The following is a 41,658-nucleotide window of genomic DNA, read 5'->3' on the forward strand; positions in this document are numbered from 1 at the left end:
GCCGAGAAAAGCCTCTAGCGAGCTTTCACACGGCCCGTACCCCAAACCGACACAGGTGGTCAGGTAGAGAATACTAAGGCGATCGAGATAACTATGGTTAAGGAACTCGGCAAAATGCCCCCGTAACTTCGGGAGAAGGGGGGCCTCGTTTGGTGATCACTCTTGCAGTGTGAGCTGGGTGGGGCCGCAGAGACCAGTGAGAAGCGACTGTTTACTAAAAACACAGGTCCGTGCGAAGTCGTAAGACGATGTATACGGACTGACGCCTGCCCGGTGCTGGAAGGTTAAGAGGACCGGTTAGCCACTTGTGGCGAAGCTGAGAATTTAAGCCCCAGTAAACGGCGGTGGTAACTATAACCATCCTAAGGTAGCGAAATTCCTTGTCGGGTAAGTTCCGACCTGCACGAATGGCGTAACGACTTCTCAGCTGTCTCAACCATAGACTCGGCGAAATTGCATTACGAGTAAAGATGCTCGTTACGCGCGGCAGGACGAAAAGACCCCGGGACCTTCACTACAGCTTGGTATTGGTGTTCGGTTCGGTTTGTGTAGGATAGGTGGGAGACTGTGAAGCGCTCACGCCAGTGAGTGTGGAGTCGTTGTTGAAATACCACTCTGATCGTATTGGACCTCTAACCTCGGACCATGATCTGGTTCAGGGACAGTGCCTGGTGGGTAGTTTAACTGGGGCGGTTGCCTCCCAAAATGTAACGGAGGCGCCCAAAGGTTCCCTCAGCCTGGTTGGCAATCAGGTGTCGAGTGCAAGTGCACAAGGGAGCTTGACTGTGAGACTGACAGGTCGAGCAGGGACGAAAGTCGGGACTAGTGATCCGGCACCGGCAAGTGGAAGCGGTGTCGCTCAACGGATAAAAGGTACCCCGGGGATAACAGGCTGATCTTCCCCAAGAGTCCATATCGACGGGATGGTTTGGCACCTCGATGTCGGCTCGTCGCATCCTGGGGCTGGAGTAGGTCCCAAGGGTTGGGCTGTTCGCCCATTAAAGCGGCACGCGAGCTGGGTTTAGAACGTCGTGAGACAGTTCGGTCTCTATCCGCCGCGCGCGTTAGAAACTTGAGGAAGGCTGTCCCTAGTACGAGAGGACCGGGACGGACGAACCTCTGGTGTGCCAGTTGTTCCACCAGGAGCACCGCTGGTTAGCTACGTTCGGAAGGGATAACCGCTGAAAGCATCTAAGCGGGAAGCCTGTTCCAAGATGAGGTTTCTCACCCCCTCGAGGGGGTAAGGCCCCCGGCAGACCACCGGGTTGATAGGCCAGAACTGGAAGCCAGGTAACTGGTGCAGGTGACTGGTACTAATAGGCCGAGGACTTACCACAAAGAAGCTACGCGTCCACTGTGCAGTATCTGAAACAACACACACGTTTCAGAACTGAAGAAGAAGAACCACACCCATCATCGATCCAAACGATGGGGTTGTGTCTTCGCTGATGTTCCGTGTGACAGTTTCATAGAGTTACGGCGGCCATAGCGGAGGGGAAACGCCCGGTCCCATTCCGAACCCGGAAGCTAAGCCCTCCAGCGCCGATGGTACTGCACCCGACAGGGTGTGGGAGAGTAGGACACCGCCGAACATCCGTTACCGAAAGGGGACCCAATATACTGGGTCCCCTTTCGTGGTTTGTGTGAAAGGAATGACTGTGTCGGAGAGTGACGACGGACGTCGGTCCTTCCGCGGAGGCGGTGCCTCGAGTAGTGACCGAGGCGGTGCCTCCGGTGCTAACCGTGGCGGTGCCTCCGGTGGTAATCGTGGCGGCGCCGGCGGTTCCGGTCGTGGTGGCTCGTCCGGCGGTCCCCGTCGCGATTCGCGCGACAACCGTGGCGGCGCAGGGGGCGATCGTCGTGGTGGCGGACCCCGTCGTGGCGGTGAGGGCGGCTTCGCGCCTCGCGGACGTGAAGGTGACCGTCCGCAGCGGCAGCAGGCCCGTCCGGACGAACCGGATCTGCCCGAGAACGTCGAGGCAGGCGAACTCGATCCGGCCGTCCGCCGAGACCTGCTGAGCTTGGACAAGACGAACGCGAACACGGTTGCGCGTCACCTGGTGATGGCCGGCAAGCTGGTCGACGACGATCCGCGCCTCGCACTCGCACATGCCCGGGCCGCGCGTCAGCGTGCGGGTCGCATCGCCATCGTCCGTGAGGCTGCGGGTATCACCGCATACCACGCCGGCGAATGGGCGGAAGCCCTGTCGGAGTTGCGCGCTGCTCGTCGCATGGCAGGCGGTCCCGGACTGCTCGCGGTGATGGCGGATTGCGAACGTGGACTCGGTCGCCCGGAGCGTGCGATCGAACTCGGCCGAAGCGAGGAAGCCGCTGCACTCTCGGGTGACGAAGCTGCCGAGCTGCGCATGGTGGTCGCCGGTGCGCGCATGGATCTCGGACAGTTCGATCAGGCCGTCGTCACGCTGCAGACTCCCGATCTCGATGCCGCGCGGACCGGTCCCGGTGCCGCTCGCCTGTTTTATGCGTACGCGGATGCCCTGGTTGCGGCCGGTCGTATCGAGGATGGACTCAAGTGGTTCCTCAACTCCGCCGCCGCGGATCTCGAGGGTGACACCGATGCGGAGGAGCGTGTGGCCGAGCTGACCGGAGACGATCAGTGACGACGCTGCGCGACAATTACGACGCACTGCTGCTCGACCTCGACGGCACCCTGTACCAGGGGCCGCAGGAAATCCCCGGTGCGCGTGAGGCTTTGGCTGCCGGGACGCAGTCCTGCTACTACGTGACCAACAACGCCAGTCGCAGTCCGGGTGACGTCGCGGAACACCTGACCGAACTCGGTTTCGACGCCGGCGAGTCGACGGTGGTGACGAGTTCGCAGTCCGCGGCCAGGCTGCTCGCGGAGAACGTCGCACTCGACTCGGCGGTGCTCGTTGTGGGCACGGATGCGCTCGCGGACGAGGTGCGCAACGTCGGACTGCGTCCGGTGCGTTCGTTCGAGGACGCACCCGCCGCTGTCGTCCAGGGACATTCGCCGACCACGGACTGGGCGATCCTCGCCGAGGCGACCCTCGCGATCCGTGCGGGTGCCGTCTGGGTGGCGGCGAACCTGGACTCGACCCTCCCCACCGAGCGGGGTCTCGTGCTCGGCAACGGCTCGATGGTCGCGGCCCTGCGCGCGGCGACGTCCCGCGAACCACTCGTGGCGGGTAAGCCGGCCGCGCCGCTGATGGAAGATGCGATGCGCCGCAGCGGTTGTGTGCGGCCCCTCGTCGTCGGCGACAGGCTGGACACCGACATCGAAGGCGCCAACAACGTCGGTCTCGAGTCGCTGCTGGTGCTCACCGGAGTGAGCACTGCGATCGACGTGCTGCGTGCCGTCCCGGAGCAGCGCCCCACGTACCTGGCATCCGAACTGGACGCGCTCAACCGGCCCGCCGACGAGTCGCTCGTCGGGGAGGACAGCCGGTGGTCGGTCGAGTTCGACGGCACCGATCTGGTGATCGAACCAGCCGCGGATTCCGGTGAACCGGTGGATTCGGCCGCGTTGCTGCGGGCCGTGGCCGTCGGTGCATGGAAATTCCCCGACTTCGCGCGGATCACGTCGACGACGCCCGCGGTGAGCGCAGTCGTCTCCGGCTGGGGTGCCTGAACCCCACCGGACCCGCGTTGTTCGTCACGCGATTCGCTGTATGCGTATCGGAACGCGATGGACTAGCGTTGTGCCCGATGAGCACGCCAATACCGCGCCCGGGAGCCCATCTACCTGGGCCTCCTCAGAGTGTCGACCCCGAGAAGATCCACACGGAGGTCGACGGATTGTTGTCGCGGCTCGGAGCCGTCGAACCTGATCCCGACGACGAGCACGGCGTCGGGGTCATCCCACGCAAAGCCCATCTTCTCGAGAAGGCGCACGACGTGCTGGTGGAGGCCCTGGCCACCGTGGACAAGATCTGACGTGGCCCGTCGAGCACGGGTGGATGCCGAACTCGTTCGGCGGGGACTGGCCCGGTCCCGAGAACACGCGCAAGAACTCATCGCCTCCGGCCGAGTGCTGATCTCGGGTGCGGCAGCGACCAAACCGGCCACCGCCATCGAAGCGGGAACGCCGCTGCGGGTGGTCGAGGTCGACAACGAAGTGTCCTGGGCATCCCGCGGCGCGCACAAACTCGTCGGTGCGCTCGAGGCGTTCGGCCCCCGCGGACTCGAAGTCGACGGCAAGCGCTGTCTTGACGCCGGCGCATCGACCGGCGGCTTCACCGACGTGCTGCTGCACCACGGCGCGCGGGAGGTCGTGGCGGTGGACGTCGGGTACGGACAGTTGGTGTGGCGCCTGCAGTCCGACGACCGCGTGCACGTCGTGGACCGCACCAACGTGCGATCCATCGATGCCGAGCAGATCGGCGGCCGGGTCGACCTGGTGGTCGCGGACCTGTCGTTCATCTCCCTGAAACTCGTGCTCCCGGCGTTCGTCGCCTGCGTGGCCGAGGGCGCAGACCTGATACCGATGGTGAAGCCGCAATTCGAGGTCGGCAAGGATCACGTGGGCTCTGGTGGGGTGGTGCGTGACCCGGAGTTGCGCGTCGCCGCGGTCCTGGACGTCGCGAAGACGGCGGCGTCGCTGGGACTGCGTACCGTCGGTGCGGTGGCCAGTCCACTGCCGGGACCGTCGGGGAACGTCGAATACTTCCTGTGGCTCCGCGCGGATGTCACACCCGGGACGGATGATGTACAGGTCGAGTCGGTAGAAGAGTTGATCCGCACCGCGGTGCAGGAGGGACCACAGTGAGCGGGGGAAGCAGCGGCGCCCAGCAACGCGAGCGGGAGATCCTGCTCGTGGCGCACCCGGGTCGCGCCGAGATCACGGAGACCGCGCGGCGCGTCGGCAAGATCTTCGAGCGGGCCGGGATCGGACTGCGGGTGCTCGTCGACGAGGTCGACAGCACCCGCATCGAACCGATGGACGGCATGGCGGCCGACGAATTCCTGGTTCCAGGGCTGGAAGTCACCATCGTGCAGGCCGGTCCCGACGCCGCCCTCGGGTGCGAAATGGTGCTCGTCCTCGGCGGCGACGGCACCTTCCTCCGGGCAGCGGAACTCGCCCAGGCCGCGTCCATTCCGGTCCTGGGCATCAATCTGGGCCGGATCGGGTTCCTCGCGGAAACGGAGGCCGAGCACCTCGACGAGGCATTAGGCCAGGTGGTGCGCCGGGAATACCGCATCGAACACCGCATGACGCTGGACGTGCTGGTCCGGGTGGACGACGAGATCATCGAACGAGGCTGGGCGCTCAACGAGGCGAGCATCGAGAACCGGTCCCGGCTCGGTGTGCTCGAGGTGGTGCTCGAGGTGGACGGGCGGCCGGTGTCGGCGTTCGGCTGCGACGGCGTCCTCATCTCCACACCCACCGGGTCGACGGCATACGCGTTCTCGGCGGGCGGCCCCGTGGTGTGGCCGGAACTCGAGGCGCTGCTGGTGGTCCCGAGCAACGCGCATGCCTTGTTCGCGCGCCCCCTCGTGACGAGCCCGGAATCGTTGATCGCGGTGGAGACGGTGGCAGGCAGCCACGACGGCCTGGTGTTCTGCGACGGTCGCCGGACCCTCGAATTGCCCGCGGGCGCCCGCGTCGAAGTGGTGCGTGGCAAGGAACCCGTTCGTTGGGTACGACTGGATTCGGCGCCGTTCGCGGACCGGATGGTGCGAAAGTTCGAGCTGCCCGTCACAGGGTGGCGAGGAAGGAAGCCCTAGACGTGCTGGCAGAGATCAGGATCGACAACCTCGGTGTGATCTCCGAGGCGTCGGCGCAATTCCACGAAGGTTTGACGGTGCTCACTGGTGAGACCGGCGCGGGCAAGACGATGGTGGTGACGAGCCTGCACCTGCTCAGCGGTGCGCGGGCAGACGCGGGCCGGGTGCGCCTCGGTGCGCCGCGGGCCGTCGTTGAGGGCCGGTTCATGACGGACGAGGGCTCGGAGCACGTCGAACGTGCGGTGTCGCGGCTGCTGGAATCGACGGGTGCCGAGCGGGACGAGGACGGCACCATCATCGCGGTCCGCACCGTCGGCAGCGACGGCCGGTCCCGGGCCCACCTGGGTGGGCGCAGCGTTCCGGCGGGCGTGCTGTCCGAGTTCACCGATCCACTGCTCACCGTGCACGGGCAGAACGATCAGCTGCGGCTGCTCCGCCCGGACCAGCAGTGCGCCGCGCTCGACCGATTCGCCGACAAGGCGGTCGGGCCGCTGATCGCGCGGTACCGCAAGCACCGCGACGAGTGGATGACCGCGCGATCCGAACTGATCGAACGGACCGGTCGTACCCGGGAACTCGCGCAGGAAGCCGACCAACTGACGTTCGCCCTCAACGAGATCGACGGCGCCGCCCCGACCCCGGGCGAGGACGAGTCGATCGTGTCGGAGGTGCGCAGGCTCAGCGAACTCGACTCGCTGCGGTCGGCGGCGGAGGAAGCACACGCCGCTCTAGCCGGTGGCGACGACATGGACGGTGACGGTGTGGCCGCGCCCGCGCTGGACCTGCTGTCCGAGGCGCGGGCCCGAATCGAATCGGCCACCGACCCCGAACTCGACGGGCTCGGACCCCGCCTCGCCGACGCGATCGCGGTGGTCACCGACGTCTCCGCCGATCTCACCACGTATCTCGCCGGGCTGCCGGCGGACCCTGGGGCGCTGGACTCCCTGCTGTCCCGGCAGGCGGAACTGAAGAACCTCATCCGTAAGTACGCCGCCGACGTCGACGGCGTACTGGAATGGGCCGACAACGCCCGTGCGCGGCTCGCGAAGATCGACGTCTCCTCGGATGCGCTGGCCGCCCTGACGAAGCAGGTGGAGGAGTCGGCGGCGTCGACGGCGGAGGCGGCGTCGAAACTGACCGCGGCCCGCGTCAAGGCCGCGACCAAGCTCGCCAAGGCCGTCAGCTCCGAACTCGCCGGTCTGGCAATGGGCCGCGCGGCGCTCGAGGTGACGGTCCGGCCCCGGATCGCCGGACCCCAGGACACGGCCCCGCTCACTGTCGACGGCACCGAACTGCACGCGGGATCGTCCGGCGTCGACGAAGTGGAGTTCCGGCTGTCGGCGCACAGCGGCGCGCAGTCGCTGCCTATCAGCAAGAGCGCGTCCGGAGGTGAACTCTCACGCGTGATGCTCGCCCTCGAGGTGGTGCTCGCCGGGTCCGACTCGGGCGCGACGATGGTGTTCGACGAGGTCGACGCCGGCGTCGGAGGGCGCGCCGCGGTCGAGATCGGCCGGCGACTGGCCCGGCTGGCCCGCACGCACCAGGTCATCGTCGTCACGCACCTGCCGCAGGTTGCGGCGTTCGCGGACACCCACCTGGTGGTCGACAAGGTCGACGACGAGGACGGCGTCGTCAGCAGTGGCGTGCATACACTCACCGACGACGAACGGGTCGTGGAACTGGCCCGGATGCTCGCAGGCCTCGACGACACGGAGACCGGTCGCGCCCACGCGGAGGAGCTGCTGGCGACTGCCAACGCCGAGCGGTCCGCCTGACCCGGCCCGGTGAGCCGTCGGCCGCCGTGGTAATGGTGTGACTGATGTGGTAAACGGTTCGGCGCGCCTCCACAGGTCGGTCCTGCTTCCGGTCCATCATCGAATCCATGAAGATGCCGGCACTGCTGTCACGTAACACCGAAACTTTGCCTGGGGTCAGCGGCATCGCCAGGGTGGATCGCAACACGGCCAAGTTGCTGCGCCGCGTCGGACCCGGCGACATCGTCGTTCTCGACGAGCTCGACCTCGATCGCGGAACCGCGGACGCCCTGGTGAAGGCCGGCGTCCTCGCTGTGATCAACGCGTCGCCCTCGATTTCGGGTCGGTATCCCAACCTCGGCCCGGAGGTGATCGTCGCCAACGGGATCCTCCTGGTGGATTCGGCGGGCGCCGAGGTCTTCAAGAGCATCAAGGACGGCAGCAAGGTCCGGGTGAACGGGGGAGGTGTCTACTCCGGGGAACGGCGCATCGCCAACGGCGACGAACAGACCGAGGCGGAGATCTCAGACCGGATGATCGAGGCGAAGACCGGACTGGTCGACCACCTCGAGGCATTCTCCGGCAACACCATCGAGTTCATCCGCACCGAGAGTCCGCTGCTGATCGACGGGGTCGGAGTCCCCGACGTCGACGTCGACATGAAGGACCGGCACGTCGTCATCGTGTCCGACGGCCCGGACCACGCGTCCGACCTGAAGAACCTCAAGCCGTTCATCAAGGAGTACTCACCGATCCTCATCGGAGTCGGGGCAGGCGCCGACGTCCTGAAGTCGGCGGGCTATCGCCCGGACCTCATCGTCGGCGACCCAGAGGACATCACGAGCGCGACGTTGAAGTCTGGCGCCGAGGTGGTCCTGCCCGCCGACCAGGACGGCCACGCACCCGGTCTGTCGCGTATCCAGGACCTCGGCATCGGAGCGATGACGTTCCCCGCGTCCGGGTCCCCGTCCGACCTGGCCCTGCTGCTGGCCGACCACCACGGCGCGTCGCTGATCGTCACGGTCGGGAGCACCGTCTCCCTCGACGAGTTCTTCGACCGCGGCCGCCGTGACAGCAACCCGTCGGCGTTCATGACCCGCCTGAAGGTCGGGCCGAAACTGGTGGACGCGAAGGCCGTGGCGACCCTGTACCGGAGCCGGGTGTCGGGCGGCGCGATCGCGCTGCTCGTCCTCGCCGCTCTCGTGGCCGTGATCGTGGCGTTGGTCGTGTCCAACGTGGGTGGTGAGGCACTCGACTGGGCCGTCGCGACATGGAACAGCTTCGCGTTGTGGGTCCAGGGGTTCTTCAAGTGATTTCTCTGCGTCAACATGCCATTTCCATAGCGGCGATCTTTCTGGCTCTGGCAATCGGCGTGGTGATGGGCTCCGGCCTGTTGTCGAGCGGTCTCGTGTCGGGACTGCGCGACGACAAGGCCGACCTGCAGACCGACATGGAGAACGCGACCGAACGCAACAACCAACTGACCGAGCAGTTGAACTCGGCGGACGGCTTCGATTCCGCGGTGGGCGGCCGCGTGGTCGCAGGCTCGCTCGCGCAGCGCACGGTGATGGTCGTGACGACCCCCGATGCCGACCCCGCCGACCTCGACGGAGTCAACCGGATGATCGCGCAAGCCGGCGGTTCGGTGACCGGGCGGGTGTCGTTGACCGACTCGTTCGTCGACGCCACGGGCGGCGACCGCTTGCGGACGGTCGTCAACAACGTGATCCCCGCGGGCGTCACGTTGAAGACCGGGGCCGTCGACCAGGGCAGCCTCGCGGGCGACCTGCTGGGCTCGGTTCTCATGCTCGGCAAGGAGACGGGTCAGCCGCAGAGTTCCGCCCAGGAGATGGCGCTCGCCCTCGAGACCCTGCGCGGCGCCGGATTCGTCAGCTACGACGACGGCGCGGTCCAGCCTGCGCAGGTCGCGGTGGTGCTGACCGGTGACAGGGACGTCGAGGACGGCGTCAGCGGCAACCGCGGTGCCGTCGTGGCGCGGTTCGCGGGCGCGCTGGACTCGCGCGGTGCCGGTGCGGTGCTCGCCGGACGTCCGGCCTCCGCCCAGGGCAACGGCGCGGTCGCCGTGGCCCGGGCCGACGCCGCTCTCTCGGCGGCGCTCACGACGATCGACAACATCGACCGGGAAGCGGGCAAGATCACCGTTCCGCTCGCCCTGCAGGAGCAACTGAACGGCGGCGCAGGCCGGTACGGCACGGGACCCGGCACCACCGGAGTCACCGTGGGGGCCACCCCGGCGTAGCGCGCGTCACATCGGGGCGGGCAATCGCGGCGCGTTGTTTCCGGGACGTCCGCCGAGGTGTTACCGTGAAGTCCCGTGGGTCGGCAGGCCCCAGCATTGCTCGAACAGACCAAGCCCTGCACAGTCGTCACGGGAGCCCCTTTGCCACAGTCACGCACTCATTCGCGTACCGCCACCAAGCACATCTTCGTGAGCGGCGGCGTCGCCTCCTCACTCGGCAAGGGCCTCACAGCCTCGAGCCTCGGGCAATTGCTGACCGCGCGGGGAATGCGCGTGACCATGCAGAAGCTGGATCCGTACCTCAACGTCGATCCGGGCACGATGAACCCCTTCCAGCACGGTGAGGTCTTCGTCACCGAGGACGGTGCGGAGACCGACCTCGACGTCGGCCACTACGAGCGCTTCCTCGACCGCGACCTGTCCGGTCAGGCCAATGTGACCACCGGCCAGGTGTATTCGACGGTCATCGCCAAGGAGCGGCGCGGCGAATACCTCGGCGACACCGTCCAGGTCATTCCGCACATCACGGACGAGATCAAGAGCCGCATCCTGGCGATGAGCGGGCCGGATCTGCAGGGGCACCGCCCGGACGTCGTCATCACGGAGATCGGCGGCACCGTCGGCGACATCGAATCGCAGCCGTTCCTCGAGGCCGCCCGTCAGGTGCGCCACGACGTCGGCCGGGACAACGTCTTCTTCCTCCACGTCTCCCTGGTCCCGTACCTGGCGCCGTCGGGTGAGCTCAAGACGAAGCCCACCCAGCACTCGGTTGCCGCACTGCGGAACATCGGTATCCAGCCCGACGCGCTGATCCTGCGCTGCGACCGCGAGGTTCCCCCGGCGCTGAAGAACAAGATCGCGCTCATGTGCGACGTCGACGTCGACGGCTGCATCTCGACCCCCGACGCGCCGTCGATCTACGACATCCCGAAGGTGCTGCACAGCGAGGGCCTCGACGCGTACGTCGTCCGTCAGCTGGGACTGCCGTTCCGCGACGTGGACTGGACCGTGTGGGGAAACCTGCTCGAGCGTGTCCACCAGCCGCGCGAGACCGTGCGGATCGCCCTCGTCGGGAAATACGTCGACCTGCCCGACGCGTACCTCTCCGTCACCGAGGCGCTGCGTGCAGGCGGATTCGCAAATCGCTCCAAGGTGGAGATCTCGTGGGTGCCGTCCGACGCGTGTGAGACGGAAGCGGGCGCGCAGGCCGCGCTCGGCGACGTCGACGGCGTTCTGATTCCCGGTGGCTTCGGAATCCGCGGCATCGAGGGCAAGCTCGGCGCGATCCGGTACGCCCGCCACCGGAAGATCCCCCTGCTCGGACTGTGTCTGGGTCTTCAGTGCGTCGTGATCGAAGCCGCGCGCAGCGTGGGTCTGGACGACGCCAACTCCGCCGAGTTCGAACCCGAGACCACGCACCCCGTGATCTCCACCATGGCCGACCAGGAAGACGTCATCGCCGGTGAGGCCGACCTCGGCGGCACGATGCGCCTCGGCGCGTACCCGGCCGTCCTGGCGAAGGGATCCGTCGTCGCCCGGGCCTACGGCAGCGAAGAGGTGTCCGAACGTCACCGTCACCGCTACGAGGTCAACAACGCGTACCGCGACCGGATCGCCAAGAGTGGACTCCGGTTCAGCGGCACCTCTCCCGACGGTCACCTCGTCGAGTTCGTCGAGTACCCGGCCGACCAGCACCCGTTCTTCGTCGCCACGCAGGCCCACCCCGAGCTGAAGAGCCGTCCGACGCGTCCGCATCCGCTGTTCGCGGCGTTTGTCGACGCGGCGCTGCGGCACAAGCTCGAGGAGCGCCTCCCCGTCGACGTGCACGGTGAGGAGCGTGCGGCCGCCGACGACGAGATCGCCGATTCCGCCGACCGCGACGAGGTCGCGTCAGTCGACAGCGCAGGATAGGGCGACGCGGACCATGCCCGACATCGGCCGGCACGAATTCGAGACTCTCGACTCGCGCGCCGTCTACAGCGGCGCGATCCTCGCGCTGCGCGTGGATCACGTCGCGATGCCGGATGGCAGGACTGCCGAACGTGAGGTCGTCGAGCACCACGGCGCCGTCGCCGTCGTGGTGCTCGACGACGAGGACCGGATCGTGCTGATCCACCAGTACCGGCACCCGGTGGGGCGCCGGTTGTGGGAGATCCCGGCGGGCCTGCTGGACGAGCCGGGGGAGGACCCCGTCGACGCCGCCAGACGCGAACTGGCGGAAGAGACCGGCCTCGCGGCCCGGCGCTGGTCCGTCCTCGTGGATGTCGTTCTCTCACCGGGGTTCACGGACGAGTCGGTGCGCGTGTTCCTCGCCGAGGACCTGTACGAGGTGGACCGGCCCGACCCGGAGGACGAGGAAGCCGACCTCGAGATCGAGCGGATTCCGTTCGACGACGTCGTGTCGATGGTGCTGAACGGGACCATCGTCAACGCCACGGCCGCGTCCGGAGTGATGGCCCTCGCCGCCGCCCGGTCCCGGCCGGGCGGTCTCGGCGAACTCCGCGACGTGAGCGCTCCCTGGGTCGATCGCCCCGAGCGGTTCAGCGAGCGGAAGCGCGCACGTGCCGCCGGGGACGAAGCCGCGCGGGCCTGACCGCACACACTCCGCCACTCGTTCGCGACCCACCTGCTCGACGGCGGCGCCGACGTCCGCGTCGTCCAGGAGTTGCTGGGACACGCGTCGGTGACGGCCACCCGGATATATGCGCTGGTGACAGTGGGTGCCCTCCGCGAAGTGTGGGTGGGAGCGCACCCCCGGGCGCGGTAGCGGAAAGCGTGTCGAGGGGAAAATTCACGGTACGAGGCGGTAGCGTTCGTATAACGATGTGGGATCGGCAGCGATCATCGAGAGAACAGGGGATCATCGGACCGTGGTGACACCGCAGCCGCCAGCGGCGGAGTCAGAGCACTCGCAACCGGAGGGCGACATGTTCGACGTGCGGCAAACTGAAACCGCAGACTTGTTCGAGAACGCTGCCGTGGTCGTGGAGGAGCAACTCGGCCCCACGGGACGGCCGACGCGTGACGTGCCGCAACCCGCCCCGTTGCCCTCGCACGGACCGGCCAAGATCGTCGCGATGTGCAACCAGAAGGGCGGCGTCGGCAAGACGACGTCGACGATCAACCTGGGTGCGTCGCTGGCCGAATACGGCAGGCGGGTCCTGCTCGTCGACCTCGATCCCCAGGGGGCGCTGTCCGCGGGCCTCGGCGTCGCGCACAACGACCTCGAATTGACGGTCCACAATCTGCTCGTCGAACCGCGCGTCTCGATCGACGACGTCCTGATGCGGACACGCGTCGAGGGCCTCGACCTTCTGCCGAGCAACATCGACCTGTCGGCGGCGGAGATCCAGCTCGTCACCGAGGTGGGGCGGGAGCAGACGCTCGGACGTGTGCTGCATCCCGTGCTCGACCGCTACGACTACGTCCTCATCGACTGCCAGCCGTCCCTCGGCCTGCTCACGGTCAACGCGCTGGCCTGCGCGGACTCGGTGATAATCCCGATGGAGTGCGAGTACTTCAGCCTGCGCGGCCTGGCGCTGCTCAACGACACGGTCGAGAAGGTCCACGACAGGCTCAACCCGCGGCTCGTACTCGCCGGCATCGTCGTGACGATGTTCGACTCGCGGACCCTGCACGCGCGCGAGGTGATGGCCCGCGTGGTGGAGGTGTTCGGGGATCTGGTCTACGACACCGTGATCAACCGGACCGTGCGATTCCCCGAGACCTCCGTCGCCGGGGAACCGATCACCACGTGGGCGCCCAAATCGACCGGTGCCGAGGCGTACCGTGCGCTGGCACGCGAGGTCATCCACCGGTCCGGCCGGTAAGTGGTGGATACGCAAGACATTCCGGCACCACCGCAGACCGAGGGTTCGAACGGCGAGGACCCGCAGGCGCCCGCCGCCAAACCCGGCTTCCGGGTGACGCTGCGGAATTTCGAGGGTCCGTTCGATCTGCTGCTCACCCTGATCAACCAGCGGCAGCTGGACGTGACGGAAGTCGCGCTGCACCAGGTGACGGACGACTTCATCGCCTACATGCGCACCCTCGGCGCGGAGATGGGACTCGACCAGACCACCGAGTTCCTGGTGGTCGCCGCGACGCTGCTCGATCTGAAGGCGGCGCGTCTGCTCCCCGCGGGACAGGTGGAGGACGCCGAGGACCTCGCGCTCCTCGAAGCACGCGACCTGCTGTTCGCCCGGCTGCTGCAGTACCGCGCGTACAAGCAGGTGGCGCAACTGTTCGGGGAGCTCGAGGCGGCCGCGCTGCGCCGGTACCCGCGGTCGGCGGCACTGGAGGACCAGTTCACCCAGTTGCTGCCGGAAGTATTGCTCGGCGTCGACCCGCAGCGGTTCGCGGAGATCGCCGCGACCGTGTTAACACCCCGCCCGAAGCCCACCGTGGGACTTGATCACCTGCACGACATGCACGCGGTGTCGGTCCCCGAACAGGCGGCGCGCATGCTGGAACTGCTCCGCGAGCGAGGAGCCGGTGAGTGGGCGACCTTCGGCGACCTCGTCTCGGAGTGCGAGGTCACCGCCCTGATCGTGGCAAGATTCCTCGCGCTGCTCGAGTTGTACCGCGAGCAGTCGGTGTTGTTCGAACAGCCCGAGCCGCTCGGGCAACTATTGGTGAGCTGGACCGGGGACGGACCACACGCCCCGGTGACCGAGGAGGATTACGGATGAGTTCGGCCCCGTTCGACGAGCCGGGCGCCGTCGACGCAGAACCCGAACTGTCGGACGCAGAACCGGAGCTGTCGGACACCGAACTGGCAGCGATTCTCGAGTCGTTGCTGCTGATCGTCGACTCTCCGGCCGGAGCGGAGCAGCTCGCGTCAGCGACCGGTGCTTCTGTGAATCGCATCACGGAGTCCCTGAACCGCATGTCGGCCGAGCTCACGGCCCGGGAAAGCGGGATGGACCTCCGATATGCCGGTGACGGTTGGCGTCTCTACACCCGCACCGCGTACGCGCCCTACGTGGAACGGCTCCTGCTCGACGGAGCGCGCTCCAAACTGACGAGGGCGGCATTGGAAACTCTGGCCGTGGTGGCATACCGTCAACCGTTGACCCGCGCACGGATCAGTGCGGTGCGCGGCGTCAACGTGGATGGTGTGGTGCGCACACTTCTCGCTCGCGGGTTGATCGCCGAAGCCGGCGTCGACCCCGATACCAACGCCACGCAGTACTCGACGACGGAACTCTTCCTGGAACGGCTCGGCTTGGCGTCTCTGGCCGATCTTCCCGCCTTGGCTCCGTTGTTGCCGGATGTGGACCTGATAGATGACATCAGTGACAGTCTGGAATCTGACCCACGATTTGCGAGAATGAATAAAGCTACGGCTTCCACAGAAGAGTTGGACACCGGGCTGGACACCGAAGACTGACAGGGATAGTACAAAAGTGAAGAAACCCGCTCGCCGAGATGGCACACCGGATCGCAACAACAAGAAGCAGCGCCCCACCAGGTCGGAGACTGGAGGGCGCACCAGGTCGGAGGCCGGAGGGCGTCCGGACAGGGCCGAGGCCGGTCATCGATCAGGCCGGCCCGACGCCGCGAAGGGCAAACCCGGCAGGCCCGACCCTGCCGCGAAGAACAAGCGTGGCAAGCCCAAGTCGGCCAAGCCGCAGCGCGCGCAGGCGCAGGCCCCCAAGATCAGCAACGCCAAGCCGGCCCGGCACCAGTACGCCGACGCCGATCGGCCCGTCGGCCCGCCGCAGGGCGACGGCATGCGCCTGCAGAAGGTTCTCGCTCAGGCCGGCGTCGCGTCGCGTCGTGCGGCCGAGGAACTGATCTCGCAGGGTCGCGTCGAGGTCGACGGCCGCATCGTCATCGAACAGGGACTGCGCATCGACCCCGAGAACGCGGTCGTGCGCGTGGACGGTGTCCGCGTGGTCGTCCAGAAGGACCTGGTTCACCTCGCCCTCAACAAGCCCCGCGGCTGGCAGTCGACGATGTCGGACGACCTGGGTCGCCCGTGCGTCGGCGACATCGTCTCCGAGCGGGTCGCCGCCGGTCAGCGGTTGTTCCACGTCGGCCGGCTCGACGCCGACACCGAGGGACTGCTGTTGCTCACCAACGACGGTGATCTCGCGCATCGGCTGATGCACCCGTCGTTCGAGGTGTCGAAGACGTACCTGGCGACCGTGTCGGGGGCCCTCGAGCGCGGCGTCGGTAAGAAGCTGAAGGAGGGTGTCGAGCTCGAGGACGGACCGGCGAAGGTCGACACGTTCACGCTCCTCGACATCAACGAGGGCAAGTCGCTCGTCCGGGTCACGCTGCACGAAGGCCGCAAGCACATCGTGCGCCGCCTGTTCGACGCCGTGGGACACCCCGTCATCCGGCTCGTCCGGACGGACATCGGCGCGGTCGCCCTCGGCGACCAGCGGCCCGGCACGCTCCGCGTCCTGGGTCGAGGCGAGGTCGGCGGTCTCTACGGGGCGGTGGGCCTGTGAGTACCTCTTCGCTGGTCGTCGCGATGGACGGCCCGTCCGGAACCGGGAAGTCGAGCGTCTCACGGATGCTGGCGCAGCGCCTCGACGCCCGCTACCTCGACACCGGCGCCATGTACCGCATCGCGACGCTGCATGTGCTGCGCAAGGGCGTGGACCTCACGGATCCCGCCGCGATCGCCGACGCGACCGCCGGTCTGCCGTGGTCGATCGGCACCGACCCGGCGGGCGAGCAGGTCCTGCTCGACGGCGAGGACGTGGGGGAGGAGATCCGCGGCGACGCGGTGACCAAGGCCGTCTCGGCCGTGTCCGCCGTTCCCGCGGTGCGTGAACTGCTCGTCGCCGCGCAGCGTCGGATCACGGGCGAGACCGAACGGATCGTCGTCGAGGGCCGGGACATCGGCACCGTCGTGCTCCCCGACGCCGACGTGAAGATCTACCTCACCGCCTCGGCGGAAGCCCGGGCCCAGCGCAGAAATGCGCAGAATCTCGCGGAGGGACGAGGCGACGACTACGCGGCCGTACTGGCCGACGTGCAGCGTCGTGACCACCTCGACTCCACGCGCGCCGTGTCGCCGCTGCGGCCGGCCGACGATTCCGTGCTGGTCGACACCAGCGAACTCGGAATCGACGACGTGATCGGCAGGTTGCTGCTGGTGGTAAGCGACAGAAGTGGAGCAGGGCAGTGACCGAACAATTCACCACCGAGTTCGCCGGCGACGGCACCTGGAGTGAGGAATCCGACTGGGAGGTCCTCGACCTCGAAGACGGCGGCGACGGGGAGGCCCACATCCCGGTTCCGACCCTCGCCGTGGTCGGCCGTCCGAACGTCGGTAAATCGACGCTCGTCAACCGGATCATCGGCCGCCGCGAGGCCGTCGTCGAGGACATTCCCGGTGTGACCCGGGACCGTGTCTCGTACGAGGCGAACTGGAGTGGCCGCCGGTTCATGGTGCAGGACACCGGCGGCTGGGAACCCGACGCCAAGGGCCTGCAGCAGTCGGTGGCGCGGCAGGCGGAACTGGCGATGCAGACCGCGGATGCGATCCTGCTCGTCGTCGATGCCGTCGTCGGTGCCACCGCGACCGACGAGGCCGTGGCCAAGGTGCTGCGCCGGTCCAAGACCCCGGTTCTGCTGGTCGCCAACAAGGTGGACGACGGCCGCACCGAATCCGAGGTGGCCGCACTGTGGTCGCTGGGGCTCGGGCAGCCGCACTCGGTCAGTGCGACGCACGGCCGCGGCACGGGAGATCTCCTCGACGAGGTGCTCGCCGCCCTGCCGGAGACCCCGCGTGAGGGCATCCCCGGCGGCGGACCGCGGCGTGTGGCCCTGGTCGGGAAGCCGAACGTCGGGAAGTCGAGCCTGCTGAACAAGCTGTCGGGCGACGAGCGTTCGGTGGTCCACAACGTCGCGGGCACCACCGTCGACCCGGTCGACTCGATCGTGGAACTCGGCGGCAGGCCGTGGCGATTCGTCGACACCGCCGGTCTGCGCAAGCGGGTCAGCCACGCCAGCGGCGCCGAGTTCTACGCGTCGCTGCGGACGAAGAGCGCCATCGAGGCCGCAGAGGTCGCGATCCTGCTGATCGACGCGTCCGAGCCGATCTCCGAGCAGGACCTGCGCGTGCTGAGCATGGTCGCCGACGCGGGCCGCGCCCTAGTCATCGCGTTCAACAAGTGGGATCTCGTCGACGAGGACCGGCGCCTGCAGCTCGATCGGGAAGTCGATCGGGACCTGGTGCGGGTGCCGTGGGCGCAGCGCGTCAACATCTCGGCGCAGACGGGGCGCGCGGTGCAGAAACTGGTGCCCGCCCTCGACACGGCGCTGGAATCGTGGGACAAGCGCATTCCGACCGGCAGGCTCAACACGTGGCTCAAGGAAGTCGTCGCCGCGACGCCGCCGCCGATGCGCGGCGGCCGGCTGCCTCGCGTGATGTTCGCCACGCAGGCCGGAACGCGTCCGCCGACGTTCGTGCTGTTCACGACCGGGTTCCTCGAGGCAGGCTACCGCCGGTTCCTGGAGCGGCGTCTGCGTGAGGAGTTCAATTTCGACGGCAGTCCCGTCCGCATCTCGGTGCGGGTGCGGGAAAAGCGTGAGCGACGGAGTCGTTGATCCGACAGAATGCGCTCTGACCAGGCGATTAGCGTTACGGACTGCCGCTGATGTAATCTCATCGAGCACCTGAACGAGGGTGTGGACGGGCTGTGGCGCAGCTTGGTAGCGCACTTGACTGGGGGTCAAGTGGTCGCAGGTTCAAATCCTGTCAGCCCGACCAGATGATCAGCAAAGGCGGTTTCCCGGAAACGGGGAGCCGCCTTTTCTGTGTCTCGACGCCGGTGCTCACGCCGTGACGATGACGGGATCGCCGACCTTGGCGTTGTCGTAGAACCACCGCGCGTTCTCGGTGCTGAGATTGATGCAGCCGTGGCTGACGTTCTCGAATCCCTGCGAGGCCACCGACCACGGTGCAGCGTGCACGAAGATCCCGCCCCACGTGATGCGGGTGGCGTACTCGACGTAGAGGCGGTAGCCCTCCTCGTCGTCGATCGGGACACCGTACGTCGACGAGTCCATGATCATGTCGCGGAACTGCTCGATGACGGGGAACGTCCCGAGCGGTGTCTCGTAGCCGGGTTTGCCCATCGACGCAGGCATGGTCTGCACGATCTGGTCGTTGATGCTGACCGTGAACTGGTGTGTCGTCGTGTTCGCGACGGCGACGAGTGCGTCACCGACCTGGAATTGCGACCTCGCTCCCGCAGCCTCGACGGTCACCGCGGTGTGCGCCGGCCAGAAGTGGTCGGGGCTCCATTGCAGGGTGCGGTCGTCGATCCAGGAGAACTGCCCGGGCACCGGTGTCGACGGGGTGATCCGGACACCGCGCTCGGCGAGCGCGCGATCGGGCACCGGAGACGTGAACCGGACGACGACGGGATGGGCGATTCCGATGACCTGACCGCTCGCGGGGGAGAGGGCCGGTGCGAGGATCTTTCCGGTGACGGCTGGGGGCGTCGCCGACGCGGCGGCGCTCACCCCGCACACGGCGAGTGCCGCGAGTACCGAGACGAGGAACAGACGTCCGACCTGCTGCGATTTCCACATGCCGTCCAGCCCTTCGGAGACTGTGAGCGTCATTTCAGTTAACCACGGCGATATCCGACAGCGGAACCAGGGAAACTGGATGCATTACGCGCATCAGAGGGCCACGGGCGACGCGCCGTCGTCACATCGGCCGCGTTTCGCCGGTCACATAGGTGACAGACGGCGACGGAGGGATGTGACCGATGAACGAGAACGACGTGCTGGCGCAGCAGTTCGAGACGCACCGCCGGCACCTGCGGGCGGTGGCCTACGGGATGCTCGGCTCGCTCACCGAGGCCGAGGACGCGGTGCAGGAATCCTGGCTGCGGCTCAGCCGAACGGACACCGATTCGGTGGAGAACCTGGGCGGGTGGCTGACGACGGTAGTGGCCCGTGTGTGCCTGAACATGCTGCAGTCCCGCAGGTCGCGGCGGGAAGAGCCCCTGGACGTGCAGGTGCCCGACCCGATCGTGACGCTCTCGGACGGCAGCTACCCCGAACAGGAGGCGGTGCTCGCCGATTCGGTGGGTCTCGCGCTGCTCGTGGTCCTGGGCACGCTCACCCCGTCGGAGCGGCTGGCGTTCGTGCTGCACGACATGTTCGCCGTGCCGTTCGAGGACATCGCCCCGATCGTCGAGCGATCCCCGGCGGCCGCCCGGCAACTGGCCAGCCGCGCGCGGCGCCGACTGCAGGGCGCGCCCGTTCCCGACACCGATCCCGTCCGGCAGCGCGCTGTGGTCGACGCGTTTCTGGCGGCGGCGAGGGGCGGCGACTTCGACGCACTCGTGGCGGTACTGGATCCGGATGTCGTGCTCCGGGCCGACACGGGCGCGTTGCCCGCGGGCGCCTCCACGATGGTGCGCGGTGCGGAGACCGTCGCGGGCCGGGTGCTCGGGTACGCGCGGCTGGCCCGGTTCGCGCAGCCGGCACTCGTCAACGGTGCCGCCGGCGTGGTCGCGATTTCCGAGGGACAACTGCTGTCCGTCATGGGTGTCACCATCCGGCAGGGGACGATCGTGGAGATCGATATCCTCGCCGACCGCGAGCGCCTCGCCGGGCTCGTCGTCGAGAATCTCGACTGACGAGCCCGCCGGGTCATTCCGCGCGGTGCCGGCCGTCTCCGTGGGCGTTGCCGGTGCGCAGGGCGATCAGCGCTGCGGCGGCAAGGAAGATGCTGCCGGTCAGCAGCGCTCGCTGGAAGCCGGAGGTGAGTGCCTCGGGCACAGCCGAATTCGCTGCGAGCAGGTGCTGGGTACGGGAGGTGGCGATCGCGGCGAAGATCGCCAGACCGAGCGCGCTGCCGACCTGCTGCGAGGCGTTCAGCAACGCCGCTGCGAGCCCCGCCTCCTCGGCAGGCACACCCGCGTTGGCTGCGGTGGTGACGCCGACGAAGACGGCACCGAGGCCCAGCGACACGATCATCAGCCCCGGGAACAGATCGGCGAGATAGGCGCCGTCGACCGGGATCCGGGACAGGTAGAACAGGCCCGCCGCCGCCACCAGCGCGCCCGCGACGGTGACCGGGCGGGTTCCGATGCGCGTGAGCAACTGGGAGGAGATTCCGGCTGCGACCCCGACGCCCAGACAGAGCGGAAGGTACGCCGCCCCGGTCTGCATGGGGGAGTAGCCCAGAACGTTCTGCATGTAGAGGGTGAGGAAGAAGAACATCGCGAGCAGACCGGCGAACGCGATCAGCCCCGTGACATTTGCCGCCGCCAGGCCCTTGATGCGGAAGATCGACAGCGGCAGTAGTGGATTGTGGCTGCGCTGCTCGTTCACCAGGAACGCGGCGATCAGGACGAACGCTCCGGCGAACGCGCCGATCGTGCGGGCCGACACCCACCCCTGGTCGGGCGCCTCGACCAGAGCATAGACGAACATCAGCATCCCGCCGGTACCGAGCACGCCACCCACCAGGTCGAAGTCCGCGAACCTGGCGCGGCGGCGGTCGTCGGGAATCAGCGCGTAGACCGCGGGCAGCACGAGAACACACGCCACCGGGTTGACGAACAACACCCATCGCCAGCCCGGGCCCTCGGTGAGCACACCACCGAGAAACACCCCGACCGCGGACGCGAGACCGCCGACGCCGGCCCAGACACCGAGTGCGGTATGGCGTTCGGACCCCTCCTCGAATGTCGTCGTCAGGATCGACAGTGCGGCCGGAAGCATCAGCGCCGCACCGACACCCTGTGCCAGCCGGGCGCCGATCAGGATCTCCGCGGTGCCGGCGAAACCACCGATCAGCGAAGACAATCCGATGACGACGGTGCCGGTAACGAGGATGCGACGGCGGCCGAGGAGGTCGGCGAGGCGACCGCCGAGCAGCATGAACCCGCCGTAGGTGATGAGATAGCCGCTGGGCACCCACTGCAGTTCCTGCACCGAGAAGTCCAGGTCGCTGCGAATGTCGGGCAGCGCGATGTTGACGATGGACGCGTCGACGAAGTCGAGAAAAGCCACGGCGCACAACAACGTCAGGGTGAGTCTGCCGCGGGCGGTGGAGAGAAACTGCGGTGCCGCAGTCGCTTGTCGCGATCCGGACGTGCCGGTGATCGAGGTGTCCATGATGAAGCCTTCCTGTGTTCTTCGGTCGTCACTTCTATGACCGACGGCCCGGCGGCGATGTGACCGCGCACCGGCCGCGTCGCGAGTACTGTCGGAACCCGGCAGGTCACGGAAACGGGAGGCTGGCATGGCTGGACGGTTCGAAGGCACTGTGGTGATCGATCGCCCCATCGAGGAAGTGTTCGAGTACCTCGCCGCCGGGGTCAACGACCGGGAGTTCAGCCCTCGGGTCCAGGAGATCGTGAAGAAGACGGACGGTCCTCCCGGGGTCGGCACCGTCTTCGTCAGCACCGTCAAGGATGCGGGGATGACCACGAAGCGGGAGTTCGAGATCACCGAATTCGAGGCGCCGCGGAAGATTCGCTGGGCGGAGCGATCGACGAACTCCGTGACCGCGAAAGAGGGCGGTTACGACCTCGAACCGTCGGGCGCGGGTACGAAGGTGACGATCTTCAACGTGCTGGAGGGTCACGGGATCGGAAAACTGATCGCGCCCCTCGCACTTCGGGCGGCCCGCAAGGACGCGCCCGCTTTCGCACAGCGAATCAAGGCCGCCGCGGAGAAGTGACCGGCCCTACCGTGCCGGAATGACGAGCGCCAGTATCTGATCGACGCCCTCGGCGAGGGCGTCCGCCGCCGCGTCGTCGCCCGAGAGATACCTGGCGAGACTCTGCTGGAACAGTCCGTCGAACACGGCGTACATGGTGGGCGGGGCGATCGTGATCGTGCGTCCCGCCAGTTCCGCGTAGCGGGACACGATGCGCCAGATCATGTTTTCGAGACTCTGGTCGATCGCGGCGACGTCCGCGCGGAACGACTCCTCGAACAGCGACTGCGAGCGGAGGTCGTACCAGAGGCGATGCATGGAGGCCTCGTCGCGGAGCGAATCCACCAGCACCCGGCCGAATCCCGCCTTCAACTCCTCGGGCGTATGCGCCGTGGAAACCACGCCGTCGTAGCGCGTGACGCAGCGCGCCTTGTAGTGCCGGACGCAGTGCGTGATCAGATCGACCTTGTCGCTGAAGTAGTAGTGCAGAACGCCGTGGGAGAACTCGGAGTTCTGGGCGATCTCCCGAAGGCTGGTGCGGGCGTAGCCGAGTTCCGAGAGGGTCTGCAACGCGGCCTCGGCGAGTTGATCCCGGCGCTCGCCGAATTTGTCGACCTGGCGGCGCGAGACCCGGTCGGCGTTCTTCTCGGCGACGGGTGTCACGGCATTCTTCCTGTTCGGCTCGCGGAGTCCAGCACGGTGAGCATCAGTCTAGCCCGCGTTCCTTGACGACTGTGTAACAAAACCTTGACAGTCGTCAAGAGAAATCTTGACAGTCGTCCAGAGTCGAATACGCTGTGATCCACACCACAACGCGAACAGTGTCTCGTGACGTGGTTTCCGCGAATCGTCTCGGTGCGAAGGCAGGTCGGAATGAGCGTGCGTGATCTTGCAGGACGAAAAGCGCTGGTCACTGGTGGCGCGAAGGGGCTAGGGGCCGGAATGGCGGCCGCCCTCGCCGACGCCGGTGCGGCGGTCGTGATCGGCGACGTCCTCGAGGAGGAGGGACGCGCGACTGCCGACTCGCTCGGAAAGACCGGTGTCCACACCGGATTCGTGACCCTCGACGTCACCGATGACGGCAACTGGGAGCGCGCCGTCGCTGCCACTGTGGAGCAACTCGGCGGACTCGACCTCCTCGTCAACAACGCGGGCATCGAGATCTCGTCGCTCGTGGTCGACATCGACCCCGCCGACGTCCGCCGGATGTGCGACGTGAACATCCTCGGTGTCGCGCTCGGCTTGAAGCACGGTCTGCGCGCGATGCGTCCCGGCGGTGCCGTGGGCGCGGGAGGGGCGATCGTCAACGTCTCCTCGGTGGCCGCGACCATCCCGTTCCCCGGCATCGCCGGCTATTCCGCCACCAAGTCCGCCGTCGACCGGCTCACCCGGGTCGCGGCGCAGGAAGCGGGAAAACTGGGCTACGGCGTCCGCGTGAACTGCGTGTACCCCGGCCTGGTCGCCACGGAGATGGGGCTCGGGCTTGCCGCCGACATGGAGAGGCTCGGATTGTGGCCCAGCGCCGACGCCGCGGTCGCCGACGTGATCGGCCTGACCCCGCTCGGGCGGCTCGGTGAGGTCGCGGACATCGCCGACACCGTCGTTTTCCTGGCCTCCGACGCCGCCCGCTTCGTCACCGGAATCGGCCTGCCGGTCGACGGTGGCATGGGCATGTAATTCGACCGCTCCGGCTCTCTCCCCGCATTCACCGAAAGGGCACGTCATGACCGACAAGAAACCCGTCATCGTCTACGGAGTCTCCGGATACACCGGACGACTCGTGTGTGAATACCTGCGCGAGTTCAACATTCCGTTCATCGCCGCGGGACGGGACAAGAAGCGGATCCAGGAAGTGCTAGACCGCATTCCCGGCCTGGACACCGTCGATCACGACGTGGTCGAGGTAGAGCACACCGTCCCGGCGCTGACGGAACTGTTCAGCGGGGCGCGGGTGGTCAGCAATATGGTGGGCCCGTTCATCAAGTACGGTGCCGTCGTCGTCGAGGCGGCCCTCGCCGCGGGATGCCACTACACCGACACGACGGGTGAGCAGGACTGGGTTCTGGACGTGCAGGCGAAGTTCGGTGACCAGTTCGCGGAGAAGGGGTTGCTGCTCTCTCCCGGCGTCGCCCAGATGTACACCACCGGCGAGATCGCCGCGAACATCGCGCTGGAGACGCCGGGTCTGGACACGCTCGACATCCTGGTGTTGTGGAAGGGATTTCCCACGTACGCGTCCACCCAGACGATCTTCACGATCCTCAAGGCCGACTGGTATTACCTGGAACAGAACCAGTACGCGAAGTGGGAGCCCGGCAGCACCTTCGAGGTCGTCGTTCCGGGACAGCATCAGATGGCACTCGCGTTGCCGTGGGGAGGCACCTGCCACCCCGTGTGGTTCAAGGACGATCCGCGGGTGGCCAACGTGAAGGCGGCGGGCGGCGTGTTCGACCGGTCCGTCATGGAGGGCGTCGTCGCGACGCAGAAGATGGTCGAAGAGCAGATCAAGACCCTGCCCGCGGACCAGCAGGAGGCCGCGCTCGCCGAGATCGCCGGTTCCGTGCAGGCGGGAATGCCGCCGCGGGAGAACCCGCGCGTCAATACGTCGCTGGACTCCGTGTACGCGTCGGGGCCGCTCGGGCGTGCGCACTGCGTCATCCACGGCAACTGCAACTACAAGCAGACGGGTCTCCTGCAGGCCTACGCCGCGTACTCCCTGTTGCAGCAGCCGCCGAAGCGGGCGGGACTGGCGTCGGCATGCCAGGCGTTCGGTCATCGCGAACTCCTGGGAATCCTGCGCAGTTTCGGTCTCGTGATGGAGCCGGTCGTCACCGTGCAGAGCTGATCGTCCCGGCCGCGACTTTGGAGGACCGCACGATGCGCTTGACCGACTACCTCGACAAGGGCGCTTCGCTCGGACCGTCGTCGCCGTGTCTGACGATGGGCGAGCGGACGCTGTCGTACGCGGACGTCCAGGACCTGAGCCGGCGGGTCGCCGCGGCGCTGGCACGGTCGGGGATTGCCGCGGGCGACAAGGTGGCCGTCCTGTCCGGCAACGATCCGACCGCGTTCTCCTGCGTGTTCGGGATCAGCCGGGCGGGGGCGGTGTGGTGCCCGATCAACCCGCGGAACGAGGCTGTGGAGAATCGGGACCTGCTCGACCTCTTCGACTGTCGCTGCCTGATCTTCCAGAAGGCGTTCGCGCCCTTGGTCGATCGGATCCGGCAGCAGTTGCCGCTGCTCACGACGCTCGTGTGCCTCGACGGCGACGAGGCCTACGCCGACTCGTTCGACGCCTGGCTGGGGACCGAACGCGTCGATGCCGAGCCCGTCGACGACCTCGCGATGATCGTCGGCACCGGCGGGACGACGGGACGGCCGAAGGGGGTGATGCTCACCGGCCGGAACATCGAGACGATGTCCGCGCTGACCCTGATGAGTTACCCGTTCGACGGCAGACCGGTGTACCTCGCCCTCGCGCCGTTGACCCACGCGGCGGGTGTTCTCTGCTTTCCGATCCTCACCCTCGGCGGGCAGGTGGTCATCCTGCCGGCACCCGACCTCGGGCAGTTCCTCGCGCACATCGACCGGGACCGAGTCACCCACACATTCCTCCCGCCGACTCTGATCTACATGCTGCTCGACCACGCCGACCTGGAGACGACGGACCTGAGTTCGCTGCAATGCTTCTGGTACGGCGCGGCGCCGATCTCGCCGACGCGGCTGAGCGAGGCGCTGACCCGGATCGGGCCGGTGATGGCTCAGCTGTTCGGGCAGAGCGAGGCGCCGATGATGATCGCGACGATGGCGCCGAAAGACCATTTCCTGGAGGACGGCTCGGTGGCGACCGCCCGGTTGAGCTCCGCGGGCCGACCCTCCCCGCTGGTCACGGTCGCGATCATGGACGGGCAGGGAACCCTGCTGCCTGCCGGGGAGCGGGGCGAGGTGGTCGTGCGCAGCTCACTCGTCATGACGGGGTACTACAAGAATCCCGTTGCGACGCAGGAGGCGTCGGCGCACGGCTGGCATCACACGGGCGATATCGGGTACCTCGACGAGGACAACTTCCTGTACATCGTCGACCGCGCGAAGGACATGATCATCACCGGCGGATTCAACGTCTATTCCGTCGAAGTGGAACAGGCGCTCATGGCGTACCCGGGGATACAGGACTGCGGGGTGATCGGGCTCCCCGACGACAAATGGGGTGAACGGGTCGTCGCCGTCGTCCAGGCGCGAGCGGGAACACCGATCGAGGCCGACGCGCTCACGGCGTTCGTGAAGGCGCGCATCGGCAGCGTGAAGACGCCGAAGGAGATCCTGGTCTGGCCCGATCTGCCTCGTTCCAAACTCGGGAAGGTCCTCAAGAACGAGATCAAACAGCAGTTGCTCGGCTGACGACGGGCGCCCGGCACGCGGGCCTCGAAACGCGGGGGACCGGAACGTGGGTTTCGCGGCGAGTGGCGATACTGTCGGGTGATGGTGAATGGGCACGTACTCAGCAGGGAACGGCTCGCCGACGCGCTGGCACGCTTCGAACCACGGATCGTGGACCCGACGAACCGGCGGTCCGCGGCGGTCGTGATCGCCGTGATGAACGACGGCGCGGACGGTCAGGCCGTTCCACTGACCAGGCGCCCGAGCAAGATGCGCGCGCATCCGGGGCAGTTCGCGTTGCCCGGTGGCGGGGTCGATCCGGGGGAGACCGGCGAGGACGCCGCCCGGCGCGAACTGCACGAGGAACTTGGGCTCGACGTGCAGCCGTCCGCGGTGCTCGGCAGGCTCGACGACTACGTCACCCGCTCCGGGTACGTCATCACGCCCTTCGTCGTGTGGTCGGAGCAGTCGATCACCTCGCTCGTCCCCAACCACGAAGAAGTGGCGGAAGTGTTCTCGGTGGGCGTTGCCGAGATCGACGCCGAGCCGCGATTCGTGGAGATCCCCGAATCGTCGAAACCAGTAATCCAATGGCCGTTCCGGCGTCACCTCGTGCACGCCCCGACGGGCGCGGTCGTGTATCAGTTCCGGGAGGTCGCACTGCACGACCGGCACACCCGGATCGACGGTTTCGACCAACCGGTCTTCGCCTGGCGGTAGCGCGGCCACATCCACCGGGTTGCGCGACTAATCTCACAGTCCGTGACCTTCTTCGAGTCTCTCGCCCGCAAACTCGACCGCACCGGGGTCGACCCCGTCGTCTGGCACGCCCCGCCGCCCCCTCCGCTCACGGGAGTGCTCGCTCCCAACGGAGTGCTCGACGGCGTGCACCGCTGGGCCCTGCCCACCGGAGAGGGACCGGAGGACGTGGCCGTCGATCACGACGGCCGGGTGATCACCGGGGGCAACGACGGCCGGATCTGGCGGTTCGACAGTCGCGGCGACGCCACCGAACTCGCGAACACGGGCGGGCGGCCGCTCGGGGTCGAGGTCCTCGACGACGGCCGGTACCTGATCTGCGACGCCGAGCGAGGCGTGCTGAGAGTGGACGAGAAGGGGCGCGTCGACGTGCTCGCCGACACCGCGGTCGGGCGCCCACTCGTGGCGTGCAACAACTCCGCGGTCGGCCGCGACGGCGTCGTGTACTTCACCGACTCCTCCGCGCACTTCACGATCGCCGACCACCGCTACGACCTTCTCGAACACCGGGGGACCGGTCGCCTGCTGCGTCTCGACCCGCGCACGGGGGAGACCGATCTTCTCGCCGAGGGACTGCAGTTCGCCAACGGCGTCGGCTTGGCCTCGGACGAATCGTTCGTCCTCGTCGCCGAGACCGGCTCGTACCAGATTTCCCGCGTCGACCTGATCGGTCCGTCGCAGGGCCGGACGTCCGTGTGGGCCGAGAATCTGCCCGGCATCCCGGACAACATGACGTCGCAGACCGGCGACGGGCTGTTCTGGGTGGCGCTCTACAGCCCGCGGATGCGGCTGCTGGATCTGCTCGCGCCGTACCCCGCGCTGCGCATCGTCGCGGCGAACCTGCCCGAAGCCGTCCAGCCGAACCCGGTGCACGCGGGCTGGGTGGTCGCTCTCGATCGGCGCGGCGAGATCGTGCACAGCCTGCGCGGCGGCAAGGGCAGCTACGCACCCGTCACCGGTGTGCGGGAGCACGACGGGTGGCTGTACCTGGGGAGTCTGACCGCGGACGCTGTCGCGCGCGTCCCGGTCCCGCCACGTCCGGACATTGCTGCGGGCGAATGAGACGGACCTGACCTGCTCCGATGGATTCTCCGGGGGACGATCGACGGACCACCGCCGCGGTTGTGGAAGAGTGGCGAGAGCGGTGCGACGAGCGCCCGAGAACAGGTCCGCACTCGACGCTGGGGAGATATTGGTGAATTCGGTGGACCGGGACACTGCGCGGTCGGACCGGATCGTGACCGTCCCGAATCTCCTGAGCGTGGTGCGCCTGCTCGGAGTGCCGCTCTTCGTGTACCTGCTGCTCGTCACGCACTCCGACGGGTGGGCCCTCGCGATCCTCATGATCAGCGGATTCACCGACTGGCTCGACGGCAAGCTGGCCCGGATCCTCGACCAGTCGTCGAAGCTGGGTGCGCTGCTCGACCCGTTCGTCGATCGCCTCTACGTCGTCACGACGCTGGTGACGTTCGTCGTGCGCGGATTCATCCCGTGGTGGGTGGCGGCGATCCTGATCGGCCGCGACGCCGTTCTTGCGCTGACACTGCTGATCTACCGGCGGCGCGGACTGCCACCCCCCGACGTGATGTACCTCGGCAAGGGGGCCACGTTCCTGCTCATGTTCGCACTGCCGATCACCCTCGCGGCGCAGGGTGACTGGAGCATCGCTACGGTGGCGGAGCCGCTCGGCGTCGCACTCCTGATCTGGGGCACGGTGCTGTACGTGTGGACCGGGCTGCTCTACACCGTCAACGCGCTGACCGTCGCGCGCACCGTTCCCGCGCGAGGACCGGGCGGCGACGAACACGAGGTCCGCTGATGAAACGGACCGAGTCCGGCGTCCGCAGGAATCCGGTGCCGTCCCTGCTGCAGTCTCTGATGAACGATCATCTGGACCCCGGCTACGAGAGCGCGGCCGAGGATCGCGAGCACGGACACTCGCGGCAGACACGGGTCGGTCGGCAGGTGTGGATCGCGATCGGCGCACTGCTCGTCGGCCTGGTGCTGTCGGTCGCCTACCGGCAGGCCACCGAACGCATCCCGGGCACCGAGCAGGTGCGGTCCGAACTCCTGAGCAAGGTGCAGGACGCGGAGGACCGGGCGGGCGCCCTCGCGGCGACCCGGGACACGTTGACGGCACAGGCGGACGACGCCCGCGCCACCGCGCTGGCCGGCGACGCCCGCGGTGCCGCACTGCTCGACGAGCTACACGGGCTCGAGGGCGACGCCGGGGTCGAGGCCGTGCACGGTCCCGGACTGACCGTGACGCTCACCGACCCCGCGGCCAAACCCAACCTGTCCGATTCGTCCCAGCGCAGTGTCGGGGGGAAGGCGGTGGTGCTCGATCGCGACCTGCAGTCGGTGGTCAACTCGCTGTGGGCGGGCGGCGCCGAGGCCGTTGCGGTCGGCGACGTGCGGATCGGCCCGTCGGTGACGATCCGCCAGGCGGGTGGCGCGATGCTCGTGGACAATCAGCCGGTGTTCTCGCCGTACGTGGTCTCCGCCATCGGCCCGCAGGGTCCGATGCAGACCGGATTCGTGGTGAGCGACGCCTACCTGCGGATGTCCAGCGTGGCGCAGTTGTACGGCATCGGATTCGCGGTCGCGGAGGCCGACGATCTCCACCTGCCCGCCGCACCGGCGCGGGAAGTGCGGGCAGCCCGGGAAGCAGGAACACGATGACAACGGCGGAGTCGGATGGAGGCGTCACACGAATGAAGGCAGCGCTGAAGGGCGGATCCGCGATCTACGGGGTGCTCGCCCTGATCGTGGGAATAGTGCTGGGAGTGGCGTTCAGCCCGCAAGTGCCCGACGCCGTGCAGCCCTACCTGCCCATCGCCGTCGTCGCCGCGCTCGACGCGGTGTTCGGCGGATTGCGCGCATACCTCGACGAGATCTTCGACTCGAAGGTGTTCGTCGTCTCGTTCGTGTTCAACGTCCTCGTGGCGGCGCTGATCGTGTGGCTCGGTGACCAACTCGGTGTCGGAACCCAGCTGTCCACCGCGATCGTCGTCGTGCTCGGCATCCGCATCTTCGGCAACGCGGCCGCGCTGCGGCGGCGTCTGTTCGGGGCGTGAGCGCGACGTGAGCGGGCACGAGGGCAGACACGAACTGCACGGCAACGAACCCACGACGTCGCGGCGCTCCCATGTCGTCTTCGCGCTGCTGGCCGCGCTCCTGCTCGGCGGGCTGGGAATCGCGATCGTGACGCAGGTGAAGAACACCGGGTCCGGCGACACGCTCGACTCGGCGAGCCCCGCGGATCTGCTGGTCGTCCTGGACACGCTGAATCAGCGGGAGGCGGCTTTGCGGCAGGAGATCGCATCGCTGGAACAGACCTTGGCAACCTTGCAACAGAGTGGCAGTTCCGGGGCGGCGCTCGACGAGGCTCAGGCCCGGTTGACGGCCCTGTCGATCCAGGTCGGGAGCGCACCGGCCACCGGCCCCGGCGTGACGCTGCGCATCACCGACCCCAACAAGGGGGTCGGATCCGAGGTCCTGCTCGACCTCGTCCAGGAACTGCGTGCCGCGGGCGCCGAGGCCGTCCAGATCCAAGGTGCCGACGGCCCGCCCATCCGGATCGGCGTCGACTCGTGGGTGTCCGGTTCGGCAGGCGGCGTGTCGGTGGACGGCCGCAGGGTGAACGCCCCCTACGGAGTTGTCGCCATCGGTGATCCGCCGACTCTGGCGGCGGCCCTGAACATTCCCGGCGGGGTGGTCGACACGGTCGCGCGCAGCGGTGGACAGTTGACGATCGAACAATCGCAGCAGGTCACGATCTCCGCCTTGCGGGAGGCGAAACCTCGCCAATACGCTCAGCCCGGAAATTGATCTTCGCATCCGCCCGCGGATTGCCATCGAAAGGAAGCCACTGTGAGTGAGCTCGAAATCCCCGCCGATCGTCGGTACACCGCCGAACACGAGTGGGTCGAGCGGACGGGGCCCACGACGGTACGCGTCGGCATCACCGATTTCGCGCAGTCCCAGCTCGGCGACGTCGTGTTCGTCCAGCTTCCGGCGGTCGACGAGGACGTGACGGCGGGCGAATCGTTCGGCGAGGTGGAATCCACCAAGAGCGTCTCCGACATCTTCGCCCCGCTGACGGCGAAAGTCGTTGCCGCCAACGCTGATCTGGACGGCAACCCGGAACTCGTGAACTCCGCGCCCTACGGGCAGGGGTGGCTGGTGGAACTCGGCGTCGACGACGAGGCGACCCTCGACGCAGCACTGGCCGAAATGCTGGACGCCGCCGGGTATGCAGATATCACGGCAGGATAATTTCCCTCCGAACACGCGAAGCGGTAATCGGATAGTTTCGGAAGGTGCCGACAGTCCGGAAAACGGGGTTGCCGGGGAAATCCGCTGTCGGAATACCGGTTCGTAATGTACTGGCGGCCTGTCTCACTACACGCACCGGCGTGCGCAGGGTACGGTCAATGTTGAACGCATGTGCCGTGTCGGGGCGCAGGTCCGTAGTTTGAATGTGATCGTGGGAGTTTGCACAGAAGTTAATGTGCACGGGAACCGAATTATGTAGTACCGAGTGGCATTGCGTAGTCCAGCGAATCTTGCTGGATGATCGAACTAGGAGGAGAAACGGTGAGCGAGAACGGCAACGACGCGGTCTATGGGGAGACGCCGGCGGAAACCACGTCGGTCTTCCGCGCGGACTTTCTCAATGAGCTCGACAACTCCTCGGCAACCCAGGCTCCGGAGGCTCCGGTGTCGGGTGTGGAGGGACTGCCCGCGGGCTCTGCCCTGCTCGTCGTCAAGCGTGGACCGAACGCAGGGTCGCGCTTCCTGCTCGACCAGCCGACGACGTCCGCAGGACGGCATCCCGACAGCGACATCTTCCTCGACGACGTGACGGTCAGCCGTCGTCATGCGGAGTTCCGCCAGGAGGACGACGAGTTCCAGGTGGTCGACGTCGGCAGCCTCAACGGCACCTACGTCAACCGCGAGCCGGTCGACTCGGCAGTCCTCGCGAACGGGGACGAGGTGCAGATCGGCAAGTTCCGGTTGGTCTTCCTGACCGGACCCCGGACCACGGCCGGTGGGTCGCAGATCGGTGAGACGTCAGCTGGTGCGGGTAGCCAATGACCGCGGTGCGGCAGCAGCAGGCGCATTCGGGGATGTCGATCGGCTCCGTGCTGGATCGACTGCGCCCCGATTTTCCTGATGTGACGATCTCGAAGATCCGATTCCTCGAAGCCGAGGGTCTCATCAGCCCGCAGCGCACTCCCTCGGGGTATCGGCGATTCTCGATCGCCGACACTGAACGACTGCGCTACGTCCTGACGGCGCAGCGCGATCAGTATCTGCCGCTGAAGGTCATCAAGGAGCAGCTCGAGGCCATCGACAGAGGTGTGGCCACGGTCGGCGCAGGCGATTCTTCGCCGCGCCGGCCGCGCGCGCTCACCGTGGCCCCGGGTGAGGTGTCCCCGGAGGAATTCCGCCCGGACCGCGAGGTGCGGGTCAGTCGCGACGATCTGATCTCCCGGGCGGGGATCGACGAGAAGTTCCTCGTCGAGCTGACCCGGGGCGGCCTGGTCGTTCCCGGGCCCGCGGGGTTCTTCGACGAGGACGCGGTGACACTGGCGCGCACCGCGAGGGCGATGTCCGAGTTCGGACTCGAGGTCCGGCATCTGAGGGCGTTCAAACTGGCCGCCGACCGCGAGGCCGGGTTGGTCGCGCAAATCGCCGGGCCCGTCGCCAAGGGCCGCGACGCCGGCGCACGGGATCGCGCCGAGGAGATGGTGCGCGAACTGGCCGCGCTGTCTCTGACGTTGCACACCTGCCTGGTGAAGTCGGCAGTCCGAGGTGCGCTCGATCGGTGAGGTGAGTTCGTCGGCGGTCCCACCTCGGAACTTCCCAACGACGCTGCGCTCGAACGGCTGTACGGTCGAAGAGCAGACACGAATCGAATAGAATCCTGGTACGGCATTGTGTGCCGCGGACGGACCATTGCAGGGTGGAGGCAGACGCGATGAGCGAAATGCACGTGATCGGAGTTCGTGTCGAGCAGCCCCAGAATCAACCTGTCCTGCTGCTGCGGGAAACCGACGGCGAACGGTACCTGCCCATCTGGATCGGACAGACCGAGGCCACGGCCATCGCACTCGAGCAGCAGGGTGTCGAGCCGGCGCGCCCGCTGACCCACGACCTGATCAAGAATCTGATCGAAGCGTTCGGTCGCACTCTGAAGGAAGTCCGCATCGTCGAGCTCCGCGAGGGCACGTTCTACGCCGACCTGGTGTTCGACCAGAACACCCGCGTCTCGGCGCGCCCGTCCGACTCCATCGCGATCGCACTGCGCATCGGGGTTCCGATCTTCGCCGAGGAAGCGGTGCTCACGGAGGCCGGTCTGGTCATGCCCGACGAGCGTGAGGACGAGGTCGAGAAGTTCAAGGAATTCCTCGAGTCCGTGTCGCCGGACGATTTCAAGGCGACAGACGGCTAGGTTTCTCCAGCGGAAGAGCCGTCCAGCAGTAACAGTTGAGGTTCCTCCGGCGCGTTGCGTTGACCCGGTCTCCTCGGAGTCATAGCGTTCGGTGCAGTGATTTTCTGCCCTGCAGATTGTATCGGGCGTACGCTGAGTAGGTTCAGGGTACGGACTAGCTCGATGTCACTGGTGGCGCTTGCGCCGCTCGATGTGCTGCGGATTGCCGCGGACACTGGCGACGCGCGTCACAGGCGCACTGATCGTCGGGTTCAGTGCAACATGTGAGAGGGAGTAGTCAGTGGGAGATCGGCCGCAGGAGAATGCGCTGAATCTTGCGCCCGGCGACAACGTTGCCGAGCCCGAGTTCAGCTCCGAGGAGATCCAGCCGGGCCTCTTCCCGGACGATTCCGTGCCCGACGACCTCGTCGGATACCGCGTTCCCATCGCCTGCCAGATCGCGGGAATCACCTACCGTCAGCTCGATTACTGGGCTCGCACGTCCCTCGTGGTGCCGTCCATCCGCGGCGCGGCCGGGTCGGGCAGCCAACGGCTGTACTCGTTCAAGGACATCCTCGTCCTCAAGATCGTCAAGCGTCTGCTCGACACCGGAATATCCTTGCAGAACATTCGCGTGGCCGTCGACCACCTCCGGAAGCGCGGAGTGCGGGACTTGGCCAAGATCACACTTTTCTCGGACGGGACCACGGTCTACGAGTGCACGTCGGCCGAGGAAGTCGTCGATCTGCTCCAGGGCGGGCAGGGTGTGTTCGGTATCGCGGTCAGTGGTGCAATGCGCGAACTGACCGGCACCATCGCCGATTTCCCGGCGGAGCGCGCCGACGGCGGCGCGAGCGAGCAGAGCCCCGAGGACGAGCTGGCGTCGCGGCGCAAGAACCGCGCGAGCCGCAAGACCGGCTAGACCGCAGACCCGGAGCCCGGCGCTGGTTGCGCCGCTGTCTGTGCTCGTGACATAGACTGGCGGTGCGTCGACGCCGTGCGGGAGAGTTCCGGGCACTGCATGCACAGCAGCATCGTGCTTGCGGGAGTTCGGGCGCCGAAGGAGCAACACCTCCCCGTCAATCTCTCAGGCAAACAGGACCGTGCGGGCTCCGACGCCTCTGGAAAGCGGTGGGAGCACCCACCCGCCCACGGGGAAAGGGCCGTCTTCGCACGCGAACGACGGTACCGAATCTCTCAGGCGCTCGACCCGAGCAGGCGACAGAGGGGGAGGGGCGTTCCGCAGAGCGGAGCGTGTCCTGATCCTCCGAACTGCTTGGGAGTTGTCGTGATCGACGCTGGAAGCCGTACATTCGCCGATCGTCATGTCGGCCCGAACGCTGCGGAACTCGCGCACATTCTCGAACTGGTCGGAGCAGAGTCGCTCGACGACCTCGCGTCGAAGGCCGTTCCCGCCGTCATCCTGGACGGGGTCACGGGCGGCATCGCCGACGGCCTCGACGCCCTGCCCGCACCGGTCTCCGAGCACGAGGCGCTCGCCGAACTGTCCGCACTCGCCGCACAGAACACCGTGGCGACGTCCATGATCGGGCTCGGCTACTACGACACCCTCACCCCGCCGGTTCTGATCCGGAACATCATCGAGAACCCGGCCTGGTACACGGCCTACACGCCGTACCAGCCCGAAATCAGCCAGGGCCGCCTCGAGGCCCTCCTCAACTTCCAGACGATGGTGGCCGACCTGACCGGCATGGAGGTCGCCAACTCGTCGATGCTCGACGAGGCCACCGCCGCCGCCGAGGCGATGACCCTGCTGCGCCGGGCGAGCAAGAGCAAGTCCCCGCGGTTCGTCGTCGACGCCGACCTGTTCCCGCAGACGCTGGCTGTCGTCGAGACCCGGGCCGAGCCGCTCGGCATCGAGATCGTGGTGGCCGACCTGTCCGCGGGCCTGCCGGACGGCGACTTCTTCGGCGTCCTCGGACAGATGCCCGGCGCGTCCGGCCGCATCGTCGATTACACCGACGTGATCGCCGCAGCCCACGAGCGCGGCGCACTGGTCGCGGTCGGTGCGGACCTGCTGGCGCTGACTCTCCTCACCCCGCCCGGCGAGATCGGTGCGGACGCCTGCTTCGGCACCACCCAGCGGTTCGGTGTCCCCATGGGCTTCGGTGGGCCGCACGCCGGCTACCTGGCCGTGCACACCAAGCACGCACGTCAGCTTCCCGGGCGTCTGGTGGGCGTCTCCGTCGACGCCGACGGTGACAAGGCCTACCGGCTGGCGCTGCAGACCCGCGAGCAGCACATTCGCCGTGAGAAGGCGACCTCGAACATCTGCACCGCGCAGGTGCTCCTCGCGATTCTCGCGGCCATGTACGCCAGCTACCACGGCGCCGAGGGCCTGAAGGCAATCGCGCTGCGCGTGGCGAACACGGCACACTCCCTGGCGGCCGCCCTCCGTAAGGCCGGCGCCGTCGTCGTACACGAGCACTTCTTCGACACGATCCTCGTGCGTGTCGACGGCCGGGCGGCGGATGTGGTGGCGAAGGCGAAGGACGCCGGCATCAACCTGCGGTTCGTCGACGCCGATCACGTCGCCGTCGCGTGCGACGAGGCCACCACCGCCGACGACGTCGCCCGCGTGCTGGCCGCGTTCGGGGGTGACGGCGCCGTGGTCCCCGAGGCGGGCACGTCCGTCCCGGACGCGCAGCTCCGCGGATCCGACTACCTGCAGCACGAGGCGTTCACCCGGTACCGCACCGAAACGGCGATGCTGCGCTACCTCCGGGCGTTGTCCGACAAGGACATCGCACTCGACCGCAGCATGATCCCGCTGGGTTCCTGCACGATGAAGCTCAATGCCACCGCCGAGATGGAAGCGATCACGTGGCCCGCGTTCGCCGGACTGCACCCGTTCGCGCCCACCGGAGACACCCCGGGAATTCTCCGCATCATCAAGGATCTCGAGAACTGGCTCGTCGCCGTCACCGGTTACGACGCGGTCAGCCTGCAGCCGAATGCCGGCAGCCAGGGCGAGTACGCCGGACTGCTCGCGATCCGCAACTACCACCTCAGCCGCGGCGACGATCACCGCGACACCTGCCTCATCCCGTCGAGCGCCCACGGCACCAACGCCGCATCGGCGGTCATGGCCGGGATGCGCGTCGAGGTCGTCGCGTGCCGTCCGAACGGTGACGTGGACCTCGACGATCTGCGGGCGAAGATCGCGGACCATGCCGAGCGCCTCGCGGCGATCATGATCACCTACCCGTCCACCCACGGGGTGTACGAGCACGAGATCGCCGACATCTGCGCCGCCGTCCACGACGCGGGCGGCCAGGTGTACGTCGACGGCGCCAACCTCAACGCCCTGGTCGGTCTGGCCCGGCCCGGACGGTTCGGCGGCGACGTCAGCCACCTCAACCTGCACAAGACGTTCTGCATCCCCCACGGAGGTGGCGGACCCGGTGTCGGTCCGATCGGTGTGCGGTCGCACCTCACACCGTTCCTGCCCGGGCATCCGCTCGCACCCGAACTCGGCACCGCCGGGCCGATCTCCGCGGCCCCGTACGGCAGCGCGTCGATCCTGCCCATCACGTGGGCGTACATCCGGATGATGGGCGCCGTCGGACTGCGCCGCGCCAGCCTGACCGCGATCGCGTCGGCCAACTACATCGCCCGCCGCCTGGACGAGTACTTCCCCGTCCTCTACACCGGCGAGGGCGGAATGGTGGCCCACGAGTGCATCCTCGACCTCCGGCAGATCACCAAGGACACCGGTGTGACCGTGGACGATGTCGCAAAGCGTCTCGCCGACTACGGTTTCCACGCTCCGACGATGAGCTTCCCGGTGGCGGGCACGCTGATGGTGGAGCCCACCGAGAGCGAGAACCTCGAAGAGATCGACGCCTTCTGCGAGGCGATGATCGCGATCCGCGCCGAGATCGACCGCGTGGGCTCGGGGGAGTGGACGGTCGACGACAACCCGCTGCGCGGTGCCCCGCACACGGCCGGCTGCCTGGCGGCGGAATGGAACCACCCCTACACCCGGGAGACGGCGGTGTTCCCCCGCGGCAAGGCCCGGCCGAAGGTGTGGCCCGCGGTGCGGCGCATCGACGGCGCGCACGGCGACCGCAACCTCGTGTGCTCCTGCCCGCCGATCTCCGCGTTCGAAGGCGCCTGACCGCGGAGGCCCGCCCCGCTTCGGCGGGCGGGCCCTCCGCAATCAGTCTGCGCGCACCAGTTCGAGGATCGTGATCTCCGGTGGGGCGCCCACCCGCACGGGCGGACCCCACGCGCCGACGCCGCGGGTCGTGTACAGGACGGTGTTCCCGATCCGGTCGAGCCCCTCCACCGACGGCTGCTGCAACGGCACCAGATAGTTCAGCGGCCACATCTGGCCGCCGTGCGTGTGCCCCGACAGTTGCAGGTCCACACCGAGATCCGACGCCTCCAGGGCCTGCCGCGGTTCGTGCGCGAGCAGCACGACGAACGTCGACGGATCGCGTCCCGCGAGCGCGGCAGGGAGATCCGGTTCGTACGGCGCCGGCGACGAGTAGTCGTGGATGCCCGCGATGTCGATGGCGGCGCCGCCCCGCGTGATGGTCGCGTGCTCGTTGCGCAGCGTCCTGATGCCCAACCGATCCCACACGTCGAGCCACCGGCCACCGTCGTCGGCGTAGAACTCGTGATTGCCGCTGACCCCGAACACCCCGAGCGGGGCCTCGAGGTCGCCGAGCGGCTGTAGGTCGGGCGCCACTTTCGCGACGGTCCCGTCCACCAGGTCGCCCGCGATCGCGACGAGATCCGGCCGCTCCGCGTTCACGAGATCGACCACTCGGCGGGTGAAATCGACCCCTCGCGCCGGGCCGACGTGCAGGTCGGAGACGAGCGCCACGCGCACACCCTCGAACTCGGCGGGGAGGCGCTGCAGCGGAACCCGGACCCGCACGATCCGCGGACGAGCGGCCTCCCGCACCCCGTAGCCGGCGGCGGCGACGGCACCCACGACCACGACCGCGGTGGCGATGCGCAGACCTCGCCGACGTGACAGATCGACCTGTTCGTCGCGCCCTTTGCCGCGCAGGCGGGCGAACAGCCGGGTGAGCAGCGACACCAGGGCGACCAGGAGAAGTCCGAGCACCAGATAGAACATCGCGCCGAGCCACACCCAGCCCACCCATCCCGGTGGACGCGCCCATCCCGGATCGAAGGCTTCGCCGCTGCCCACGCCGATGACGGCGAGAACCCACAGGGCGACGAGGGTCACGTCGACGACCACCGACCAGGGGCGCCCCAACCCGGTGGCCCGGACGAGCCGCCGATGAAGCCACCAGGTTACGAGCGCGAGGAAGACCGCGAAAACCAGGAGCCTCGTCACGACAGCAGCTTGCTGATCGCGGTCGGCAATGCCGCTCCGTCCGAGGACGCGACCTTCTCCAGGGACCCGCCGGTGCGATCGGCCAGTGCCTGCAACGTGTTGAGGTCCGGATTCTCGCCGATCGTCACCACGTCGATGCGGACCGGCTTCGACGTACTCGAGGCCGCGGCGACGGCGGACAGCAGATCCGCGCGCGCGACGGAATCGTCGTTGGCGCCGTCGGTGACGAGCAGAACCGAATTGGTGCGGCCCGGCGTGTATCCGTCTACGGCACTCTTGTAGGCGGCTTCGAGCGACGTGTAGGTCGAGGACCCGGTGGCGGACGTCGCCTTGGCGAGCCGGGCGTCGAGGGCCTGCCTGCGGGTGCCCTCGGTGAATCCGCCCGCCGACAGGGGACCCGTGGCAACCACGGTCGTGTACGGCCGGGACCCGTCGAGAGCGGTGCTGTACTCCCACAACCCGAGGTTCGACGAGTCCGGAGAACGATCCACGTGGGCGGCCAGCGCTGCCGTCGTGTTCGCCAGTCGCGTCGCCGTCCCCTCGCGTTCGCTCATCGAACTGGAGACGTCGAGCAGGATGGTGGACGTGCGCGGCGAGATCGGATTCCGGATCACCCGCATCAGCTCGGCCGCAGCGGAGGCGTCCGCGGGAACCAGGGTGGATTCGAAACCGGGAAAGGCCAGCGTCGTGTCGTCGGGGCGGGCGAGCCCCTCGACCCGGAAACCGGCGTCGGCCAGGACCTGCGCCTGTTCGGGTCGACGGACGAATTCCGCGAACTGCGCGGCGGCGCGGCTCTGCGTCTCATCGACGGATGGGCCTGCCAGGACGGCTGCCGGGTGATCTGCCACGGGTGTGGGGCCTTTCGGCATCGATGCGGTGATGTCTGCTCCGGGTGCGTCGCGCAGGGCCTGGTAGACCTGCTGTTCGGTGGTGGCGACCGCATGGATGGCAGAGGTCGCGGGGTCGCCCTGCTCGGCCAGCGCGGTGAGCGCCTCCCGCGTCGTCGCGGGTTTCGTCCCCGTCGACGCCTCGTAGCCGAGCGCCAGATCGGTGAGTGCCGACGTGACGGGAACGGAACGTGCCTGCTCCTCCGTCACCGGACCGGTGCTGCTTCCGGTGACGGCGGCAGCGACCGCTTCGACGGCCATCTCCGTACTCTCGGCGCCGGGACCGACGGGGAGCGCCAAGCCCAGGCTGCCCCAGCCCGGCAGACCGAGAGTCGCGAGGGAGTCGCGTCCCGTCTGCAGGGACGGCAACTCCTTCCAGTCGAGCGCCGCCGTGCCCGGCGCGTTCGCGAACGCCGTCCGGACGGCGAGGACCACCGGGCTGGTCGCCAGCGGACGTGCCTCACCGCTGATGACACCGGTCGCCGACACCTGCTTGACAGAATGTGAACTGGACGGAATCCACAGGGCTGGGCGGGGGCCGAATACCGCTGCGTCCCACGGGCCGTCGGGGCCCGCCGACAGGGCGTCGCGCACGGTGTCGGACGCGACGGCAGTGACCGTCACCGACACGCACTGATCGCGTATCACCGGCGCCGTCGCCGTGTACTGGTCGGCGAGAGTCTGCAATTGGGGTGCGATGTCGGGATCGGCCGCGACAGCGAGCACCGATTCGCCTTCGACGCAGGCTCCGGCGGCTGCCGCTCCCTGATCGTTGATCCGGTCACGCAGTTGGAACCAGCCCAGCACGCCGAGCACGAGCACGACGACGAGACCGAGCACGATCAAAGGCCCCTTGCTGATACCCCTGGCGCGCGATTCGCCGCGATGCTGCCCCACGTGCTTTCCAGCCCCTGTCCGACGAGTTCGACGTTGACCCTCGCAGTGTAGTGATGTGCGGTGTCAACCCCCTGATACGTGAGTGGCGAAGCGTGCTCCCGCACGCTTTGCCACTCACCTGTCGGTCTGTCGGGCGCTGTCGGTCAGGCGTTGGCGGCTTTGTATTCGCGGCGGCGGCGGTGCAGGATCGGTTCGGTGTAGCCGGAGGGCTGCGCGGTGCCGTCGAGGATGAGTTCCTTGGCGGCCTGGAACGCGATGTTGGTGTCGAAGTCCGGGGCCAGCGGCCGATACGTCGGGTCACCCTCGTTCTGCCGGTCCACCACCGGCGCCATCCGCTGCAGCGAGGCGACGACCTGGTCGGCGGTCACCACGCCGTGCCGGATCCAGTTCGCCAGCAACTGGCTGGAGATGCGGAGGGTCGCGCGGTCCTCCATCAGGGCGACGTCGTGGATGTCGGGGACCTTGGAGCAGCCGACGCCGGCGTCGATCCACCGGACCACATACCCGAGGATGGACTGGCAGTTGTTGTCGAGTTCCTCCTGCTTCTGCTCCGCGGTCCAGTCGGTGTTCGGGGNGAGGGGGG

The 41,658-nt window shown here is 67.7% G+C and carries 37 protein-coding genes, 1 tRNA gene, 2 rRNA genes, 3 pseudogenes and 1 riboswitch; of the genes and pseudogenes, 37 read left to right on the plus strand and 6 right to left on the minus strand.

Features of this window, described 5'->3' with window-relative positions; all coding sequences use genetic code 11:
* From CA951_RS39880 to CA951_RS39970, 20 genes and pseudogenes are all read left to right on the plus strand, one after another.
* Positions 1–1,337, plus strand: a 23S ribosomal RNA gene (locus CA951_RS39880); the annotation flags it as partial.
* A gap of 138 nt (positions 1,338–1,475) precedes the next feature.
* A 5S ribosomal RNA gene (gene rrf, locus CA951_RS39885) occupies positions 1,476–1,592 on the plus strand.
* Between the two features lie 60 nt (positions 1,593–1,652).
* A complete protein-coding gene (locus tag CA951_RS39890; RefSeq protein WP_087562114.1) occupies positions 1,653–2,621 on the plus strand; it encodes a M48 family metallopeptidase in 969 nt (322 codons plus the stop codon).
* The gene (locus CA951_RS39895; RefSeq protein WP_087562115.1) at positions 2,618–3,613 is read left to right on the plus strand and encodes an HAD-IIA family hydrolase; all 996 of its coding nucleotides are present in this window, start codon (positions 2,618–2,620) and stop codon (positions 3,611–3,613) included. Before CA951_RS39890 ends, CA951_RS39895 begins: the two co-directional genes overlap by 4 nt.
* 77 nt (positions 3,614–3,690) lie before the next feature.
* Positions 3,691–3,918, plus strand: a complete 228-nt coding sequence (locus CA951_RS43115; RefSeq protein ID WP_043943807.1) for a hypothetical protein — start codon at positions 3,691–3,693, stop codon at positions 3,916–3,918.
* A 1-nt stretch (position 3,919) separates the two neighbouring features.
* A complete protein-coding gene (locus CA951_RS39900) occupies positions 3,920–4,750 on the plus strand; it encodes a TlyA family RNA methyltransferase (RefSeq protein WP_087562116.1) in 831 nt (276 codons plus the stop codon).
* Entirely contained in the window at positions 4,747–5,709 is a 963-nt protein-coding gene (locus tag CA951_RS39905) for an NAD kinase (RefSeq protein WP_072941897.1), read from the plus strand. Before CA951_RS39900 ends, CA951_RS39905 begins: the two co-directional genes overlap by 4 nt.
* Before the next feature lie 2 nt (positions 5,710–5,711).
* Complete coding sequence (gene recN / locus CA951_RS39910; protein ID WP_087562117.1) at positions 5,712–7,484, plus strand: DNA repair protein RecN; 1,773 nt, start codon at positions 5,712–5,714, stop codon at positions 7,482–7,484.
* 107 nt (positions 7,485–7,591) lie between these two features.
* Complete coding sequence (steA, locus tag CA951_RS39915) at positions 7,592–8,776, plus strand: putative cytokinetic ring protein SteA (RefSeq protein ID WP_087562118.1); 1,185 nt, start codon at positions 7,592–7,594, stop codon at positions 8,774–8,776.
* Positions 8,773–9,723 carry a copper transporter gene (locus tag CA951_RS39920; RefSeq protein WP_087562119.1) on the plus strand — a complete coding sequence of 317 codons (951 nt, stop codon included), beginning with the start codon at positions 8,773–8,775 and terminating at the stop codon, positions 9,721–9,723. Before steA ends, CA951_RS39920 begins: the two co-directional genes overlap by 4 nt.
* 141 nt (positions 9,724–9,864) lie before the next feature.
* A complete protein-coding gene (locus CA951_RS39925; protein WP_087562120.1) occupies positions 9,865–11,634 on the plus strand; it encodes a CTP synthase in 1,770 nt (589 codons plus the stop codon).
* Positions 11,635–11,647: 13 nt separating this feature from the next.
* Positions 11,648–12,316 carry an NUDIX hydrolase gene (locus tag CA951_RS39930; protein WP_087562121.1) on the plus strand — a complete coding sequence of 223 codons (669 nt, stop codon included), beginning with the start codon at positions 11,648–11,650 and terminating at the stop codon, positions 12,314–12,316.
* Positions 12,317–12,490 (plus strand): annotated as a pseudogene (locus CA951_RS39935) (tyrosine-type recombinase/integrase); the annotation flags it as partial. It lies immediately after the preceding gene.
* Between the two features lie 58 nt (positions 12,491–12,548).
* Positions 12,549–13,553 (plus strand): ParA family protein, encoded by a 1,005-nt coding sequence (locus CA951_RS39940; protein WP_087562122.1) that lies wholly within the window; start codon positions 12,549–12,551, stop codon positions 13,551–13,553.
* Positions 13,554–14,414 (plus strand): ScpA family protein, encoded by an 861-nt coding sequence (locus tag CA951_RS39945; RefSeq protein WP_087562123.1) that lies wholly within the window; start codon positions 13,554–13,556, stop codon positions 14,412–14,414.
* The gene (gene scpB, locus CA951_RS39950; RefSeq protein WP_087562124.1) at positions 14,411–15,115 is read left to right on the plus strand and encodes an SMC-Scp complex subunit ScpB; all 705 of its coding nucleotides are present in this window, start codon (positions 14,411–14,413) and stop codon (positions 15,113–15,115) included. The genes CA951_RS39945 and scpB overlap by 4 nt, the downstream gene beginning before the upstream one ends.
* A gap of 16 nt (positions 15,116–15,131) precedes the next feature.
* Entirely contained in the window at positions 15,132–16,184 is a 1,053-nt protein-coding gene (locus tag CA951_RS39955; RefSeq protein WP_087562125.1) for a pseudouridine synthase, read from the plus strand.
* The gene (cmk, locus tag CA951_RS39960; RefSeq protein WP_087562126.1) at positions 16,181–16,870 is read left to right on the plus strand and encodes a (d)CMP kinase; all 690 of its coding nucleotides are present in this window, start codon (positions 16,181–16,183) and stop codon (positions 16,868–16,870) included. Before CA951_RS39955 ends, cmk begins: the two co-directional genes overlap by 4 nt.
* Positions 16,867–18,294 carry a ribosome biogenesis GTPase Der gene (gene der / locus CA951_RS39965; RefSeq protein WP_087562127.1) on the plus strand — a complete coding sequence of 476 codons (1,428 nt, stop codon included), beginning with the start codon at positions 16,867–16,869 and terminating at the stop codon, positions 18,292–18,294. The genes cmk and der overlap by 4 nt, the downstream gene beginning before the upstream one ends.
* An 86-nt stretch (positions 18,295–18,380) precedes the next feature.
* Positions 18,381–18,457, plus strand: a tRNA-Pro gene (locus CA951_RS39970).
* A 65-nt stretch (positions 18,458–18,522) separates the two neighbouring features.
* On the opposite strand, the gene CA951_RS39975 is transcribed toward CA951_RS39970, so the two are convergent.
* Positions 18,523–19,284 carry a L,D-transpeptidase family protein gene (locus CA951_RS39975; RefSeq protein ID WP_087562146.1) on the minus strand — a complete coding sequence of 254 codons (762 nt, stop codon included), beginning with the start codon at positions 19,282–19,284 and terminating at the stop codon, positions 18,523–18,525.
* Between the two features lie 182 nt (positions 19,285–19,466).
* On the opposite strand from CA951_RS39975, the gene CA951_RS39980 reads away from it, so the two are divergent.
* Positions 19,467–20,345 carry a sigma-70 family RNA polymerase sigma factor gene (locus CA951_RS39980; RefSeq protein ID WP_087562128.1) on the plus strand — a complete coding sequence of 293 codons (879 nt, stop codon included), beginning with the start codon at positions 19,467–19,469 and terminating at the stop codon, positions 20,343–20,345.
* A 163-nt stretch (positions 20,346–20,508) separates the two neighbouring features.
* Here CA951_RS39980 and CA951_RS39985 read toward each other — a convergent pair.
* Positions 20,509–22,002: pseudogene (locus CA951_RS39985) on the minus strand (MFS transporter); the annotation flags it as partial.
* On the opposite strand from CA951_RS39985, the gene CA951_RS39990 reads away from it, so the two are divergent.
* A complete protein-coding gene (locus CA951_RS39990) occupies positions 21,959–22,399 on the plus strand; it encodes an SRPBCC family protein (RefSeq protein WP_087562130.1) in 441 nt (146 codons plus the stop codon). The pseudogene CA951_RS39985 and the gene CA951_RS39990 sit on opposite strands and share 44 nt — an antisense overlap.
* Positions 22,400–22,405: 6 nt before the next feature.
* Here the strand turns inward: CA951_RS39990 and CA951_RS39995 are convergent, their stop codons facing one another.
* Positions 22,406–23,041: a TetR/AcrR family transcriptional regulator gene (locus CA951_RS39995; protein WP_087562131.1), complete on the minus strand. Its 636-nt coding sequence runs from the start codon at positions 23,039–23,041 to the stop codon at positions 22,406–22,408.
* Between the two features lie 210 nt (positions 23,042–23,251).
* Here CA951_RS39995 and CA951_RS40000 point away from each other — a divergent pair, with 210 nt between their 5' ends.
* From CA951_RS40000 to gcvP, 15 genes are all read left to right on the plus strand, one after another.
* Positions 23,252–24,055: an SDR family NAD(P)-dependent oxidoreductase gene (locus CA951_RS40000; protein ID WP_087562147.1), complete on the plus strand. Its 804-nt coding sequence runs from the start codon at positions 23,252–23,254 to the stop codon at positions 24,053–24,055.
* Positions 24,056–24,101: 46 nt separating this feature from the next.
* Positions 24,102–25,223, plus strand: coding sequence for a DUF5938 domain-containing protein (locus CA951_RS40005; RefSeq protein ID WP_087562132.1), 1,122 nt, complete (start codon positions 24,102–24,104; stop codon positions 25,221–25,223).
* 32 nt (positions 25,224–25,255) lie between these two features.
* Positions 25,256–26,776, plus strand: a complete 1,521-nt coding sequence (locus CA951_RS40010) for a long-chain fatty acid--CoA ligase (protein ID WP_087562133.1) — start codon at positions 25,256–25,258, stop codon at positions 26,774–26,776.
* An 81-nt stretch (positions 26,777–26,857) separates the two neighbouring features.
* Positions 26,858–27,475, plus strand: coding sequence for a CoA pyrophosphatase (locus tag CA951_RS40015; RefSeq protein ID WP_087562134.1), 618 nt, complete (start codon positions 26,858–26,860; stop codon positions 27,473–27,475).
* Positions 27,476–27,517: 42 nt separating this feature from the next.
* The gene (locus CA951_RS40020) at positions 27,518–28,576 is read left to right on the plus strand and encodes an SMP-30/gluconolactonase/LRE family protein (protein WP_087562135.1); all 1,059 of its coding nucleotides are present in this window, start codon (positions 27,518–27,520) and stop codon (positions 28,574–28,576) included.
* A gap of 133 nt (positions 28,577–28,709) precedes the next feature.
* Positions 28,710–29,333, plus strand: coding sequence for a CDP-alcohol phosphatidyltransferase family protein (locus CA951_RS40025; RefSeq protein WP_087562136.1), 624 nt, complete (start codon positions 28,710–28,712; stop codon positions 29,331–29,333).
* A complete protein-coding gene (locus tag CA951_RS40030; protein ID WP_087562137.1) occupies positions 29,333–30,196 on the plus strand; it encodes a DUF881 domain-containing protein in 864 nt (287 codons plus the stop codon). The genes CA951_RS40025 and CA951_RS40030 overlap by 1 nt, the downstream gene beginning before the upstream one ends.
* Positions 30,197–30,228: 32 nt before the next feature.
* Positions 30,229–30,591, plus strand: a complete 363-nt coding sequence (locus CA951_RS40035) for a small basic family protein (protein WP_087562138.1) — start codon at positions 30,229–30,231, stop codon at positions 30,589–30,591.
* A 7-nt stretch (positions 30,592–30,598) separates the two neighbouring features.
* Positions 30,599–31,345: a DUF881 domain-containing protein gene (locus tag CA951_RS40040; protein ID WP_087562139.1), complete on the plus strand. Its 747-nt coding sequence runs from the start codon at positions 30,599–30,601 to the stop codon at positions 31,343–31,345.
* A 42-nt stretch (positions 31,346–31,387) separates the two neighbouring features.
* Positions 31,388–31,792, plus strand: a complete 405-nt coding sequence (gcvH, locus tag CA951_RS40045) for a glycine cleavage system protein GcvH (protein ID WP_087562140.1) — start codon at positions 31,388–31,390, stop codon at positions 31,790–31,792.
* 297 nt (positions 31,793–32,089) lie between these two features.
* Positions 32,090–32,614 carry an FHA domain-containing protein gene (locus CA951_RS40050; RefSeq protein ID WP_370183841.1) on the plus strand — a complete coding sequence of 175 codons (525 nt, stop codon included), beginning with the start codon at positions 32,090–32,092 and terminating at the stop codon, positions 32,612–32,614.
* On the plus strand, positions 32,611–33,351 hold the full coding sequence (locus CA951_RS40055) for a MerR family transcriptional regulator (protein ID WP_087562141.1): 741 nt from the start codon (positions 32,611–32,613) through the stop codon (positions 33,349–33,351). The genes CA951_RS40050 and CA951_RS40055 overlap by 4 nt, the downstream gene beginning before the upstream one ends.
* 149 nt (positions 33,352–33,500) lie before the next feature.
* Complete coding sequence (locus CA951_RS40060) at positions 33,501–33,974, plus strand: bifunctional nuclease family protein (RefSeq protein ID WP_087562142.1); 474 nt, start codon at positions 33,501–33,503, stop codon at positions 33,972–33,974.
* 280 nt (positions 33,975–34,254) lie between these two features.
* Positions 34,255–34,875, plus strand: a complete 621-nt coding sequence (locus tag CA951_RS40065; RefSeq protein ID WP_143543183.1) for a MerR family transcriptional regulator — start codon at positions 34,255–34,257, stop codon at positions 34,873–34,875.
* A gap of 68 nt (positions 34,876–34,943) precedes the next feature.
* A riboswitch (glycine riboswitch) is annotated at positions 34,944–35,067 on the plus strand.
* A 174-nt stretch (positions 35,068–35,241) separates the two neighbouring features.
* Entirely contained in the window at positions 35,242–38,094 is a 2,853-nt protein-coding gene (gene gcvP / locus CA951_RS40070; RefSeq protein WP_087562143.1) for an aminomethyl-transferring glycine dehydrogenase, read from the plus strand.
* Between the two features lie 42 nt (positions 38,095–38,136).
* Here the strand turns inward: gcvP and CA951_RS40075 are convergent, their stop codons facing one another.
* The 3 genes and pseudogenes from CA951_RS40075 to CA951_RS40085 form a co-directional block, all read right to left on the minus strand.
* Entirely contained in the window at positions 38,137–39,291 is a 1,155-nt protein-coding gene (locus CA951_RS40075; protein WP_087562144.1) for a metallophosphoesterase, read from the minus strand.
* Complete coding sequence (locus tag CA951_RS40080; RefSeq protein WP_087562145.1) at positions 39,288–41,075, minus strand: substrate-binding domain-containing protein; 1,788 nt, start codon at positions 41,073–41,075, stop codon at positions 39,288–39,290. Before CA951_RS40080 ends, CA951_RS40075 begins: the two co-directional genes overlap by 4 nt.
* 143 nt (positions 41,076–41,218) lie before the next feature.
* Positions 41,219–41,658, minus strand: a pseudogene (locus CA951_RS40085) (malate synthase G); the annotation flags it as partial.

Origin of the sequence: Rhodococcus sp. NCIMB 12038 (genome assembly GCF_002165735.1) — a bacterium.
Classification (GTDB): Bacteria; Actinomycetota; Actinomycetes; order Mycobacteriales; family Mycobacteriaceae; genus Rhodococcus_F.

Bases quoted from the DNA above. Each gene is read 5' to 3' on its own strand.
- CA951_RS40035 (WP_087562138.1), top strand. From the start codon at position 30,229: ATGAAGGCAGCGCTGAAGGGCGGATCCGCGATCTACGGGGTGCTCGCC.
- CA951_RS43115 (WP_043943807.1), top strand. From the start codon at position 3,691: ATGAGCACGCCAATACCGCGCCCGGGAGCCCATCTACCTGGGCCTCCT.
- CA951_RS39975 (WP_087562146.1), bottom strand. From the start codon at position 19,284: ATGTGGAAATCGCAGCAGGTCGGACGTCTGTTCCTCGTCTCGGTACTC.
- steA (WP_087562118.1), top strand. From the start codon at position 7,592: ATGAAGATGCCGGCACTGCTGTCACGTAACACCGAAACTTTGCCTGGG.
- CA951_RS40030 (WP_087562137.1), top strand. From the start codon at position 29,333: ATGAAACGGACCGAGTCCGGCGTCCGCAGGAATCCGGTGCCGTCCCTG.
- CA951_RS40000 (WP_087562147.1), top strand. From the start codon at position 23,252: ATGAGCGTGCGTGATCTTGCAGGACGAAAAGCGCTGGTCACTGGTGGC.
- CA951_RS40055 (WP_087562141.1), top strand. From the start codon at position 32,611: ATGACCGCGGTGCGGCAGCAGCAGGCGCATTCGGGGATGTCGATCGGC.
- CA951_RS40050 (WP_370183841.1), top strand. From the start codon at position 32,090: ATGATCGAACTAGGAGGAGAAACGGTGAGCGAGAACGGCAACGACGCG.
- CA951_RS40060 (WP_087562142.1), top strand. From the start codon at position 33,501: ATGAGCGAAATGCACGTGATCGGAGTTCGTGTCGAGCAGCCCCAGAAT.
- CA951_RS40005 (WP_087562132.1), top strand. From the start codon at position 24,102: ATGACCGACAAGAAACCCGTCATCGTCTACGGAGTCTCCGGATACACC.
- CA951_RS39980 (WP_087562128.1), top strand. From the start codon at position 19,467: ATGAACGAGAACGACGTGCTGGCGCAGCAGTTCGAGACGCACCGCCGG.
- CA951_RS39930 (WP_087562121.1), top strand. From the start codon at position 11,648: ATGCCCGACATCGGCCGGCACGAATTCGAGACTCTCGACTCGCGCGCC.
- scpB (WP_087562124.1), top strand. From the start codon at position 14,411: ATGAGTTCGGCCCCGTTCGACGAGCCGGGCGCCGTCGACGCAGAACCC.
- CA951_RS40010 (WP_087562133.1), top strand. From the start codon at position 25,256: ATGCGCTTGACCGACTACCTCGACAAGGGCGCTTCGCTCGGACCGTCG.
- CA951_RS39990 (WP_087562130.1), top strand. From the start codon at position 21,959: ATGGCTGGACGGTTCGAAGGCACTGTGGTGATCGATCGCCCCATCGAG.
- CA951_RS40015 (WP_087562134.1), top strand. From the start codon at position 26,858: ATGGTGAATGGGCACGTACTCAGCAGGGAACGGCTCGCCGACGCGCTG.
- CA951_RS39890 (WP_087562114.1), top strand. From the start codon at position 1,653: ATGACTGTGTCGGAGAGTGACGACGGACGTCGGTCCTTCCGCGGAGGC.